The sequence below is a fragment of the Allosphingosinicella sp. genome (assembly GCF_036403745.1).
Classification (GTDB): domain Bacteria; phylum Pseudomonadota; class Alphaproteobacteria; order Sphingomonadales; family Sphingomonadaceae; genus Allosphingosinicella.
This window is the reverse complement of record NZ_DASWQI010000077.1, coordinates 1-53910: the sequence shown is the minus strand read 5'-3', so window position 1 is coordinate 53910 and position 53910 is coordinate 1. Positions and strand designations below refer to the sequence as shown.

Here is a 53910-nt window from a genome sequence, read left to right as displayed (position 1 = left end):
CCACGTCCCCCCCCCCCCGCCCGAGAAGATCCGCTTGCGCGCCTAGGCTCCGCACGCGCCGCCGGCCGCCCCACACCGAGCGGGCGCGGCGGGCAGGCGCTACCGCCGTCGTTGCTCCCGCTCTAGCCGTGACCGCTCCCGCGGCTCCGAACCCAGCTTGACTCAAAACTCTACATAGGTTGTCTAGGGCCATGCGCCCCAATCGCCGACCTTCGCGGCAGATGCTTCTTCTTCTGGCGGCGCTGGCTGCTCGGCCGCAGCAGTGGCGCCATGGCTATGACCTGATGAAGGAGACGGGCCTGGCCTCGGGGACGCTCTACCCGCTGCTGATCCGCATCACCGAGCAAGGGCTCATAGAAGCGGAATGGCAGGAGCCGGCGCAGATCGGCCGGCCGGCGCGGCACGCCTACCGGCTCACCGCGGCAGGCCTCGCCCTGGCGCGTGAGGAGGCCAATCCCCCCCTCCGTCCGTCCACCAAGGTGGCGCTCGCGTGACGCTCCGCCTCGCCCGTGCCTCGATGGCAATGGCGAGGGCCTGTCTGGGCGATAGCCGACGCGAATGGTCGGATGCCATGGAAGCCGAGTTTGCAATCGCCGCCAAGGACGGAAAGGCCCTGGGCTTTGCGATCGGCTGCCTGGCAGCCGCCTGGTGGGAAGTCCCGCGGTGCCGGGAAGGGCGCCTCGGGCTGGCAAGCTATGCGCTGGCCTTCGGGCTTCTGATCCCCGTAGCAGCCTCGCAGCTGGCGTGCGCGATGGGCTTCCCGAACGCATCTCACGGGCCGGACGTGATTCACGCCATCCTGGCCGACACCGCCGGCCAGAGTCCCTACGCGGCCCATGCGCGCCTCGGCGCCGTCCCGGCCTTGTCGCTGCTCTGGCTTCTGCTTGGACTGGGCCACCTCCGCCTTGCCTGGCTTCTGCTCGACCGGGACTGGCGGGGCGCGCTCAACGTCGGTGCCCTCATCGCAGCGGCAATGGTGACCCTGTTCCTGTTCATGGAAGTATTGCTCCTCGATGTGACGTCGCTGGTGCTCCAGGGCAGCGTGCTGGCGGTGGAGTTCGGCGCCTGCGCCGCCGCGGCGCGCTACCATTGGACGCTGTTTCCCCGAAGCCGCCACACCAGGGCGCCGCAAGAGCAGTTTGACTTTTAACTCTACATATGTAGATTAAAGCCTGCTCCGCTTCCAGGAAGCTTTGGAGGACCCGCGATGAAAGCTGCCGGTATCCGCTCCCCTTTTGCTGCAATGCTCCTCGTCGCGTGCCTCGCTTCGAACCCGGCAAGCGCGCAGACGCCACCCCCGCAGCCCTCCGCGAATGCGCACCCGGCCAAGCTCAGCAGCGCTCAGCGGAAGGCGGTGATCGAAAAGGCTCTGGTCCAGATTCGGGCGAATTATGTGTTTCCGGAGCGCGAGCCCGCCATCTCGAAGGCGCTCCGCCTGAAGCTGGCCTCGGGCGGATTCGAGGCCTTTGACGACCCGCAGGCCTTCGTCGAGGCGGTGAACGCGGTCATTGGAAGCGAGGTGCACGACAAACACCTCCGGCTGGCCTGGTTGCCGGAGCCGATGCCGCCGCTCGGCCCCGGGCGGGAGCCGGATGCGGCGATGATCGCCCGGCAGCAGACGATGATGCGCCGGCTCAACTACGCCATTCCCCGGGCGGAGGTGCTGGACGGCAATATCGGCTACCTCAAGATGAACCTCATGGCGCGCCCCCAGAATGCCGGCGTAACCCTCGCCGCGGCGATGGCGTTCCTCCAATATACCGACGCCCTGATCTTCGACCTGCGCGACAATGGCGGGGGCGACCCCGACATGGTCGCAATGGTCCTGAGCTACCTCGTGCCGCCAAACACCGAGATCAACCGCTTCCATCGGCGCGCCGATCCCGTGGATGTGCAAATCTGGTCCCTGCCCTACGTGCCGGGCGGGCGCTGGAGCACCGACAAACCCGTCTATGTGCTGACCAGCGACCGGACCGCGTCCGGTGGAGAGGAGTTCGCGTACGACGTCCAGCAGCTGAAGCGCGGCATCGTGGTCGGGAGCACCACCTGGGGCGGGGCCAACCCCGGAGGTCTCTTCCCGGTGGACGATCATTTCGCGATCTTCGTGCCCACCGGGGCGGCGGTGAACCCGGTTTCCAAGACCAATTGGGAGGGCACGGGCGTCAAGCCGGATGTCGTGGTCGATCCCGCCCTCGCACTGGAGACAGCGCGGCGACTGGCGCTGGAAAAGCTCGTCCTCACCGCCCCCGCCGAGCGCGCCGCGGAATTGAGGAAGCTGCAGCAGGCGCCCCCGACCGCTTCCGCGCCGCCCCATTGAATCGGGAGCGGCGGCATGGGGATATTCGGCTGGGTGCTGATCTTGTACGTCGCGCTCAAGATCTGCCATTTGGCCTTCGCACCGCGGCCCACGTCACGCGGTGCTGACACGTCGATATTGACGCGATTGCGCGCGGGCGAGCCGATGCTGGCCATCGGCGTCTTCGGGTGTTCCGCCGCTCTGCTCCTCTATTCGAGCTGGTGGACCCATCGCTTTGCCGAGGAATGGTACAGCTATTCCTCCGACTGCTACGCAAAGGTCGCGGCGGCGCATCGGCTGCCGCCCCGGGCTTCCAAATTCGGCGGCTTTCGAGCTTTCGAGACGGCGGAGGGGAGCCGCCGCTTCGCGCAGAAACACGGCGCGCAGCTTGGAATCCCGATCGCAGCAATCGACCGCAAGCTCGACCGCGACCGGATCGGCTTTGAGCTTCATTATGAGAAGGTCTCCGCTGCGGGCGATCGAGCCGCCATCGCTGCGGCATTCGCCGATCTGGACCGATGTTCGAAGGGGGTTGGCGCGCCCCATGGCGACATCCTGAGGCCGTAGCTTAGCCAATGTCCGCTATCGGTGGAAAGCGGACCTTTGGCGGCGGCGCATCTGCGCAATGGCGAGGTAGGGGCCATCGGCGTAGTGGCAGTAGCCGAAGACCATCACCGCCGCCTGCCTGATCGTCTCGCACATGCCGGGCACACCGACAGCGGTATAGCGCTGCGACGAACGCGGCGCCGATGAAAGCAGCTCTTCCGTGCCGTAGATCCCGACGCGCGACCCCTTCAACGCCGCGTCGCCCTCCGCGTACCGCTCGCGGGGTGGAAAGATGAACAACGCGCGCTGCTGCCAGTAACCGTCGACGGCCACGCACTTGCCGCCCCATTTCTTCGGCTCCCTCAGCAAGTCCGGCAGCGCCACCCTGGTCGCGACGGCGAGGTTGCAGTGTTCCGGGCGCGTCCAGATGGTGCTGATGATGTACGTCTGCTCCTCTGCGGCCGGCGCGGATGGTGCCGATTGTTGCGGCGGCGCGAGCGCTGCCGCGAGTAGCCAGGCGGGGGAGCCAATCATGGCTCAGCTATCTGCCTGATCGGCAATGTCGGCAATGGGTCGGATCCTGACACGTATCCCCGCATTGCTTCGCCCCGTCCTACCCCGCATGACAGCGCATGCGCCTCGCCCTCTACCAGCCGGACCAGGCCGGCAATGTCGGCACCATCCTTCGCCTCGCCGCCTGCCTCGGCGTTGCGGTGGATGTGATCGAGCCATGCGGGTTTGCGTTTTCGGATCGGGCGCTGAAGCGGGCGGGGATGGATTATGCGGAGATCGCGGCCGTGACGCGGCACAGCGGATGGGCCGCGTTCGAGACGGCGCTGGCGGGGCGGCTGGTGCTGTTCACCACCGCCGGAGCCGTGCGGCTGCCGGAGGCGCGGTTCGAGGCCGGCGACACCTTGCTGTTCGGTTCGGAGAGCCGCGGGGCGCCTGAGGAGGTCCATGCGCGGGCCGACCTGCGGGTGCGCATTCCGCAGGCGGCGGGCACCCGCTCGCTCAATCTCGCGGTGTCGGCGGGGATCGGGCTGGCCGAGGCGCTGCGGCAGTCCGGCTGCTTTCCCGCCTGAGCCGCCGCCCTGCCCGCGCTTGCGCGGGGCCGCCGCTCCGGCGAAGGTGCCGGCGATGCACGCGGGAGAGCCGGCTTGAACCAGAACGTGGACGCCGGCGCGGAGGTGGACCCCCGCTCCCTTCTGGGCGATTTCGAGACCGATCTGTGGCTCCCGAAGCTGCGCGAAGGCGCCTGTGCAGGCTGGTCGCTGAGCCTCGCCCCCGCCCACGCCGCGCGCGGCTATTGGGGGCGCCTCTACGCGATTACCGGCATGCCGCTGCTGATCGGGCCGTTCGAGGAGGACGCCGCGGCGTGGATGTCGATCGTGCCGATGGAGGTGGAGAGCCAGGAGATCGGCATCGCCTCGGCGCGCGGCCATACCGCGGTGCTGGGGCTCGGCATGGGCTGGTGCGCCGCCAACGTCGCCCTGCGCGACGACGTGGAGCGCGTCACGATCGTCGAGCGGGACCCGGACATCGTCGCTTTGGTCGAGACGCTCGAGGTGTTCGAGCAGCTGCCGGAGGCGGCGCGAGCGAAGATCGAGATTGTCGCCGACGATGCGCTCGCCTGGCGACCGGATGCGCAAGTCGACAGCCTCCAGATCGACATCTGGGCGCCCTTGGTCGCGCCGGACCGCTGGGACGCGGTGCGGCGCATTGAGGACAATGTCGGCGCCGCCTCGCTCTATTTCTGGGGCCAGGAACTGGAGCTCTGGCGCCTCGCCTGCCGCGCCCGCGGCGCCGTGCCCGACGCGCTTGAGGAGGGGGAGCTTGCCGAGCTTGCGGCCGGCACGGGGCTTCCGCTCGTCCTCCATCCCGGTACAGATTACGAGGCCCGCGTCGCCGAGGCCGCGCGCTGGTGGACCCCGCGCGAAGACCGGTGGTGGTCGCACTGACCGCAGGCGCTGTTGCAAAGTGCGGCGCGGGGCGGCATCCGCGCCTGCATGATCGAACTCGACGACCAGCAGCAGCGCGCCCGCGACTGGTTCGAGTCGCTGCGCGGCCGGATCTGCGCTGCGTTCGAGGCCCTCGAGAGGGACGCGGGCTCGGACGCCGCCTTCGACTACACGCCGTGGCAGCGCGAAGATCCGGACGGCGCGCCGGGCGGCGGCGGCGTGCGCGGCGTGATGAAGGGCCGGGTGTTCGAGAAAGTGGGGGTCAACGTCTCCACCGTCGGGGGGCGTTTCTCCCCCGAATTCGCCAAGACCATCCACGGCGCGGGCGAGGATCCGAGCTTCTTCGCGACCGGCATCAGCCTCGTCGCCCACATGGCCAACCCGCACGTGCCGGCGGTGCACATGAACACCCGCTTCCTCGTCACCACCAAGCGCTGGTTCGGCGGCGGCGCGGATCTGAACCCGCCCATTCCCTACGAGGAGGATACCGCCGAGTTCCACGCCCGGCTCCGGGCCGCCTGCGCCGCCCACGACCAGACCTTCTACGAGAAGTTCAAAAAGTGGGCGGACGATTATTTCTACATCCCCCACCGCGGCGTGTACCGCGGCGTCGGCGGCATCTTCTACGACCATTTGGAAGGACCGTTCGAGGCGAGCTTCGCCTTCACCCGCGAGGTCGGCGAGGCGCTGCTCGACGTCTACCCGCGGCTGGTGCGGCGGCGGATGGAGACGCCCTTCGACGAGGCCGACAAGGCGCGGCAGCTCGAATGGCGGGGGCGCTATGCCGAGTTTAACCTGCTCTACGACCGCGGCACCCTGTTCGGTCTGAGGACCGGCGGCAATGTCGACGCGATCCTGATGAGCCTGCCGCCGATGGCCGCGTGGAGCTAAGCCACCCGGCTTAACCTGGGATGGTTGACACGCGCTGGTGGGGGTCGCATCGGCCCCGGACATGCGACGTGCTGCAGGGGTCGGGAGTCGGGTGAGGCGGGCGGCGGCCATCGCCGGCCTGGCGATGTCGGCGTCGGGATGCGCGGGCGGGGTGCTCGATCCGGCCGGGCCGGTCGGCGCGGACGATGCCCACATCCTCCTCGACGCCCTGCTCATCATGCTGGCGATCGTCATCCCGACCATCCTGTTGGCCTTCTGGATGGCCTGGCGGTACCGGGCGTCGAACACCAAGGCGGAATATCTGCCCAATTGGTCCTATTCCGGGCGGATCGAGGCGGTGGTGTGGTCGATCCCCATCCTCACCATCATGTTCATCGGCGGGGTGATCTGGATCGGCTCCTATCGGCTGGACCCGTTCCGGGCGCTGCCGTCCAAGGCGCCGCCGCTCGAAGTGCAGGTCGTCTCGCTCGATTGGAAATGGCTGTTCATCTACCCGCAGCAGGGGGTGGCGACGGTCAACCAACTGGTCGTGCCGGCGGGCACACCAGTGCATTTCTCGATCACCTCGGGAAGCGTGTTCAACACCTTCTTCGTCCCCCGCCTCGGCTCGATGATCTACGCGATGCCGGGCATGGTCTCGCAGCTGAACCTCCAGGCGGACCGGCCGGCTGTGCTGTACGGCCGCTCGGCCCATTTCAGCGGCGATGGCTTTTCGGACATGGATTTCCAGGTGCACAGCGTGGCGCCGGCGCAGTTCGCCGCCTGGGCGCAGGGGGCGAAGGGCGGGACCGGGCAGATGCTCGACCAGGCCACCTACGCCCAATTGGCGAAGCAGAGCCAGAAGGTGCCGCCAATCACCTTCCGCGGCATCGATCCGCAGCTCTTCCAGGCGATCGCCGCCCAGACGCTGCCGCCGGCGCCCGGCCCTGAGCCGGAGAATCCGTCGCATGCGGGCCGCGAAGTCTCGACCGGGGGAAGGCACTAGATGTTCGGCAAGCTTTCCTGGTCGGCGATCCCGTTCAACCAGCCCATTCCGCTGATCACCTCGCTGATCCTCATCCTCGTCATCACGGGGACGCTGGGCCTCGTCACCTGGAAGGGCTGGTGGACCTATTTGTGGAAGGAATGGATCACCAGCGTCGACCACAAGCGGATCGGCATCATGTACTGCCTCTTGGGCGTCGTGATGCTGGTGCGCGGGTTCGCCGACGCGATCATGATGCGCACGCAGCAGGCCGTCGCGGTCGGCGGGTCCCAGGGCTATCTCGAACCCGAGCATTACAACCAGATCTTTTCGGCCCACGGCACGATCATGATCTTCTTCGCGGCGATGCCGCTGGTCATCGGCTTCATGAATTTCGTGACGCCGCTCCAGCTTGGCGTGCGCGACGTCGCCTTCCCGACGATGAACTCGGTGAGCTTCTGGCTGACCGCCTCGGGCGCCCTTCTCGTCAACCTCTCGCTGTTCCTCGGCGAGTTCGCCCGCACCGGCTGGCTCCCCTACCCGCCCTTGAGCGAAAGCGCCTACTCGCCCGGCGTCGGCGTCGATTATTACCTCTGGGCGGTGCAGATATCCGGCATCGGCACGCTGATGACCGGCATCAACTTCGTCACCACCGTGCTGAAGATGCGCTGCCCCGGCATGAGCTACCTCCGCATGCCGATGTTCTGCTGGACGACCCTCGCCTCCAGCCTCCTCATCGTCGCCGCCTTCCCGGTCCTCACCGCGACCCTCGCGATGCTGAGCCTCGACCGGTTCTTCGGCTGGCACTTCTTCACCGCAGACGCGGGCGGAAACCCGATGATGTTCATGAACCTCATCTGGGCCTGGGGGCATCCGGAGGTCTACATCCTCGTCCTCCCCGCCTTCGGCATCTTCTCCGAAATCTTCTCGACCTTCTCGGGCAAGCCCCTGTTCGGCTACCGCTCGATGGTCGCCGCGACGCTGTTCATCTGCATCGTCTCGATGACGGTGTGGCTCCACCACTTCTTCACCATGGGCTCGGGGCCGGCGGTGAACACCTTCTTCGGCATCTCGACCAGCGTCATCGCGGTCGGCACCGGGGTCAAGATCTACAATTGGATCTTCACCATGTACGGCGGCCGGGTTCGGATGACCGTGCCGATGCTGTGGTCGCTGGGCTTCATCTTCACCTTCGTGATCGGTGGCATGACCGGCGTGCTCCTCGCCGTGCCGCCGGCCGATTTCCTCGTCCACAATTCGATGTTCCTCGTCGCCCATTTCCACAACGTCATCGTCGGCGGGGTGGTTTTCGCCTTGTTTGCGGGCCTCGATTACTGGTTCCCAAAGGCGTTCGGCTTCCGCCTCCACGAAGGGTGGGGCAAGGCAAGCTTCTGGTTCTCCTTCTTCGGCTTCTGGATCACATTCACCCCACTCTACATACTAGGCATCCAGGGCATGACCCGCCGCCTCCAGCATGTGAACATCCCGGAATGGCAGCCGATGCTGGTTCTCTCCGCGATCGGCGTCGGCGTGCTGGCGATCGGCGCGGCCTGCCAGGTGATCATGCTGGTCGTCTCGATCGTCCAGCGTGACAAACTCCGCGACGTTTCCGGCGATCCGTGGGACGGCCGCTCACTCGAATGGGCGACCCCCTCCCCCGCCCCCTTCTTCAACTTCGCGATCATGCCCAACGTCGAGGGCGAGGAAGCCTATTGGGGCATCAAGCTGAAGGCGATCGAGAGCCAGCGCCTGTCGGAAGAGCCGGAATATGAAGCGATCGAGATGCCGGTGAACAGCCCGGTCGGCTTCTTCACCGCCGTCTTCGCCAGCGCGACCGGCTTCGCCCTCATCTGGCAGATATGGTGGCTGGTTGCGGTCGGGCTGATCGGCGCCATTGCCGGTTTCGTCGTCTTCGCCTGGCGCGACGTCCACGAATTCCACGTGCCGGCCGAGGAAGTCGCCCGCGTCGAGCGCGCCCGCCGCGCGTCGCGCGAAGCGCTGCTCGAGCGGATCGCCGCGGAAGGGGCGCCGGCGTGACCGACCATCCGCTTCCCGCCGCCGTCGAAACCCTGCGCCGCGTCCGGGAGGACCCGCACCGCCTCGGCCACCGCGCCCACGGCTCGGAAGGCCCGGTGGAGGGCGCCGGCCACGGCACCACCGGCCCCGCCCGCAAGCGGATCATCGTCGGCTACGGCTTCTGGATCTTCCTCCTCTCCGACATCATCATGTTCTCCTGCTTCTTCGCCGCCTTCGCGGTGCAGCGGGGGGCGACGGCGGGCGGCCCCGGCATGCGCGACCTCGTCGAGATGCCGCGCGTGGCCTGGGAGACCGGCGCCCTGCTCCTGTCGAGCTATACGTGCGGCCTCTCCTTCGCCGCCACCAACGCCCGCAACCTCCTGTGGACGCAGATCTTCCTGCTCATCACCGGGCTGCTCGGCCTGATCTTCGTCGGGCTCGAGCTGCAGGAATTCATCAGCCTCGCCAGCCATGGGATGACGCCCGGCCGCAGCGGCTTCCTCACCGCCTTTTTCGGCCTCGTCGGCCTCCACGGCGTCCACGTCACGCTCGCCGGCATGTGGCTGCTGACGATGATGGCGCAGGTTCAGGTGAAGGGCTTCCGGCCCGAGATCGTCCACCGGCTGATCTGCTTCAATCTCTTCTGGCACGCGCTGGACATCGTCTGGATCGGCATCTTCACCATCGTCTATCTGATGGGCGCCATCGCATGAGCAATTTCGAATTCGACCCCAAGGATTATGCTGGTACCCTCGACCATCGGGAGGACCATGCGCCCGGCGACGAGCCCAGCGAGAGCGCCGGCCATTGGGTCGCCAACGCCAATCTCGGCCTCGGCTTCTCGGTCCTCTTGACCGCCGCCGCCTTCGTGCTGGCGGGCACCCACATCATCTACGGCCCGGCCATCCCGGTCGCCCTCATCGTCCTCGCCATCGCCCAGATGGGCGTACACCTCGTCTTCTTCCTCCACGTCACCACCGGCCCCGACAACACCAACAACGTCCTCGCGCTCGCCTTCGGCATCCTGGTGGTGTTCCTGATCGTCGCCGGCTCGATCTGGATCATGGGGCATTTGAACGAAAACATGATGCCGATGAACCAGCTGATGAAGATGCAGCCTTAGGACAGACGTGCGCGCGGAAGTGCGCCCGCTTGCGACCCGTTGCGCATATTGACCCGATAAGTCACAGCCGGAGCATGAACCTGCTGCGACGCTATGTACGCCACGTTCGCAAGAAGGCCGCCGTACCCACTGATGTCGGTAGACGCCTCATCGATATGCAGGGCCAGTGTCTTCCCTGGATGACGCTGTGGATCCTGCCGCTGCCGATCGGCTGGGCTTTTGGCCTGCAACGAGCCACCACCTTCTGGATCGAATTACCGTTCATCGGCACGAGTCTCGCCGGGTTGCTGCTTGTCTGCTGGATTTTCGTTGCCAGCGATCTTTCCGGGCGCGGGCGGCGCTAGCAGGATGTGCGCCCGCGACCGCTTGCGGACATTGCGACATGGTGCGACTTCGTCCTGATGCCGGGGTTTTCCTTTGAACTGGTGTTGATCGCAGTCGCCGCTGTCGCACCCGCCGCGCCACGGGAGGATCCCGCGCGGCCGGTAGACCCCGCCGCGGCCGCAGCGCAGGTCGCCACCTGCGGATTTAAAAGTGCGCGGCCAAGGTTCGACCATGACGTCGCGGAGGATGTGATCGAGGTACCGGACGTTACGTCCGCCTCGGAAGCCCAACTCCGCTGCGCGGCGCTCGCCTCGCTTGGAACCTCCTACTTCGTGGTGTTCCCGCCTGCGGTGGAGCAGGGCTATCTGCCGCTCTACCAGCGATTGTCGGACGAGCAGGAGAAAGCCGCGGCACGCATCTGGCTTGCGAAGAGGGGATTGCTCGCGCGCCTGCCCATTTACGACACGGCGGCGACGGACGAGGCGTCGTTCGCGCGCGCGCTCGAACGTCTGTGCGGCCGCAAGGCCGCCGGCGCTCTCCAGCCAATGCATGGCATGGCGACGTTCAGCCCGGGGGCGATGTGGACCTTGACGAAGCGGGGGTCCTCCAAGGGCAAGCTGGACGACGAGACCTTCCGCTGTCTCGTCAACGCCTCGACGGCCTCGGGCTACCCTATCGGGTTCATCGGTAACGGACCGTCCGAGTAGCCGCACCAGGTGGAGTATTGCCCTCCGCCGGAGCGGGCGCAATTTCCCTGCACGCCTGGCATTCCGCTTCATCGCAATCCTCAGCTGGCACGGCCGCAATCGCTTGAATCGGAAGGGAGTTCTGCCACAATGGCCCCGAGTAGAGCGGGGGGTGGTGCGTGCGCGTCTGGATTTTCATTTCGGCTTCGATATTTCTTACCGTTCCCGTTCACGCCCAAACGCAACAGGTCCGCCGCGGTCCCGCACCCTCATGGGCTACCGCGTCTCCGCTCCTGCCGGTACCGGAGACCGTGAGTGGACCCGTATTCGTCCGACGCCAGGACGTGGAGATTCATCTCAGCGGCAAGACGCAGGCGCAATATCTCGGCTATCGGATCAAGATCCTGCACCAAAGTGCGTTGCAACTCGGCAACATCGCAATCGCCTGGAATCCGGCGGCCGGCGCGCCGATGGTTCACGAAATCAAACTCTTTCGGGATGGCCAGACGATCGACGTCCTCAAGGATTCCACATTCGAGATTTTGCGGCGCGAAGACCAACTGGAGGCGGCAAGGCTGGACGGGACGTTGACCGCGGTCCTCCGCATCCCCGACCTGCGCGTAGGCGATGAGCTGGAGGTGGACCTGACCAGGTTCGACAGCGATCCGACGCTGGGCCAGAACCAGGCTGGCCTGCTCATGCTCAACCCAAGCCCGGCTCCGGGTCGATATCATATGGGGATAAGCTGGGAGTCGGGTCGCAACCCCGCGCTGAAGCCGACGCCGGACCTGGCCGCGGCGATGATAAAGGGCGAACGGCAGGCCGAATTCCGCTTCGACAATCCCTCGACTTTGTCGCCGCCCAAGGACGCGCCGCCGCGATACCAGTGGCAGCGCATCCTCGAATATAGTGAGTTCCCCAACTGGCCGGCCCTTTCGCGCGAGTTCGCGCCACTGTTCGCGAAAGCCGCGAGCATCGGCCAGGACTCGGCGATCAGACGGGAGGCGATTCGGATCGCCGCCGCGCAGGCGAGCTCGCTCGGCCGTGCGCAGGCAGCGCTCAAGTTGGTCCAGCAGGATGTGCGCTACATCTATGTCGGCCTGAACGGCGGCAACCTGACGCCGGCCTCGGCGGACGAAACGTGGCAGCGCCGTTATGGCGACTGCAAGGCGAAGACAGCCTTGCTGCTGGCTCTTCTCGGTCAACTGGGGGTCGAGGCGGAGGCGGTGCTCGTCAACTCCGGTGGTGTCGACGACGGTTTCGATCAGCGTCTGCCGATCCCGCAATTGTTCAACCATGTGCTCGTGCGCGCGCAGATCGACGGTAAGGCCTATTGGCTCGATGGAACGCTGCCGCCGGTCGCATTGCCGAGCGCCCGTCCGGCCTTCCCGGTCGGCTGGGTCCTGCCGCTGACGATGCGCGGGAGTGACCTCGAGAAGCTGGCGTGGCAGGCGCCGGCGACTCCGGACGAAATATCGTTGATCGAAGTCGATGCACGGGCCGGCTTCGACAAGCCGGCGAGGATCATCTCGACAGATATCGTGCGTGGCATCAAAGGCTTGCAGGAGCAGGTCCAATTTTCGTCGATGAACTCGGGACAGCTGCTGACCGCCTATCGTCAGAACGCCATTGGCGACTTCTGGCAGGTGATCGACGATGTTCAGTGGCATTATGACGAGAAGGCGGGTGCGAGCGTCCTGACGATCACCGGCACAGGAACGATCACCTGGGACGATGACGGAAACGGAGCAAGATCGTACGCGCTCCCGGGTGCTGGGTTCAGCCCACCCGAACGGCGCGTCCGAGCGGCCGATCAGAGCCAGGAGGTGCCCTTCTATACGAAGCCGGCCTATTCCTGCCACGTCACCACCGTGCGGCTGCCGAGCACCACCCAATCAGGGCAATGGTCCTCGAAGCCCAGCTTCGACCAGCGCATATTCGGACGGATTTATTATCGCGCCTGGGAATTGCGGGACGGGTCCATTCGCATGATCCGCGGGTCCCGGGTCGAACAGCCCGAAATCACGCCTGCCGCTGCGCAGCGGGACAATGCGCGGATCGCCACATTCGACAACAGCATGGGCTGGATTTTCTACAACCCCGCCGGCCGGAAATCCTCTGTCGGCAGGGGCGAGAAAGTGCCGGCAGCCTATGAGATCGACTGGACGGCGACCTCGGTACCTTGCCTGCCTCCGGCGCAGGCACCTGAGCCGGGTGGGAAATCGGCCGCCGCCGGTGGTCCTACTCAGGCGCGGTCCGAGGCCTCACCTTCGTAGCTCGATCGCGTTTCCGATTCGAAGCGGCCGTCAGCAGGGCTCGCTGTCGAAGGGCCTGCGCGCCGTCCGATGGAGCAGCTCGGCATCGACCGATGCCGTGCCGAGATGCTCCGCGAATTTCGCCTCGAGCCACCGAAGATGATGTTGCTTCGGCGGCTCGGTCTGGTCTCCGTCCGCCTTGATGGCCAGGTTCGCGAAATCCTCGGCAGTCACTCTCCCGGACGCGGGGAGCAGATCGAGCACGTGCGTAGCGACGCCCTCGACCATCCCCCCGCACCAGCCGCCGCGGACGCAAATGTCCCGCATCAGCCTCTGGGCTGGCAAAGGAGGCACGATGTCGATCTCGTAGCTCGCGGCCTCGCACCAGAGCTCGATCTTCTGCGCGGATACCGCCGAATAGCAGCGATCCTCCGCGCCCTCCGCCAGGGCGTAGCGAACGCCGACGCGCGCCCGCTCGGGAACCTCGTGCCGGTGGCCCCAAGGCTCGATCACCAGCACCAGCGGCACTTCGTGGTAATTCTCAAACTCGATTATCGGCATCCGCCGACTGTGGGCGCCTTGCCGCATTCGCCAAAGCGATTTCCACGAGGATCGGCCACGGCCGCGCGTCCGACCCGTTCGAAATGGCGGCTTGGCCGCACGCTTCAAACCATGCCAAATAGCTCCGTCCCCCGTCGCTGCGACCAATGGCCAATCGTAAGGATAGAGCCGAAGGGTGACGTCCCGACGATGACATTTGCCTGGATGGCGGATGAGGTCGATGGAAATTTCAGCGGCTTCTCACTCCGCCGGCACTGGTCTCCAGCGCAGCCGCGCCGTCCGCCGCGGCCGCAGCTCGGGTGCGACGCAGGCGAACGCCAGCAGCCCCAGCACCAGCCACCCCCAGGCGCTGAGCCACGCCGTCACGTCCTGGAACAGCCCGCCGCGCGGCGCCGCGAAGCCGTCGACATAAGCGAGCCGGATCCGCCCGTGCGCGGCGGCGTAGTGCATATCCCGAAGAAGCCCGGGCTTGTTGCCGTAGAGCCTGTCCAGCGCACTGCCGTCGCGGATGCTCTCGAACGGCACGCTCTCCACCGGCGGCTCCTGGTCGGAATCGAAATACATCCAGCGCCCGTCCACCTTGGCGGCGACGGCGAAGTGCCCGGTCGAGGCCGGGTCCGACGAAGGCCAGCTCATGCCGACGGCGGCATAATGGAGCCCCGCGCGACGCAGCATCTCCATGAACACGATCGCCTGCTGGCTGCAGATGGCGCGGCGGTGGTGAAGGATCGCATCGGGCTGCACCGGCACCCGCAAATTCATCCAATATTCCCCCGCCGCAACCGCCAGCCAATTCTCCCGCCAGCTGAGCAAAGAGGTTTCGTGGAAGAAGCGGTCGCGCACGAACTGGTCGATGCCGGCGGCGATCCGCGCCTCGCGCGAGCCGTGCTGGCGCTCGACATAGGAGGGCAGGATCCGCATCGCCGCGTCGACGCTGCGGACCTGCGCCAGATCCGGCCGCCACTGCTCCTCGAGCGCGTCCGGCACCCGTCCGTGATGCGCCGGCGCAAGCCGCGCCAGCCCCGCCATCAGCGCGAAGACAAGGAAGCTCACGGCCAGAACCCCGCCGGCCGCACGGCGTAACCACATATCGAAAACCCCAAGCCCCTGCGACATGCGCAATCGGAAAGGGGTGCCGTCGCGGCAATACCGTATTCCTACCGGCTCAAGGCTGCACAGGCGCGATTTCCCTCGCGGCTTTTGTCATGCTATCGACACCGACATGGGGGCGGAGAGGTCACTTCACGCCATAAGCCGGATCGAGCGCGCGCTGGCGCGCATCGAGGCCGCCGGCGCGCGCCCTGCTCCTGAGCGGACGGCCCCGGCCGATGCCCGGCTCGAAGCCGCGCATGCCCGGCTCAGGACCAAGGTCGAAGCGGCCATCGCCGACATCGACGCCCTCCTCGAAGCGGCGGAGAACTGATGGCCACCGTCGAGGTCGAAATCGCCGCCCGCCGCTATGCGGTCGCCTGCCGCGACGGCGAACAGGAACATCTGCGCGAGGTCGCCGCCATCGTCGACCGCAAGGCGCAGGATGCCGGCACCGCGCTCGGCAGCCTCTCCGAGGTGCGCCAGCTGCTCTTCGCCTCCCTGCTCCTCGCCGACGAGGTCAAGGAGCACCGCGCCGGCAACCCCGTCGCCCCCGACGACGACAGCGGCCGCATCGCCGATGCGCTGGAACGGCTTGCCGGGCGGGTCGAGGCGCTTGCACAGCGCCTTGAGGGCGAGGCCTGAAGCGCCTACATAGGGACCTGACGGGTACTGCCCGGTACGAGCTTTTGCGAACATCCCTGAGGCGATAAGACATCCTCGGGGGCTGTCCCTGCCCGGATCCTGGTCCGGATCACACGGTCCCCACCTGACGTTCTGGCGTCAGAGGATATTCCGGCAAACGGCCATGGCGGTCCCGTCACCCTTCCCCTCTCTCAAGGCCGGCCTTCGTGCCGAAGCCCTCGCCGCGCGCCGCGCCTATGCCGCCTCCCTGGCGCCCGAGATGCGCACCGGGCTGCAGGAAAAGCTGGCGGAGATCGTCCTCCCCCACCTCCTCGCCGCGAAGATCGTCGCCGCCTACCATCCGCTCAAGGACGAGATCAGCCCCTGTCCCATCCTCGAAAAGCTCGGGGCGGGCCAGCGCGCCGCCCTCCCCTGGTTCCTGGACCGCGACAGCCGGATGATCTGGCGCGAGGCCCCTGCCGTCGCGCCGAGCCCGTGGGGCGTCCTCCAGCCCGCCCCCGCGGCCGAAGCGCTGGCACCCGACATTGTCCTCGTCCCCCTCGTCCTCGCCGACAGGACCGGCGTGCGCATCGGCCACGGCAAGGGGCATTACGACCGCGCCCTCGCCCATCTGCGCGAAGGCGGCACCCGCATCTTCACGATCGGCCTTGCCTGGGAGCCGCAGATCGCCGATTCGCCGCTGCCGGCCGATCCGTGGGATGTCCCCTTGGATGCAATCGCGACGCCGAAGGAATGGATCGCCTGCCGATGACCCCTGCCAAGCCGAGCTGGAGGAAGCCCTTCGGCATCCTCCTCATCCTCGCCCTCATCGCGCTCTGGGCGGTGATCGTCGTCAGCCTCGCCGATTGGCTGCCCCCGCTCTGGTGGCCGCTGAAGGCGATCTTCTTCATCGCCGCGGGAATAATCTGGGTGCTGCCCCTCAAACCGCTCCTGCGGTGGATGGAAACGGGGCGCTTCTCGCCGCCATAGTCCTCAGCGGCGGCCCGTCTTCTTTTCGGCCGAGGGGACCAGGAAAAGCAAAGTGATCGCCGCGCCGCCAGGCCGCGCTGAGATCATCGCCGTGACCAGCAAACGGCCGTCGCCGATCATGAACGTGCAGAAGTCGCCTCCGCTCGTGCAACTCGCGATCGGGTGGGCGTCGTGCTTCCGAGCCACAGCCATGTAGAACGCCTTCACCCTCGCGAAGCTGTCGCCGGTCTCATATCGGACCTTGAGGCTCGGCAGATGCGACCTCTCGACCCCGACGATCCGCGCATTGGGGTATCGGTATCCGCGTTCCACTGGCGGCAGTGCCCTCGGATCGCTCGTTCCATGACCGGGGGCGGTGGCGAGTCCGCATAGCGCAAGCGCACATACCAACGCGGCCTTTGCCCGACTGCCTGCCATGCACGCGCCTCCCGGTGGCTCGAATAGCACAGGTTTCGGGGAACAGGTGAGGGTCCGTACAAGGGGACCGCCATTCCGCCGCACGCTTGGGTACGGCAAATGGCGCGAGTGACGGGGCTCGAACCCGCGACCTCCGGCGTGACAGGCCGGCGCTCTAACCAACTGAGCTACACCCGCGTGGAGGCGGCGAACTAGGCGACCCCCCGGACCCTGTCAAGCGACGGGGCCGCAACGATTCAGGGGCGCCAGACCAAGATCGTTTCAGGGTGAATCCGCCTGAAACGTGAATCTTGGTCTCACCATGAGTCGAGAGCGTCATTCACACCATCGGCCGAAGCGCGAACCGCTTCGACCTCAGACGATCAGGCTCTAGCCTCCTCGTCCTTCTCGTCGGGATGCTGGCCGGTGAGGGTCCCGTCCTCAAATAGGAAGCCCGCCACGTCGGGGCGCCCAGCGGCGTCGAGGATTGTGCGGATGATGATCAGGAGCGGCACCGCGAGCAGCGCCCCGGTCGTCCCCCAGACCCAGGCCCAGAAGCTGAGCGAGACCAGGATCAGCAGTGGATTGATGGTCAGCCGCTTGCCGACGAAGCTCGGCGTGATGACGTTCGCCTCCACGAGGTGGAAGCCGATGAAGCAGAGCGCCGGCAGCATCGCATAGCCGGGCTCGTTGAAGGTCATCAGCCCGCCCAAGGCCAGCAGCAGCGCCGAGGCGATCGGCCCGAGGTAAGGGATGTAGTTGAACAGGGTGACGATGCCGCCCCACATCAACGGCGTCGGCATGCCCAGAAGCCACAGCGACACCGCGACCAGCGCCCCCAGCGAGATGTTCACCAGGGTGATCGTGCCGAGATAGGTCGAGGTCGCATCGACCATCTGCTGGATCGCCCGCGCCGTGGTCATCGCGCCTGCGAAGCTGGTCCGGTCGGTGATGGTGCGCTTGCGCATCCGGGTCCAGCCGGCGAGGAAGAAGAAGATCACCAGCACGCCGAAGAACATCTGCACCGCCGCCAGCGGCGCCGAGGTGGCGATGATGCCGAGCAGCGAATTCGGCGTCTCGACCTGGACGGTGCGGGTGCCGTGCGGATGGGCGGTGCTGAACTGGCGGAACATGTTGTCGATGAAGTGCTGCAGCTGCGTGTAGGCGCGGAAGACCGGCGCCAGGCTCTCGCGGATGCGGCCGACCCGCTCCGGCAGCAGCCGCACCCAGTCGCTCGCGGGCAGCAAGATCGAGGCGACGGCGATGTTGGCGACCGCGAGGAAGGAGATGACGCAGGTGAACGCCGCCAGCGCCGACGGCAGGCCGCGCCGCTCGAGCCATTCCAGCATTGGCACCAAAGCGATGGCGATGACCAAAGCCGCCGTCACGGGCAGGAAGAACTCCGCCCCTGCCCGCAATGCGAACGGGACGGCGAGGACGAATCCGGCGCCGGCGATCAGGGTCAGGGCCGCGAGCAGGCGGTCGCGCCGGAAGGCGGCCTGCGTCACCTCCTCCCCCGGGTGGGGCTCGGCCGCCGCAGGCGCCCGCGGCACAGGCGCGTCGCCGGCCGGTTTCACACTGTCGCTCTCGAGCCGTCTCATCCCATGCTCCCGGAGGCCCTTACGGTAGCGATCCCGTACCGCTGGTAAGAACCTCGTTAACCATTCCTTGACCCCTCCCCCCGCAATAGCCGTCTCACAGACACGCTCGTGGGGAGCTTACATGCGTTATCAGGCCTCGGGCGCCGAATCATCGGCGTTCGTAAAAAAGACAGTCTTGGCGGCGCTCGGCGCCGTGGCCTCGGCTGCCCTGGCGGCGCCCGCCTTCGCCGCGGGCACGCCGGCCGGCACCACGATCAGCAACACCGCGACCGCGACCTACGACCTGCCCGCGGGCGGGACCGGCACCGTCACGTCGAACACCGTCACCCTGAAGGTGGACGAGCTGATCGACGTCACCGTCGCCTGGAAGGATCCGGGCGACGTGCAGGGCACCGCCGGCGGCATCAACCAGGTGCTGAGCTTCACCGTGACGAACGGCGGCAACGCCTCCGAAGCCTTCACCCTCGGCTCGATCGCGGCGCTGGGCGGCGACGATTTCGACCCCGCGGTCACCTCCATCGTCCTCGATACCAACGGCAACGGCGTCTACGATGCCGGCGTCGACACAATCTACGTGCCCGGCAGCAACGATCCGACGATCGCCGCCGACGGCTCGATCACCGCCTTCATCCTCTCGACGCTGCCCGCCGCCGCCAACGACGCCAACCGCGCCCGCGCCGAGCTCACCGCAACGTCCAAGAAGGGCACCGGCACGCCCGGCACCTCCTTTGCGGGCGTGGGCACCGGCGGCGTCACCGCCGTCGTCGGCCTGACGGGCGGCAAGGGCCTCGCCGACGGCTGGTACAAGATCCAGAAAGCCGCCGTCGCCTTCGTCAAGACCGCAAGCGTCGCCGATCCGTTCGGCGGCACTACCCAGGTCCCCGGCGCGACCGTCACCTATACCTTGGCCGCCACCGTCAGCGGCACCGGCAGCCTCGCCAACTTGAAGGTCAGCGACGCGATCCCCGCCGGTACCACCTACAAGCCCGGCACCATCACCCTGGACGGCGCGGCCCTGACCGACGCCGCCGACGCCGATGCAGGCGCCTTCACCGGCAGCGCAATCGCCGTCGGCCTCGGCACGGTCGCCACCGGCACGACCAAGACCGTCACCTTCAAAGTCAAGATCAACTGAGGAGCACCCGATGCGTACCGCCTTTGCCATTCTCGCCCTCATCGCTCCGGCCGCGGCCCTCGCCGCCGGTCCCGAAGCGGTGCAGCTCACCTCCAAAATCTCGGTCGAGCACATCCGCAAGGGCGCCGACGGCCAGCCGCACAAGGTGGTCGAGGAAGCGAAGCGCGTGGTTCCGGGCGAATCGCTCGTCTTCGAATTCTCCTACCGCAATGCGGGCGCCAAGCCGGCGACCGGCTTCGTCATCACCGACCCGCTGCCCGGCAACGTCGCCTTCGCCGGCGCCGAGACGGCGGGCGCAGTCTATTCGGTCGACCACGGCAAGAGCTGGGGCACGCTCGCGTCGCTTCGCGTGCCGACCGCCAATGGCGGCTTGCGCGCGGCGACCAGCGCCGACGTCAACGGCATCCGCTGGGCCTTTCCGGCAATCGCGCCGGGCGGGACCGGCAAAGTCAGTTTCCGGGGCCTCGTAAAATAGCCCCACACCCGCTTCGGGCGCCGGCGGGTGGGGAGTGGCGCCTCTTTTGACCAGGATTGGACCAGACAATGACCAGGACACTGCGTCTGCTCACCTCCGCCAGCGTGCTGGCGGTTGCGGGCTTCGCGGCGACTCCGGCCTTCGCGGCCGGGACGACCGCGGGATCGACGATCACCAACACGGTGACCGTCAACTATCAGGTCGGGGGAGTCGCCCAGAACGCCGTCTCCGCCACCGACAACCTCGTCGTCGACCGCAAGATCAACCTTGTGGTGGCACAGCTCGGCACGACGACGACCTCGGTCTCGCCGGGCCAGACGAGCGCCGTGACGGGCTTCACCGTCACCAACTCGTCCAACGCCGTGCTCGACTTCGCGCTGGCGCTGACCCAGTCGTCGGGAGGCACCGCCGCGCATGGCGGGACGGACAATTTCAACGTGTCGAACGTCAAGCTCTACTTGGACACCGACAATAGCGGCACATACAATGCCGGCGACACTTTGATCACCTACCTGGACGAGATTGCGGCGGACGCCACGAAGACCGTCTTCGTCGTCTCCGACATCCCGCTCGGCAAGTCGACCGGCGACGTCGCCAACGTTCGCCTCACCGCCACGGCGGCGGAGAGCGGCGGGGCCGGCTCACTCGGCGCGACCGTCACCCAGACTTCGGGTGCGAACACCGCCGCCATGGACACCGTCTTTGCCGACACCAACGCCAACAACAACGTCGCCGGCGACGGCGCGTCCTTCGCGGAGAACGACTATACGGTGCTCGCCGCGGCGCTCAGCGCCGTCAAGACCAGCAAGATCATCAGCGATCCGATCAACGGGTCGACCAACCCGAAGATGATCCCGGGCGCGACGGTGGAATATTGCATCGCCGTGTCGAACGGCGCCGGCAGCGCCACCGCGACCAGCGTCGCCTTGTCGGATCCCTTGCCGTCGCAGACCACCTACCTGGCGGCCTTCGGCATCAAGGTGAACGGCACGGTGACGTCCGGCGCCTGCAATGCCGATGGCGTTGCCGGCGGCAGCTTCGCGAGCAACACGGTCTCCGGCACCCTCAGCAACGTCGCTGCGGGCGCCACGAGCACGTTGGTGTTCCGAGTGACGATCAACTGAGGAACCGGGAGAGGGAGCGGAACGTGCTTCGGCCGATCCGCCCCCTCCCCACCCCAGCCATGGCCACTTCCACCCGTCTTTCGGGGACGCTGACGTGCGTCCTCAGTGCGGCGCTCCTCGCGCTCACGCCTCACGCGCCTGCGCGTGCGGCGGGGCCGGACGCTGCGCGGACGGTGTCGAACACCGCCCAGATCGAATGGGACCAGGCCGGCCAGCATCTCGTCTTCGCCTCGAACCGGGTCGACCTCACCGTCGTCGTGCCCGCCCCGGCGACCCTTACCGCCTATCGCTTCGACACCGGCGCCTCCGCGCAGCCGCTCGCGGCCACGGCGGCGGTCTGCACCGGATCCGCCGGCAGCGCGCCCGTCGCCCTCGGCGCAGCCTGGACCGCCGCTCTCCAGGGAGGTCCGCTCTTCGCGCCCACCGCCAGCATCCACGCCGGCGAGCCGCTCTTCTTCGCGATCGACTATCCCGCCGGCAACGCCAATCCGGGAAAGGTCGAGACCCTGCTCGCCAGGATCACCACCCAATCGGGCGATAGCGAGCTGCTCACGGTCTCCGAGACGGGCCCCAATACCGGCCAGTTCGCCGGCTACATCCAGACCGTTGCGGGCACGTCCGCCGCGGGCGACTGCCGGCTGGGCGTTTCGAGCGGCGACAAGATCATTGTCGCGGCCGCCGAGGACAAGCTGGTCGTCAACCCGACCAGCACCCCGGCCCCGCCGCTTGCCTCCGTCACCCTCGGCGTGCTGGCCGACCCGAACGGCATCGTCTTCGACAGCCGCGACGGCACCCCCGTCGCCGGCGCGAAGGTCACGCTGATCGACACCGCCACCGGCGGCCCCGCGCAGGTGTTCGGCGACGACGGCAGCGCCGCCTACCCGGCCGTGGTAACGAGCGGCAGCGCCGTCCTCGACAGCGGCGGCGCCCGCTACGCCCCCGGCGCCGGCGCCTACCGCTTCCCGCTCGTCCGCCCGGGCCGCTACCGGCTGCTCGTCGAGGCGCCGGCGGGCTACAGCGCCCCGTCGATCCGCACCCCCGCCGATCTCGCCACCCTGACGGCGCCCGACGGCAATCCCTTCGCCATCTCCGCCGGTTCCTATGGCGGCGAGTTCGTGGTGACCGGCCCCGACGCGGTCCACGTCCCGATCCCGCTCGACAAATTGGGCGCGCCGCTGCTCGTCACCAAGCAGGCCAACCGCACCGAGGCGGCGCCGGGCGAGACGGTCGCCTACGCCGTCGTCGTGCGCAATCCGGACGGGAAGATCGCCACCTCGCCGATCACCGTCACCGACCATTATCCGCACCAGCTGCGGCTGCGCGCGACGACCGTACAGGTCGACGGCCGCACTGTGGCGCCGGTGCTCGACGCGAATGCCGAGGCCTTCTCCGTTGCCCTGAACCCGCTCGCGCCCGGCGCCAGCGCAGTGATCAGCTATGCGATGGAAGTGCGCGGCGACGCCCAGCCGACGGTGAGCGTCAACAAGGTGGACGTCGCCGACGCGCGCGGCACCAAGAGCAACACCGCCAGCGCACCCTTGCGCATCCGCCGCGATTCGATCGCCGATCGCCTCACCGTGGAGGGCCGCGTCGTCGACGGCACCTGCGCGGTTCCAGGCAAGGGCATTGGCGGCGTCCGCATCATGCTCGAGGACGGCAGCTACGCCGTCACCGATCCCGACGGCCGCTACCATTTCGAAGGGCTCGTCCCCGGCACCCATGTCGTCCAGATGGACGACACCACCCTCCCCGCCGACCGCGCCGCCACCGATTGCTACGACGACACACGCTCCGGCGGCCGCGCCTTTTCGCGCTTCGTCGACGGGCGCGGCGGTGAGCTGAAGCGCGTCGACTTCCATGCCATTTCCGCCGCGCCGCGTGCCGCGAAGTCCGCCGCCGCCGCCGCGCGCCCCGCCGTCGCGACGGATGCCCAGGCTGCCGGCGCCGAGCGCGACTGGTTCGCCGGACAGCAGCCGGGCGTCGCCTGGATCTTCCCGCAGGTCGACCACAATCCCCGCGCGCCGATCGTCCGCGTCGCCATCAAGCATCTGCCGGGCCAGAAGATCGTCCTCTTCGCCAACGGCCATGCGACCGATCCGATCGCCTTCGAAGGTGATCGCAAGAGCGGCGACGGCGCCATCGTCATCTCCCTGTGGCGCGGCATCCCGCTCGACGCCAAGGGATCGACCGACCTCTCGGCCGAAGTGCGCAACGCCGACGGCAGCTTGGCGCAGACGCTGCACCGCATCGTCCGCTACGGCGCCAGCCCGATGCGCGCCGAGCTGGTGCGGGAGCGTTCGGTGCTGGTCGCCGACGGCGTCACCCGCCCGGTCATCGCCGTGCGTTTCACCGACAGCGACGGCAAGGCCGTCCGCCACGGCCTGGTCGGCGATTTCGAAGTGCCGGCGCCCTACTACCCCGCCGTCGAGGCCGACGCCCAGCAGGCGCGCCAGCTCGCCGGCCTCGAGCGCGCCCGCCCCGTCTGGCACGTCACCGGCGAGGACGGCGTCGCTTACATCGAGCTCGAGCCGACCACCGCCTCGGGCTCGGTAAGCCTGCGCTTCCCGTTCCGCGACGGCCAGGCCAGCCGCGAGCAGCGCCTCGAACTGTGGCTCGATCCCGGCGAGCGGCCGTGGACCATCGTCGGCCTCGCCGAGGGAACCTTGGGCTACAACCGCCTCGACAACCGCATGGAAGCGCTTGGCAACGACAAGCCGAAGCTGCTCACCGACGGCCGCCTCGCGCTCTACGCCAAGGGCAAGATCCTCGGCAAATGGCTGATGACTTTGGCCTATGACAGCAAGAAGAAGGAGAGCGAGACCCGCTTCGGCGGCGCCATCGATCCGAACAGCTATTACACCGTCTACGCCGACCGCTCCGAGCGCCGCTACGACGCCGCCTCGGTCAAGAAGCTCTATCTGAAGCTCGAGCGGCCGCAATTCTACGCTCTGTTCGGCGATTTCCAGACCGGCATCGACGAGCCGCAGCTCGCCCGCTACGTCCGCGCCTTCACCGGCGGCAAGGCCGAATATCGCTCGAAGCGCGTCGCGGCGGTCGCCTACGCCGCCGATGCCGAGAACAGCCACCGCCGGGACGACATCCAGGGCAACGGCCTCTCCGGCCCCTATGCGCTCGGCGCCCGCAACATCCTGCCGAACAGCGAGCAGATCGTCCTCGAAGTGCGCGACCGCCTCCGCTCGGAGAAGATCGTCGAGACGCACCAGCTCACCCGCTACGTCGATTACGACGTGGATTATGCGGCGGGCATCGTCCGCTTCAAGCAGCCGATCCTGTCGCGCGATTCAGCGCTGAACCCGCAGTTCATCGTCGCCGATTACGAAGTGGACGGCGTCGCCCGCCGCCGCCTCAACGCCGGCGGCCGCGCCAGCTGGCGCTCGAAGGACCAGAAGCTCCAGGTGGCCGCCACCGCCCTCCACGACGCCACCGACACCGGCACCACCAACCTCGCCGGCGCGGACGTGCGCTACAAGCCCAACGCCAGCACCGAAGTGCGTGCCGAGATCGCCGTCAGCGACAACAAGGCCGCCGCGGGGGCGGCGCAACCCTCCGGCGGCACCGCCACCGCCTGGCTGGTCGAGGCCGAGCATCACGGCCCGCGCTACGACGCACTCGCCTACGCCCGCCAGCAGGACAAGGGCTTCGGCGTCGGCCAGCTCTCCGGCGCGGAGAACGGCACCCGCAAAATCGGCTTCGACGGCCGCGTCAAGATCAACGAGCAGGTCTCGGTGTCGGCGAGCGGCTGGGTCGAGGATTATCTCGGCACCGAGGCGCGCCGCATCGCCGGCAAGGCCATGGTCGAATATAAGGGCCGGACCCTGACAGGCCGCGCCGGCCTCGTCTTCGCCGATGACCATCTCCAGGACGGCCGCTCCGCCCACTCGACCCTGCTCCAGCTCGGCGCCACCAAGCGCATGCTCGGCAACAAGCTGGAGCTGGACGCCCAGACCGAGATCCCGCTCGGCCAGGCCGGCAGCGTCGATTTCCCGGCCCAGCACCGACTCACCGCCCGCTACACGGTGAAGACCGGCTTCCAGCTCGTCGGCGCCTACGAGATTGCCAAGGGCAAGAACATCGACGCCCGCACCGCCCGCATCGGCTTCGACATCCAGCCCTGGGCCGGCGCCAAGATCGCGCTCAGCGCCAACCAGCAGGACATCGCCGAATACGGGCCGCGCAGCTTCGCCGCCTTCGGCCTCTCGCAGTCGGTGGTGCTCGGCAAGCATTGGTCGCTGGACGCCTCGCTCGATTCGAACAAGACGCTGCACGGCATCGATCCGAACCGGGTGCTGAACCCGCTCCAGCCGGTGGCGAGCGGCGGTTTCGTCGGCTCCGGCGCCACCCTCACGGAGGATTTCACCGCTGTGACCGGCGGCGCCACCTACCGTGCGCACCTGTGGAGCGTCACCGGCCGCGCCGAATATCGCGCCGGCAGCCAGGGCGACCGCTACGGCGTCACCGCCGCCGGCCTGCGCCAGATCGGCGACGGCAGCGCCATCGGCGTCGCCTTCGACTGGTTCACCGCCAAGGCCAAGACCGGCGCCGAGACGCGCACCTCGAACCTTCAGCTGAGCTGGGCCCACCGCCCCGCCGGCGCCGCCCTCACCTGGCTCGAGAAGCTCGAATTTCGGGAGGACGCCGTCACCGGCGCCGTCGCCGGCCATGCCGATCCGATCGGCGCCCTCTTCACGATCAGCGGCAACGCCCGCTCGCGCCGCGCGGTCAATTCGCTGTCGGTGAACTACACGCCGGGCCCGGGCATGGAACTCTCGCTGTTCTGGGGCGCCCGCTATTCCAGCGACAAGATCGCCGCCGACGACATCAAGGGCCTCAGCAACCTACTCGGCGCCGACATCCGCTTCGACCTCTCCAGCACCCTCGACGTCTCGCTCGCCGCCACCGTGCGCGAGAGCGCCGGCGGCCGCGCCATCGGCTATGCGATCGGCCCCAGCCTTGGGGTGAAGCCGTTCGACAATGGCTGGATTTCGCTCGGCTGGAACGTCGTCGGCTTCCACGACCGCGACTTCGAAGCCTCGCGCTACACCCGCGCCGGCCCCTATGTGACGATGCGCCTCAAGTTCGACCAGCTGAGCCTGCAGGGCCTGGGGCTGGGCCGCAAATGATCCGCCTCGCCCTCCGCCTGCTCGCGCTCGCCGCGGCTTTGCTGTTCGCGGTCCCCGCAGAGGCTGCGGTGACCTTCTCCCTGCGCACCGGCGACGACGTCTCGAAGACCCAGTCGATGCCGATCGACAGCAACAACTGCGCCGGCTCGGGGCCCCGCGCCATGTATGTCGGCGGAATCGTCACCAATACCGGAGGCGCGACGGTGACGAACGTCGTCGCGACGATCAGCGGCCTCGGCAGCGGCTTCTTCCTCGCCGGCGGGCAGGCGGCGACGCAGAGCATCGGCGCCATCGGTGCCGGCCAGAGCACGGGCGTCTACTGGTTCGTCGGCTACGGCTGCACCAACCTCGCCACCGCCGCGACCTCGGTCGGCATCACGTCGAGCACCGCCGCCTCGACGAGCCTCGTCACCCTCACCGCCCGCTCGGCGATCAGCGCCAATGCCGGTGGCAACGTGCTGAGCTCGACCCTCGGCCCCGGCGCCGTCGTCGGCCAGACCATCTATTTCGACGCCTCCTACGATTTCGGCGGCTCGGCCGTGGGCGACGAATTCTTCCTGCAGCCTTCCGGCGGCCAGGCCTTCAATGCCGCCTGCTTCCGCCTCGTCGGCACGACCATCACCGCCAGCAACGTCACGCCGGCAACCGTCGGCACCGCCAACCAGCTCTATTTCGTCCAGACGCAGAAGCAGTCGGGCAACAATTACGGCATCACCGTGCGCTATTATTTCGAATATCAATGCGCCGGCACCTCGACGACGGCGCGGCCCTATGCGGTCCAGACCTCGGGCAACACAAACATCAAATATACCGGCAATTTCGACGGAGCCGGGAGCATCTCCCTCTCCTTCCCCGGCGCCACCAACCCCTTCACCATCTCGAAGGCGTCGGACATCGCCAGCACCACCGTCGGCACGGCGGCGACGGTTAAATATACGGTGACGGTCACCAACCCCTCGTCCAACGCCAGCCGCATCTCGAGCTTCACCGACACGCTGCCGGCGGGGGCGACCTTTCAGGGGCTCGACGCGACCAGCGACGTCACCGGGGCGAATTCGAGCAGCGTCCCCACCGTCAACGCCACCGGCACGCTCACCTTCACCGGCCGGCAGGACCAGTCCTACCTCATTGCCGCCGGCGGCACGGTGAAGCTCGTCTACACCGTCAAGATGCCGTCCACCGCCGGCACCTACGTCAACAGTGCGCAAGGGCAGTTCGGCACCGCCACGACGCCCACGGTCAGCGCCAGCTTCCAGGTGCTTCCTATCCTGCCGCTCACCGTCGCCAAGGTCAGCGCAGCCAAGAGCGATCCGGTGAACGGCACGACCAACCCGAAGCTCATTCCCGGCGCGACCGCCGCCTACACGATCACCATCACCAACCCGAACCCGTTCACCGTGACGGCGGACAGCGTCCTCGTCACCGACACCACGGCGGCCAACCTCCAGCTCTACGTCGGCAACATTTCCGGCGCGAGCGGCGGGCCGGTGAAGTTCACCGACGGCGCCGCAGCCTCGGGCCTCACCTACAGCTACGCCAGCCTCGCCAGCACGGCGGACGACCTCGAATTCTCGAAGGACAACGGCGCGACCTGGACCTACGTCCCCGCCGCGAATAGCCAGGGCGCCGACAGCCTCGTCACCACGCTGCGCATCAAGCCCAAGGGGACGATGGCCGCCAATTCGAGCTTCAGCCTGCTGGTGGGCTACGTCATCAAGTAAGCGCCGCGGCATGGTTAACGCTCTTTCAATCCTCCGCCCCTAACCGGTAAGCCACAGGAAGATCGAGGAAACGGTGCCGGGGGTCCACGCCGCAGGATTGCATCAGGAGGATGGCTGCGCATCGCCGCGGCCCTCCTCGCGCTCGCCTGCGCCGCGCCCGCCGCCGCCGGCACCTGCACCGCGGCCAATACCTACAATTTCGCCTTCAGCAGCGTCGCCGCCGCGACGCTCAACTATGCCAGCACCTACACCTACACGGCCGCGACCACCGGCGGCGCGACCAAGACGTTCACAATCGGCTTCACCACCAACGGCCTCAGTTCCAGCAGCGTGACCAGCGGCAGCACTCTTCAGCTGCCCGCGATCGGCAACCTCATCACCGGTGTCGGCACGGGCAACACGCTGGCGATCGGCGGCACCTTCTCGAGCCGCACCGACACCACCTTCTCCAGCCGTGTCATCAAGGTGACCTTCACCTTCGCGACGCCGATCCGCGACATGGTGCTCACCGTCCACGACGTCGACTATTCGTCCGATCAGTATCGGGACTGGCTGATGGTCGAAGGCTTCAACGGGGCGTCGACCTACACACCGACGCTGACCACGCCGGGGGGCACGGGGGCCACCGTCATCCTCGGCCCCAACGCCACCTACCCGTCGTTGACGGCCGGCCAGGCGCTCGGCACCGCGACGAACACCAACACCGGGTCCAACGAAGGCGACGTGGGCATCAGCTTCAGCCAGCCGGTGACGTCGGTGACGCTGCGCTACGGCAACTATCCTTACACGGGAAAGGAGAAGACCACCGGCCAGCAGGCAATGGGGATTTCGGCGCTCACCTTCTGCCCGATGCCGAACGTGACGATGGCGAAGACCTCCGCCCCGCTCGCCACCACCGGCACCAACCGCTTCGGCGTGCCCGGCGCCGAAATCGTCTATACGATCACCGTCACCAACAGCGGCGCCAGTCCGGTCGATGCGGCCAGCATCGTCCTCGTCGACACCCTCCCGACCCAGGCGAGCTTCTACAATGCCGACTTCGACACGGCGCTGCCCGGCACCGATCCCGTCTACCTCAATGCCGGGACCAGCGGCGTCACCCTCGCCGCCCCCAATGTCAGCTATTCGAGCAACGGCACCAGCTACGGCTACACGCCGGCTGCGGGCTACGATGCCAACGTCAAGGCGGTGAAGTTCCTGCCGCAGGGCACGATGGCGGCCAATTCCAGCTTCACCATCCAGTATCGCGTGCAGATCAAGTAGCGGCGCTTGGCCGACAGGCGCGCACGGCGCCGCTGGTGCCCCCGGCCGGAATCGAACCGGCACTCCTTACGGAACTCGATTTTGAGTCGAGCGCGTCTACCAATTCCGCCACAGGGGCCAGGCGCGAGCGCCGTAGCGAAGGCCGGGGCGGGCCGCAACAGCCCGCCCCGCCTCCTTTACCTTACGTCGGCGATCTTCAGGCGAAGACCTGCGCGTCGGCCTGGCCCTTGGGGTCCGGCCCGTACTTGTTCGGCCCCTTGGTGCCGTCGAGGCAATAGAAGACGATCAGCGCGATCAGGTACCCGAGCTGCACGATCGAAATCAGGCCGGCGAGCCCCGCTCCGCCCTGCGCCCTCAAGAACCCGCCGACGAGCGCCAGGATCAAATAGCCGCCGAGCCACCAGCCGCTGCGGTTGGTGTCGTGCAGCCTGCGCATCCCGACCGCCAGGCCGGGGAGGAAGAAAGCGAGCGCGATGAGGACGCCGATCAGCAAGAGGATCATGACCGTTCCGCCGGCCGCCATCAGCCCGCCGGCGTCTCCTTTGCCCATCGACATCAGCATCGATCCGGCAACGATCCCGCACAGGGTCAAGAACACGATCCACACGAGGAACTGGAACAGGGCGAACATCCAGAATTCGGTCCGGCGCGACCGGCCGGAGAATTCGGCGTAGCGCTTCAACGGCAGAAACATATATTCCATGGCAATTCCCCCAAAGCTGCCGCTCTGACGGCGGCGGAGTCGGCAGCCTCCTCCAAATCGCCCGCCTTGACAAGGGCGCTGCCTTGCCTCGCCCGCCGCCTTCGTCTAAAGGCCCCGCTCCCCCGCGCATGGTCATCCCTGGAGGCGTGCGCGCGGGCATTCGTCTAACCCTGATTTTTGAAAGACATGCACATGAGCGAACAGCTTACGCTGTCGGCCGAGACGCGCGAGCGGGCGGGCAAGGGAGCCTCCCGTGCCATGCGTCGCGAAGGCCGCGTCCCCGCCGTCGTCTACGGCAACAAGGAAGAGCCCCTAGCCATCCATCTCGAGGAGAAAGCCCTCATCAAGATGATGTCGAACGGCCACTTCATGAACTCGGTCGTGATGATCGAGGTCGGCGGCGGCACCACCGCCCGCACCCTTCCCAAGGACGTCCAGTTCCACCCGGTCACCGACCGGCCGCTGCATGTCGATTTCCTGCGCATCTCCGAGCATTCGAAGGTGCACGTCAACGTCCCCATCCGCTTCACCGGTGAGGAAGAGTGCCGCGGCATCAAGCGCGGCGGCGTGCTGAACGCGGTCCGTCACGAGCTCGAGCTGGTCTGCGACGCCGCCGAAATCCCCGACGAGATCGAGATCAGCTTGAAGGGCCTCAACATCGGCGATTCGCTCCACTTCTCCGCCCTCACTTTGCCCAAGGGCATCGAGAGCGCGATCACCGACCGCGACTTCACCATCGCCACCATCGTCCCCTCGTCCGGCTCCGTCATGGAAGCCGAGGATGCGGCGGCCGAGGCGGAAGTCCCGGCCGACGAGGTCCCGGCGACCGAAGCGACTGCCGGCGACGAGGACAAGGACGAGCCGGCCCAGACGCAGGGCTGATCTTGGCCATATTCACCTGGCTCGGTTCCTTCTTCGGCGTGAAGCCGGTGGAGGTGCCGGGCCAGCCCCACGACGCTCCCACAGTCGAGGATTGGGATTTCGAGCCCGTGCAGATCTGGGTCGGCCTCGGCAATCCCGGCACGCGCTATGCGATGCACCGGCACAATGTCGGCTTCATGGCGATCGACGCCATCGCCGCCACTCACGATTTCGAGCCGCCGAAGAAGGCTTTCCAGGGCTGGGCTCAGCAGGGCCGCATCGGCGCCCACCGCATCCTCCTCCTGAAGCCCAACACCTTCATGAACGACAGCGGCCGCGCCGTCCGCGCTGCCATGGACTTCTTCAAGAAGGACGTCGGCGACGTCACCATCTTCCACGACGAGCTCGATCTCGCGCCGTTCAAGGTCAAGGTGAAGGTCGGCGGCGGCACCGCCGGCCATAACGGCCTGCGCTCCACCGAAGCCCATGTCGGCAACGCCTTCCGCCGGGTCCGGATCGGCATCGGCCATCCCGGCCACAAGGACCGGGTGACCGGCTACGTCCTCGGCAATTACGCCAAGGCCGAAACCGAAGCCCTCGCCGACATGCTGGGCGCCGTCGCCGCCGAAGCGAAATGGCTCGCCGACGGCGACGACCCCCGCTTCATGAGCGAAGTCGCCCGAAGGCTGCAGGACGACTGAGCGCGCTTGCCTTCCCCTCTCGGCCTCGATAGCCAAGCCGTTGGGGGGACACGATTATGATCCGGACGCGATGGATAGCGGCGGCGGCCCTGCTCTCGGTTCCGGGAGCCGCCGCTGCGGGACCCGTCTACTTCCACAAGCCTAGCGTGGCACGGGAAGCCTTCCAGGCCGACCTTTCGGAATGCGTCGAGCTCGCCGGCGGCGTCCACCGCGTGCAGCCGCAATATGTCTATTCGCCAAATGTCTACGCGGCGGCCGCAGGCGCCTTCCTCGCCGGTTTCATGGCGTCCAAGCAGCGGCGGCACATGATCGAGAACGTGCTGCGCACCTGCATGACCGACAAGGGCTACCGCCGCATTGAGGCCAGCCCCGCCGCCGCCGCCTCGATCAAGAAGCTCGACCAAAAAGCCCGGGAGGAGCGGCTCTACACGCTCGCCTCGGCGCTCGAACCGGATGGAAAGGTCCTCCCCCGATGAACAAGATGCTGATCCTTGCCGCGACTGCCGCCGCCGCGCTGGCCGGAACCGCCGCGGGCGCCAAGCCCCTCACCGCCGTCCCCCCCAAGCTCGACCCGACCAAGGCCTATGTGCTGATCGAGTACCGGCTGCTCGCCAACCCCTATGCGAGCTTCCCGGGCTCGCGAAAGACGATGCGGCTCAATGCCGGCCTCACCCTCGCACGCTACGATCCCGCCCTCGGCGACGTGCGGGGTCTCGGCAAGGCCAAGGCCAACCCGGTGCCGCCCGGGCAAGTGGCCACGGAGTTGTTCCGCAACAAGCCGATTGCCAAGGGCGCCGACTCGCGGCTCTTCCTGCTCGAGGTCGATCCGGACCTCTGGGTGGTGCAGGGCTTCGCCGCCACCTCCTTCTCGCTCGGCTCCTACAGCTTCCGACTGGAGCCGGGGACCATCGTCGATCTCGGCGTGGTAACCGCCGAGAACGACTGGGCGGAGGGCCAGCGCCAGGCCAAGACCGGGGACATCCTCAAGATGGCGTTCATCGGTCCGTTCGCGAAGCACCCGGACATGGCGCCGATGCGCCTCTCCTTCCGGCCCCGCGCCGCAAGCGACATGCCAGTGCCTGCGGGCCTTCCCGCCGACAAGCTGGTCCCCGCCGCCTTCACCCCCGATCAGAAGTTCGGCAATTATCTCGGCGGTCTCGTCAACCGCATCGAAGGCGTCAACGCCCGCGCCCGCGCCGCCCCTGCCGCGCCGGCGCCGGACGAAGCGGCGCCAAAGCCCTGACGCTCACCGCGGAGCTCTCAAAGCCAGGCCGTCAAAGGGATGGATAACGTCGGCATCGTCGTCGAGAATCTCGACGCGGGTGCCTGGCACGTGCCTGGCACGTGCCTGGCACGTGCCCGGCACCAACGGGCTCGGCTCACTCGCTGGGCGGAACCTGTTTATTGTCCCGCAGGTCGATGACCTGGTCGCGTACGTAGCCGATCACGCCCGGGATTTCCGGCTGACGCGATATCTCGACGCCGAAATAGTTCGGTATCTTGCCCGCCGCCCGGAACATCGCCGGAGCCACGGGCAGACCCGGCAAGCTCGGCGCCGGCGGCATCTGGCGTATATCGAAGGGGGCGATTCTTGCGGTCCATGGCCGCTCGGTCTTCCCGAAGTCGGGAAAGACGACGGCTCCCAGATCGGCTATTTCGCCCGCCTTGGCCTCGAAGCGGACGCTGCCCATGCACGGGCACACGCCGATGCCCATGACGTCGTCGAGAATCATGATGTTGCCGTACACGGCGTAGGTGCCGGGCTCCACCGCGACGAGATAGGTGGCGCCCTCCTTGCTCGATGTGAAACGCTGATTCCATTTCACCTGGAACCATCGCCCCGGCTCCTTGCGCGGGTCCACAGCGTGAGGCTGGGAGGCCGCAGGCGCCGCGCGGCCTTTCTCCCGCACGAGCAGGATGTTGCCGTTGCGGATGTTGCTGCGGAAGAAGAGATACGCCTTGCTCTTGTCGACGACGGGATCGCCCGACCGGAATTGCGGCGGGTGCTCTACCGCCGCGGAGGGCGCCGCCGCCAGGGCCGCAAGGATGCCGAGGCAAAAAGCAAGCCGGTTCAAAGTCCCAAATCCCCAACCTTCGGGCGTGACCCTGACGCGAGCTTCGCGTCGATAAGCATCAGCCGTTGCCGCTCCGCTTCGTCGCCACCCGACCCGGGCGGGAGGGCGATTCGCTTCCACAGCGCCTCCGGCAGACCGTATCGCCGATATTCCTTGAAGCGCATGCACACGCGCATGTTGCGTCGGCTGATATCGCGCCTTTGCCCGCCGCCGACGATCGCGTCGGTGACCAGGCCGGTCACGCCGCCGAGGCCGGTGAGCCGGAGCGATATGCCGCGGGCATAGGCATCGCATTCCCTCAAATCGGCATAGGCCGTCGCGAAATCCGTGTGTTCGCGGTGGTAATAGAAATGCTGATCGTAGCTGCGCTCGATGTCCCGCGTCGGAACGAAGGTAAGATCGGGCACGGAAACGGAGGCGGGGTCGATGATGCCGGACCCTTGCAGCTCCGGCGGGCTCGGCGAAGCTTGCTCGGCGCGCGCCGCCGCCACGGTGGCGAGGCTCAGCCCCAGCGCCATGGCGCGCACCGTCAGCGCTCCCCTTCGCATCATATCTGCCCCCGCTGTCCCGCGAGGCTAACCCACACCATCGTTCAAGGGAACCCACAGCCGCCCGACGACCGGCACCGCAGGCGGCCGCCTGGGGAAGCTGATACTGATCTCCTCTAGCCCTCCACCATGCTTCGCATGGTCCCCCTCCCCCTCGGTACGCGACAGGGAGGACGGGGAATTACGCGCCTGACGCCGCCGACACCGCGGCCCGCGCCACATCCGCGATCACCGCATCGCGGCCGGCGTCGTTCAGCGGGGATCCCGTCAGATACACCGAGACGATCAGAGGCGCGCCGTGCGGGCGCCAGGCCACGCCGGCGTCGTTCGAGCTGCCGTGCATGCCGGTGCCGGTCTTGTGGCCGAGCCGCCAGCCTGCCGGCAGCCCCGCCTTGAGGCGCCCTACGCCCGTTTTGGAGTGCGTAAGCCACCGCGTCAGCGCCGCGCGCGAGGCGGGCTTGAGCACCCCGCCCAACACGATCCGCTCGAAGTTTGCCGCCATCGCATTCGGGCTGGTCGTATCGCGCAGGTCGCCCGGCGCGTCCGTCACGGGCTCGGCGCCGTCGAGGCGTGTCACCGGGTCTCCGATCGCGCGGGCGAAGCGGGTGAAGGCGGCAGCGCCGCCGATCTCCGCCAGGAGCAGGTTCGCCGCATCGTTGTCGCTGATGTCGATGGTCGCCTCGGCAAGCTCGCGCAGGCTCGCGTCGTGCCCGACGCGGCCCTTCGTGAAATCGGAATTGCCGAGATGCGACGCGGTGATCGGCAGCCGCCGGTCGAGGTCGAGGACGCTGCGGTCGGCGCGGGCGAGGAGCTCGGCCGCCAACAGAAATTTGAATGTGCTGCACAGCGGGAAACGCTCGTCGCCGCGATGGGCGAAGCGGTGCCGCGAGCCGGTGTCGAGCACGGCCACGCCAAGCCGACCACCGCTCCTGCGCTCCAGCCTTGCCACCCGCGCGGCGAGACGCTGCCCGCCGAACGCCCCTTGCGGCGTAGCCAATGCGGGGGCGGCGGCGAGCAGGCCCAGGCCGCCGGCGCCGAACAGGAATTGCCGTCTCTCGATCATGGTGAAGCCTCCCTTTCGCGCCCGAAAGTGTCGCGCTGGCGGTGGCCACGCAAACGATGTTACGTCTGATCAGGCATAAGCAAATCTAATGGATTAACGCAGATGCGGCCGAACCTCCCGTTAAATGCCCTGCGCGCCTTCGAAGCCTCCGCGCGGCATTTGAGCTTCACCCGGGCCGGGCTCGAACTGTTCGTCAGCCAGGCGGCGATCAGCCATCAAATAAAGGGGCTGGAGGCGCGATTGGGCGTCACCCTCTTCCGCCGCCTGCCGCGGGGCCTGGCGCTCACCGACGAGGGCGCCGCGCTCGTCCCGGTGCTGAGCGAGGCGTTCGACCGGATCGGCGGCACGCTGGAGCGCTTCGCCGACGGCCGCTTCCAGGAGGTGCTGACGATCGGCGTCGTCGGCACCTTCGCGGCGGGCTGGCTGCTCCCCCGCCTCCCCGCCTTCGCCGCCCGCCACCCCGAAGTCGACCTGCGGCTCCTCACCAACAACAACCGCGTCGACCTCGCCGGCGAAGGCCTCGACCTCGCCATCCGCTTCGGCGACGGCGCCTGGCACGGCGTCGAGGCGGTACCGCTTCTGGAGGCGCCGCTCACCCCCCTCTGCGCCCCCGCCATCGCCCGCCGCCTCGAGACCCCCGCCGACCTCGCCCGCGAGCCGCTGCTGCGTTCCTACCGCCAGGACGAATGGCCGCGCTGGTTCGCCGCCGCCGGCGCCGCCCCGCCCCGCATCCGCGGCCCCGTCTTCGACTCCTCCCCCACCATGGCCGCGGCAGCGGCCGCGGGCGCGGGTGTCGGCCTGTTGCCGGCGGCGATGTTCACGCGCGAACTGGCGGCGGAGACGCTGGTGCGGCCATTCGAGGCGGCCCTCCATGCCGGCAGCTACTGGCTCACCCGCCTCCAATCCCGGCCGGACACGGCAGCGATGCTGGGGTTCAGAGACTGGCTGACGGATACAACCTCGCCTCCCGGATTTCCGGGAGGGGATTGAGGGGTGGGCCTTGCCGGCGCACTTGCGCCCTGCGTGCGACAGAAGGCCCACCCCCGACCCCTCCCGGAAATCCGGGAGGGGGAGAAAGAGGTCAGTCCTCCCCGATCGGCATGCCCGGCGGGATGCGGGGCAGGAGGCGCGTATCGGCCGCCGCCTTGTCCAGCGCTTCGCGGTCGCCGAGCAGCCGCGCCAGGCCCCGGCTCCAGTCCGCCTGCACGCCGGCTCCGGGCACCGCGGCGAGCTGTCGCCCGAGCCGCGCCAGCCGCTCCGACAGCGCCAGCGACAGGGTCGGCGACAGTATCGGGTCGCGCTGCGTCCGGGCGAGCGCCAGGATCGCGGTGGTGGCGATTCGGCGCTGCACGCCCGCCTGAGCCGGTGACAGTCCCCCGAAGCCGGTCACCTGCACGATGAGCCGATCGATCGCCTCCGCCGTGCTGGGCGAGGCCGGGTCGGCCTGGTTCTGGATCTCCAGCCGGTTGAGCCGGTTGGGGGCCAGCAGGTCGGTCAGCGTCACCATCGCGCCGACTTCGGTGGCGGTGAGCGGGTCGAAGATCGGCCCGCCCGCATTCTGCAGCGCCTCGATCTGCTGCTGCCGATCCGTATTGCCAGACCAGCCCGCCGACAGACGCGGCACTAGCGCCGCCGGGACGGTGAGCGCCGTGGGCGTCAGCGTCGCCAGCAGCGCGTCGAGCGCCTTGCGCTGCGCCGCGGGAGCGACCGGGCGCATGTCCTCGCGCCCGTCGCCCTTGACGCCGTAGACGAAGTCGACCCCGCCGAGCACCTTGGCCGCCGCCTCGACCTGGTAGCGATGAAGCAGCCAGACGGGCACGAAGGCGCGCCTCAAATCGGCGAGCGGCTCCCCCGCCGGCAGCGCCTCGGGCCCGAAGCGGGCGATCGCGGCGGCGCGCACCGCCATCATCCGCCCCAGCTCCGCCACCGGATCGCCGGCATCGTCCCACAGGCTCCCCGCCGGATGGGCCGAGTCCGCCGGCCGCGCATCGTCGTCGGCGACGTAGCGCAGCCCCTCCGCCAACGCCCCGTTCAGCCGCTGCTGAGCCTCCGCCTCGCTGGCGGCATAGTTCCAGCCCACCGCGAACGCGTCCCACCGGCCGATCCCGGTCCCGTAGGCATCCGACAAGTCCGGCAGCCCGGCGGTCAGGCGGATGCGCGGCGCCGGATAGTCCATCACCGAATAGCGCCCCTGCGTGCTCGCCGCGAAATTGTGCGCAAAGCCCAGCGCATGCCCCACCTCGTGCGCACCAAGCTCGCGGATGCGGGCGAGCGCGACCTGCACCGGATCGTTCGGCCCGCCGGTGCCCGTCTTCGCCGCGCCGACCAGCGCCTGGTAGATGATGAGGTCCTGCCGCACCCTCAGCGACCCGAGCAGCACGGAGCCCTTGATGATCTCGCCGGTCCTCGGATCGGTGATCGCCTGGCCGTAGGACCAGCCGCGCGTCGCCCGGTTGACCCAGTTGACGACATTGTAGCGCGCGTCGAGCGGATCGGCGCCCTCGGGCAATATCTCGGCGCGGAAGGCGTCGATATAGCCGGCTTCGTCGAACGCCTTGCCCCACCACGACACCCCCTCGCGCAGCGCCGAGCGGATCGGCTCGGGCGCGCTGCGGTCGATGTAGAAGATTATCGGCTTCTTCACGCGCGAGCGCGGCGCGGCGGGGTCGGTCTTCTCGAGCCGGAAGCGGTTGGCGAGCTCGTAGACGATCGGCGATCCGAGCGGCTGCGCGAAGTCGACGACCTGCGTGCCGAACGTGCCCGTCCGCGGGTCGAAGCGGCGCGGCACGTAGCCCGGCTCCGGCAGCCGCACGAGCGAATGGCGGACGATGAAGCTCACATTGCCGCTGACCGGCGCGATGTTGCCGACCTCCTGCGTCGGCTGGCTCGCCGTGAAGGTCAGCCGCCCCTCAAGTTCGATATTGTCCGGGAAGACCTTGACGAAATTGCTGTCGGCAACGCTCAGTTCCGGCGCCAGCTTGAAGTCGCTCCCGCCGCCGCCGCGTTTCAGCGCGCCGGCAATGTCCATGTCGTCGCGGGTCAGGAAGCTGGAGACATCTACCACCAGCCGCCCGTCCGGCTGCTCCGTCGCGTCGCCCATCCAGATCGTCGAATAAGCGAAGCTGCGCCGCACCCCCTCCTGCTCGTCGCGACCGGCCCCGCTGGCGCGGAAGCGCGGATTCTCGATCTCGGCCACCACCTTCCGCCCCACCCGCCGGAACACCAGCAGCCGCGACCCGCTCGCCTGCGCGCGGTCGAGCCCGATCGGCGCCGAGCCGAGCCCCGTCTCGAGCGCCGTCAGGTAGATGAACCGCCCCGAAATCCCCTCCGCATCCGGCGCCGGCAGCACCAGCAGCACCCTGCCCCCGCTCCTATCGACCCGCACCGGCAGCAACCCCTGCATCTCCGGCAGCGGCGCCGCGGCGGCGGGTGCGGGAGGCGGGGCGGCGATAGCTGGGGCGGCGGTCGCGAGGAGGAGAGGCAGCAGGGCGAGGCGCAGGGTCATGGAGGCTCCGGGGGGAATGCGGAACGGGGACACTAAGGTTGCCTCCGAACGCTGTCGAGCGGCAGAGGGAGGGGACAGTCACCGGCCGCGCAGACCTCGTAAATTCGCGCACGCTGGCGGGGCCGGTGACTGTCCCCGTTCAGCACCTTGTCAACCGCGCCGCCCCCGCCCCATGACCGGCACAAGGGAGAGACGATGCCGGCGCAGTTCACCGCGCTCGATTGGGGAGTGGTCGGCGCCTATGTGGCGCTGCTCGCGCTTGCGGGCTGGCTCGCCACCCGCCGCCAGCGCAATGCGGAGGATTATTTCCTCGCCGGCCATCGCGTCCCCGTCTGGCTGGTCGCCATCTCGGTCCTTTCGACCACCCAGTCCGCCGCCACCTTCCTCGGCGCGCCGGACTACAGCTATCGCGGCGACTACACCTACCTCACCAGCTATGGCGGCGCCCTGCTCGGCGCCTTCCTCGCCGGTCGCATCCTCGTGCCGCGGCTCTACGCGCTCGGCGCCACCACCTGCTACGAATTGCTCAGCGCCCGCTACGACGTCCGCGCGATGCGCGCCGCGGGCGGCATGTACCTCGTCGGCCGGGTGTTCGCGAGCGGCGCGCGACTGTACCTCGCCGCCATCGCCGTCTCGATGATCCTGTTCACCGACATCGCGCCGGGCAGCGTCATCCTCGCCTCCTTGGCCCTCGTCGCCCTCGGCCTCGCCTTCACCTTCATCGGGGGCCTGAACGCGATCATCTGGAGCGATCTGGTCCAGGTCATCCTCTACACCGGCGCCGCGCTGATCGTCCTGTGGCTGCTCTGGACCGGCATTCCCGCGTCCAGCAGCGAAATCGTCCACGCCCTCGCCGCCCCGCCGGCGGGCGCGAGCAAGCTCAGATTCGTCGACCTGTCGCTCGATCTCTCCCACTCCTTCTCGCTGCTCGCCACCTCGACGGGCATCGTCCTCCTCTTCTTCGCCAGCACCGGCCTCGACCAGGACACGACCCAGCGCCTCCTCGCCTGCAAGGACAGCCGCGCGGGCGAGCGCGCGCTCTACGCCAGCGTCCTCGCCTCGGTGCCGGTGGTGCTCCTGTTCATGGCGATCGGCTCGCTCCTCTACATCTTCTACGACCGGCCGGACCTGATGGGCCGCAGCGCCGCCGTCGCCGCCAGCGGCGAGTTTCACGGCGAGAAGATCACCATCTTCCTCCACTACATCCTCACCCACGTCCCGCCCGGCATACGCGGCCTCGTCGCCGTCGGCGTGCTGGCAGCGGCGGCGATCAATTCCGAGCTGATCTCGATGGCCTCGGTGCTGGTCGAGGATTTCTACCGCCCCTGGAGCGAGCGACGCCGCCCGCGTGCCGCAAGCCATTACGTCCTCGCCGGCCGCATCGGGCAGCTGGTCATGGCCCTCGCCCTCCTCGCCATGTCGGTGCTCTGCTATTATTGGCAGCATTACACCGCCGCTCCGCTCCTCGCCTTCGTCCTCGGCGTGATGAGCTTCGCTTATTCCGGCCTGCTCGGCGTCTATTTCACCGCCCTCTTCACCCGCCGCGGCTCGACCCGCTCGGTGCTGTGGGCGCTCGCGACAGGTTTCGCGGCCATCGCCCTCCAGCAGGCCTTCGTGGTCGACACGCTCGGCCTCCCGGCCTTTTTCAAGTCGCTGGCCTTTCCGTTCCAGCTCTGCCTCGGCACGGCCATCGCGTTTGCGACCTGTGCCGCTGGCAAGCAGGCCCCGCGCTCGGCTATCGAGGCGGCATGACCAGCCGCAGCCTCTTCGCCACCCGCTTCTACGAAGGGTCGCTCGGCGACGCTCAGCTGGTGGAAGAGCTCGAAGCCTCCTGCCGCGCCCTCGCCGCCGAGGACGAGGCCGGCCGCCGCTGGTCGAAGGCGCACGGCTATCGCGGCTACACCTCCTACGCCTCCTTGAACGACCTGCCGCAGCGCGACCCCGCCTTTGCCGACCTCGTCCGCGCGCTGAACCGCCACGTCGCCGCCTTCGCCGCCGATTGCGCCTTCGACCTGGGCGGGAAGCGCCTCAAGCTCGACAGCCTGTGGGTCAATGTCTTGAAGCCCGGCGGCGCGCATAGTGGCCACATCCACCCCCACAGCGTCGTCTCCGGCACCTGCTACGTCGCCGTCCCGCCCGGCGCGGGCGCCCTGAAGCTCGAAGACCCGCGCCTGCCGATGCTGATGGCCGCCCCGCCCCGCCGCGGCGACGCGCCGGAGGATCTGCGCACCTTCGTCTACGCCCAGTCGCAGCCCGGCAGCGTCTTCCTCTGGGAAAGCTGGCTCCGCCACGAAGTCGTCCCCGGCACGGGGCGCGACGAGCGGATCAGCATCAGCTTCAACTATCGGGTGTAAGGCGGTGGAGCGGGTGCTCGTCATCGGCTCGCCGGGCTCGGGTAAGTCAACCATGGCGGCCGAGATCGCCCGCCGCACGGGCCTGCCGCTCATCCACCTCGACCAGCATTATTGGCGCGCCGGCTGGATCGAGCCGGACGACGAGACCTGGGCGGGGCAAATGCAGGCCCTGGCGGCGGGCGAGCGCTGGGTGATGGACGGCAATTACGGCGGCACCCTCAACCTCCGGCTGCCGCGGGCGGACATTGTGATCTGGCTCGACTTTCCGACCCGGCTCTGCCTCTGGCGCATTGCGCGCAGAGCCCTGCACCATCGCGGCAAAGTGCGGGCGAGCATGGCCGAGGGCTGCCCCGAACAACTCCGCCCCGATTTCATTCTCCACGTCCTGCGCTTCCGGCGACACAGCCGCCAGCGGATCGTCAGCTGGCTCCCGGGCTTCACCGGCACCCTCCTCCGCTTCCGCCGCCCCCGCGAGGCGGTGCGCTGGCTCGCAGCCCTGTGAGCGGGTACACGGGTCCTATGGAGGACCGCCGATGACCGGAGCGATCGCGGCGCCCTGCGACGGCGGCACCGCTGCCGCCCAGCCGCCCCGCCCCTCGCGCGGCAGCGCCGGCACCCTCGCCGCCTCGATCCTCGCCTCGAGCCTCTCCTTCGTCGACGGCTCGGTCGTCAACGTCGCCCTCCCCGCTATCGGCGCCGACCTCCATGCCGGGGCCGCCGGGCTGCAGTGGATCGTCAACGGCTACCTCCTGCCGCTGAGCGCGCTCCTCCTCCTCGGCGGCGCGGCCGGCGACAGGTTCGGGCGGCGGCGGCTGTTCCTCTGGGGCATCGCCTTGTTCGCCGTCGCCTCAGGCCTCTGCGCCCTCGCCCCCACCCTCCCCCTCCTTCACGCCGGCCGCGTGCTGCAGGGCATCGCCTCGGCCATGCTGATGCCCAACAGCCTCGCCCTCCTCGGCGCCGCCTTCGCCGGGGAGGCGCGGGGGCGGGCGATCGGGACCTGGGCGGCGGCCGGCGCCATCGCCGGCGCACTCGGGCCGTTGCTCGGCGGTTGGCTGGTCGGCGCTGTCGGCTGGCGCAGCATCTTCCTCATCAACCTCCCCCTCGCAGCCGCCGCGATCCTCCTTGGCCTGCGCTACGTCGAGGAGAGCAGCGAGGCGCGGCCGATGCCGCTCGACTGGCTCGGCGTCGCCGTCGCCACGGTCGGCCTCGGCGCCCTCACCTGGGGCCTGACCCTCCTCTCCGGCACCGCCGACGACGGCAGCGGCCTCCCGGCGGCCCTCGTCGGCGCCGCAGCCCTCCTCGCCTTCGTCTGGATCGAGCGCCGCCGCGGGGAACGGGCGATCATGCCGCTCTCCCTCTTCGGCACGGCGAGCTTCGCCGGCCTCACCCTCCTCACCTTCTTCCTCTACGCGGCCTTGGGCGGCCTCTTCGTCCTCCTCCCTTATTACCTCATCGACCATGACGGCTATTCGCCCGTCGCCGCCGGCGCGGCCTTGCTGCCGCTCCCGGCCGTCATCGGCTTCGCCTCGCGCCCGCTCGGCGCCCTCGCCGCCCGCACCGGCCCGCGCCTGCCGCTCACGATTGGCCCACTGATCGTCGCCGCCGGCTTCCTCATCGCCACCCGCATCGGCGGCGACGGCAGCTACTGGACCACCGCCCTCCCCGCAGTCCTTGTCATCGCCATCGGCATGGCCTGCGCCGTCGCGCCGCTGACCACCGCCGTCATGGCCTCGGTCGACCGCGACCATGTCGGCACCGCCAACGGCTTCAACAGCGCCGTCGCCCGCACCGGCGGCCTCATCGCCACGGCGCTCCTCGGCGGCGTCCTCGGCGCGCGCGGCGAGGCGCTCGCGGGAGGCTTCGACACCGCCGCCATCGTCGCTGCGGCCGCCGCCGCGATCGCCGGCCTCTCCGCGCTCCTGCTGCTGCGCCCGCGCGAGATCGACGCCGGGCGCGTAGAGGCTGGAAATCGCCGCTGCCAGCCTCTATCGGGCGGGGCAAGCCGCCGCGGGCGGCGCGCCCCTCCTCTTTATCGGTAAGGTCCCATGGGTTTCCGCTGCGGCATTGTCGGCCTTCCCAACGTCGGCAAGTCCACCCTCTTCAACGCGCTGACCGAGACCGCCGCGGCGCAGGCGGCCAACTATCCCTTCTGCACGATCGAGCCGAACGTGGGCCGCGTCGCCGTCCCCGATCCGCGGTTGGACGAGATCGCCCGCATCGCGAAGTCCGCGCAGGAAATCGAAACCCAGCTTGAATTCGTCGACATTGCCGGCCTGGTGCGCGGCGCCTCCAAGGGCGAGGGGCTCGGCAACCAGTTCTTGGGCAACATCCGCGAGGTGGACGCGATCGTTCACGTCCTGCGCTGCTTCGAAGGCGGTGACGTCACCCACGTCGAAGGCCGCGTCGATCCGATCGCCGACGCCGAGACCGTGGAGACCGAGCTGATGCTGGCCGATCTCGACAGCCTCGAAAAGCGCGTGCCGAACCTTCAGAAGAAGGCGCAGCAGGGCGACAAGGAGGCGAAGGTCCAGGCCTCCGTCCTCGGCCAGGCGCTGGCGCTGCTGCGCGAGTCGAAGCCCGCCCGCCTCACCGAGCCGCGCGACGCCGAGGAGAAGGTCGCCCTCGACCGCGCCCAATTGCTCACCGCCAAGCCCGTCCTCTACGTCTGCAACGTCGACGAGGGCGATGCGGCCGGGGGCAATGCCCACAGCGCCCGCGTCTTCGAAAAGGCCGCTGCGGAAGGCGCCGGCGCGGTGATCGTCTCCGCCGCCATCGAGGCCGAGATCGTCACGATGGCCGCCGAGGACCGCGGCGAGTTCCTCGCCGACCTCGGCCTCGAGGAGACCGGCCTCGCCCGAGTCATCCGCGCCGGCTACGATCTCCTCCACCTCATCACCTTCTTCACCGCCGGCCCGAAGGAAGCGCGCGCCTGGACGGTCGAGAAAGGCGCCAGGGCCCCGCAGGCCGCCGGCGCCATCCACTCCGACTTCGAGCGCGGCTTCATCCGCGCCGAGACCATTGCCTTCGCCGATTTCGTCGCCTGCGGCGGCGAGGCGGGGGCGCGGGAGGCGGGCAAGCTGCGTTCCGAGGGCAAGGACTATGTGGTCCAGGACGGCGACGTAATGCTGTTCCGCTTCAACGTCTGAGTCTGGCACGGCTCGCTTCGGGCGCCGGGGAGCGCGCGGGCTCTAGCGGTGCCTGCATCCTTTGACGTACGTTCCTGAGCGATGCTTCTGCTGCTCGGCCTCGCCCCCGCTCCCGATGCCCGCCTTCCCGCGCCCATCGAAGCAAAAGCTGGCGACATCGTCCTGGCACCGAGCGCCTCCGTGCGCGCCGCCACGATCGCGCCCCTCGCGCGGCCGCCGGAAAGGCCGATGACGGTGAAGCTGGCATGCGAGGTCCACGCCAACGGCGAGCCGATACGCTGCGTTCGCGCCGAATCCCTCGGCGGCCTGGCGCGCTGGAGCGACTTCTACGCCGCCGCCGACAGCCTAGCCCGGTCCTTGTATGAACCCGGCGGCGATCTCATCGTCCGTGGCGCTTACGAGCGTGTCCACGCGCTGCGGGTTCGCGCGTGGAAGTCGCGCGACTTCGCAGGCAAGGCCTTCATGCTGTTCAGCGAGGTCATCGCGGCCGGCGACGCAGCGCCGCCGCCGCAGCCGGCCGAAACCGTTTCCGCCGAGAGCCTCGTCTTCGAGGATTCGCCGGCAGGCCTCGACATGGACCAGTTGTACCCCGAGGCGGCGCTGCGGAATGAGGTGCAGCCTCACGTGACTATCACGTGCCGGGTTCAGCCGAGCCGCGAACTCCTGTGCAGGGATGGCGAGGTCGCCTGGTTCCAGCCGCTCGATGGCGCGGCGACCCGGCAGATGCTGCTCGCCACCTATCAGTTCGCAGCCGCCCGAAAGGTTGCGCCGCTGACGCGTGACGGACGGCAAACCGTGGGACGCGACGTTCGGATCGACGTGCACTGGAACCTCAAGGGCATTTGATGCGCGGACGAATAGCGTCGGCCCCGACTGGGAGTTCCTGCCTCGGGGTTCAGGGTCCGGTCATCGGCACCGCGACAACGGGGCGGCCGTGACGATCCGCGCGACTGCCCTCCTCCTTGCCCTCGCCGCGACTGGCTGCGCGATCCCGCAGAAGCAGCGCGTTTCGGCCTGCTTTCCGGCGCCGCCGCGTGCCGCCGCCGAAGGCCGCGCGTCGACCACGCTCAGCATCCTCACCTTCAACGTCGAGGGCATGCCCTGGCCCGCCAAGGGCCACCGCGCCCCGCGGCTCAGGGAGATCGGACGCGAGCTTGCCGCAATGCGCGCCAGGGGCACAGCCCCGGACATCGTGCTCCTCCAGGAGAGTTTCTCCCGCGAGGCGGCGCGGATCGGCGCCCGTGCCGGCTACCGCAATTATGTGAAGGGCCCGACCGCCCACACGCGCCGCCCGCCGACCAGCGAGGATGCCGACCCCAAGCTCGTCGACAAGAGGAAGCGAACCAAGGGCGAATGGAAGCCGATCTTCTCCGGCGGCCTCTACATCCTCAGCGACCTCCCCTTGGTAGCGAGCGACCGGGAGCCGTTCCGAAGCCGCGAATGCGCCGGCTTCGACTGCCTCTCGAACAAGGGCGTCATGCATGTCCGGGTCGCCGTGCCCGGCGCGCCGGCCGAACTGGACCTCTTCAACACCCACCTCAATTCGCGCGGCCACGCCGGTGTCTCGCAGGACCGCTCGCTCAAGGCGCACAGCCTGCAGGTCGACGATCTCCACCGCTATATCGAGGCGAAGTGGGACAAGGCCCATCCGATGATCTTCGGCGGCGACCTCAACATGCGCCACGCGCCGGCGCGCTTCGCCCATTTCGCCGCGGTGATGCCCTACACGCTCGTCCATCGCTATTGCCTCCAGAAGGCCGCCGGTTGCGACGTCCGCATCTCGTGGGACGGTGACGCGCCGTGGATGGACACCGAGGATCTGCAGGGCTTCGAAAGCGGCGGCGGCGTCGCCGTCCAGCCCGCGCGGGTCGAAGCGATGTTCGACAAGCCGTGGAGGGGGGACACGCTCTCCGACCATGACGGCTTCCTCGTCACCTACCGCCTCAGCTGGACGAGCGCGGCGCCGAAGCTCCCCCTCCTCCCTACCTGCCGCTGATCGCGCCCTTCGACAGGACCGCCGGGACCCGCTATCGCACCGCCTCGACCGGACAGAGGGGGAAGATGCATGTTCAGCCACGTGATGCTCGGCGCCGACGATGTCGCCGCCTCGCGCCGCTTCTACGACGCGGCGCTCGGCGCGCTCGGCATCAAGCCGGGCCGCGAGGACGATCACGGCCGCATCTTCTACCGCAGCGCCAGCGGCGTCTTGGCGCTGACCAAGCCGATCGACGGCCGCCCCGCCTCCTGCGCCAACGGCAGCACCATCGGCTTCGCCGCACCCTCCCCCGAAGCGGCCGAGGCCTGGCACGCCGCGGGTCTCGCCAACGGCGGCACGGCCTGCGAGGACCCGCCCGGCATTCGCGAAGGCATGGGCATCAAGCTCTTCCTCGCCTATCTGCGCGATCCCGCCGGCAACAAGATCTGCGCGGTCCACAGGGCGCCGGACTGAGGGACAGTTTCAGAGCTTCGTCGGCCAACCGCCAGGATAGCTTCGGCGGTGGGTCCGGCGTACGTTCGTGCGCGTGATCGGCCTCGCCTCAGTCCCGCTCCTACTGCTCCTGTTGCCGGAACGCCCGCTACAGCCCAGCCTCTTCGCTGGGCACGGCGTATCGATCGGCGAGTCGATGCGTTGGCACCGGTCGCCCGACGCGCCGGCCGATGGCACGCTCGTCGTGCCCTCGCCGGACGGCCGCTCCAGGGTCATCGTCCGGTATGCGGAGCATGGCGATGAGCGGAAGGGTAACTTCGCGGTAAATTTCTCGGTGCGCCTGTTCGGGCGGGTCGCCTCCCGCGGCTTGCGCGGCCATAACCAGGTGAGCGGCGACATCCTCTGGTCGCCCGACTCCCGCCGCGTTGCCGTGAGCATGAACGGCGACCTGTTCGTGCTCGGCGCCGGCGGAAGCGCACGGCCGCTCGGCGCGCCTTTTCGAAGGCGGCTCAATCCACCGAAGAGCTGCGACCTTGGCCGCTACAGCAACGTCGCAGCCGTGAAGTGGCTTTCCCCGAAGCGCCTGATCGTCATGGCCCGCCAGCCTTGGGAAGATTCTTGTCCGCAGAAGTACCGCGCGGAATTCTACGAATATGATCTCGGCAGCGGCAAAATCGGGGCATCGCGCAGCCTCGCCCGGAGCGAAAAGAGCTTTTCCGCACGACCTCGGCCCCTTCGCACGCTGACACGCGGGAGTAGCGGGAAGCGCCTTTTCTGAGACCCTCTGGCACTTCCCCCGTTTCCGCTTCATACTCGCGGCAGGCGGAGCGAAGACTCGCCTTGCGGCGGGCCGCTCCTCCCGGAGTGGGGAGGCCAATCATGACGAAAGCGATCGCTTTTCTAGGCATTGCGGCGGCGGCTCTGTCGGCGTCCGCGGCGGCTGCCGATGCGCCGGGCCAGCACAGCGTCACGGTGCGCAACGACACCGGCGTGCGCATCGAATGCGGGATGCGCAGGAACGGCAGCTCGATCGCGGACACGATGCTGCTCAAGCCCGGTCAGGTCTGGACGGCGCGCTTCGACGGCGACAAGCCGCGCTGGTTCCGCTGCGACCGCGCCTACACGGAGTGGCAGCGGCTCGCGCCGGACGGCGTCTACAGCCTCGTCGACATCGGCGGCCGTCTCGTCGTGAAGCCCGCGCCGCACTGACCTCGCCCGGTGCGGCAACCTTTACGGCACCCGCCGCAGATCGAGATCGTGGAAATCGTAGCTGAAGTCGGCGAGCGGCGAGAGCGCCTTCATCGCGATCCGGGTCACCCCGCCGCTCTCGACGAGGAAATGGACAACGGCGTCCTCGCCGGCCCCCTTCGCCCAGCGGGTGCGGAAGCTGTCCGGCCCCCAAGGCTCGAGCCACCCCTTGAACACCGGCGTCCGCGTGAAGTCGATCCACAGGCGGCCGCTCCGTTCGTTGACCGCCACCTCGCCGTACCATGGGTCGGTGTAGCGGCCGGCATAGGCGGCGAGCGGCAGGCTTGGGCCGCCGGGCGGCGCCTTCACCTCTCCGCTCGCGGCGACCACCGCCCGCGCCTCCGCCTCGCTCTTCGCCTTGGCCGCGCGCGTCGCCGCGATCCAGTCGAGCGGCGGGGCGCCGAGCAGATGGTCGAGGAGCGCGTAGCGCAGGTAGGAAATCGGCGCGCCGTCCTCGACGTTCGACCACAGTACGAGGCCGATTCCCTGATCCGGCAGGAGAGCCGTCTGGGTGATCTGCCCCGACAGCCCGCCGGAATGCCAGACGAGCCGGCGCTCGCGATAGGGGCGGACGAACCAGCCGAGCGCATAGCCCTGGAGCACCGCCCGCATCGGATTTTCCGGCAGCGCCCCGGCACTCGCCCCAGTCAGGACCTGCGGCGTCCACATCTCGTCCGACTGCTTCTCGCTCCACAGCCGCGGCAGGCCCGGCGCCTGCCCCTTGCCGAGCTGCGTCTTCAGCCACGGCACGGCGTCGCGCGCACTCGCCTGGATACCGCCCGCGGCAGCGACCACTGCACCCTCGTCCGGCTCGATCACCTCCATCCTGCCGAAGCCCCGCAGCGGCGGCCCGAGCCGGGCGTGACGGGCGGCAATGTTGGCGGTCCGCACCAGCGGAAGGTTGGCGACCGCATTCGGCATGCGCAGCGGCCGGAAGATTCGGTTCGCGATGAAGTCGGTCCACGCCATCCCCGATTTACGCTCGATGAGGATGCCGGCGACGACGTACAGGATGTTGTCATAGGCGTAGCCGGAGCGGAAACCGCGGGCGAGCTTGAGGTGCGGCAGCGCCTTCAACAGCTCTTCCGGCGTCCGGTCGCTCTTGGGAAACTGCATGAGGTCGCCGGCGCCGAGCGCGAGGCCGCTCCTGTGGCAGAGCAGGTCCCGCACACTCATCATCTGCGTGGCGGCCGGATCGGCGAGCGCGAAGTCCGGCATGTGCTTCACAACCGGATCGTCCCAGCCGAGCTTCCCCTCCTCGACCAGCATGGCGAACGCCGCCGCAGTATAGGCCTTCGTGTTCGAGGCGATCGAGAACACGGTGTCCGCATCGACCCGCTCCGGCCGCCCAAGCCGCCGCACGCCATAGCCGCGGACGAAATCCGGCTGCCCGTGCCGGACGATGGCGACGGCGATGCCGGGTATGTCGAACGCCGCCATGAAACGCTGGACGATCGCGTCGACGGGCGGGGCCGCCGCGGCCGTTCCCCAGGCCGGCCGCGCCGCGAGCGCCAGGCCTCCCGCACCGAGCGCCATCGCCCCGCGCCGATCCAGCATCATTTCTCCGGCCATCCTCGCCCCCTCCTGCTCGCGGCGAAGGTGCCGCATTCCCGCAGGCCCCGCAACCGCTCTGGCCAGCCGTGCGCCTTCTGCTAGGGAAGTACGATGATCTGGTTCGAAGACATTGTAGTCGGACGCGAGACCGAGTTCGGCAGCTACGAAGTGACGCGCGAGGAAGTGCTCGACTTCGCGCGCAAATACGACCCGCAGCCCTTCCACCTCTCCGACGAAGCCGCGGCGAAGACCCATTTCGGGCGCCTAGCCGCGTCCGGCTGGCACACCTGCGCGATGGTGATGGCGGTGATCGCGCGCCATGTCGTCAAGGAGGAGCAGGCCGGGCTCGGCTCCCCCGGCATCGACGAATTGCGCTGGCTGAAACCGGTCTATCCCGGCGACACGCTCCACGTGACGGGCCGCATCGTCGACAAGCGCCCATCGCGCAGCAAGCCCGATCTCGGCTCCTTCCGCACCTTCACGACGGTGACGAACCAGGACAATGTCCCGGTCCTAACCTTCACTTCGATCGTGCTGATGCGGCGCAGGCCCGCAAGCTAGGGCCTGATCGTTTGAGGCGGAAGCTTTGCGCTTCCGCCGAGAGCGTGAATCGGCTCTATTTCAAATGGTTGGGGTCCAAGGCGCAGGGTTGCCGTCGTCGGCCGCCTCGGCGCCCATCCATGGTTCGCCTGTCGCTTCCGGGGCGCCGGCTGCTCGGCTACCTCGCCGTGCGAGGACAGCCGGTTGCCCGCGGGGTCGCGTCCGCCGATCTGTGACCCAAGGTCCTTGACGAGATCGGCCGGGCCAATCTGCGGCGTGGATTGTGGCACCTCCCGCCCAAGTAGGTCGTGCCGGTGGGCAACGAACTCCTGCTCGATGCAGAGACCGATCTGGGAAATGCTCGCGCGCCAAGCCGATCCGCACGCTGCCCGACGGACGGCTGGCGCTCGACGGCAACCAGTCGGTCTATTTCGCCGTAGTGCGCTGCCGCGGACCGGTGATCGGACCGTTTCCGCCGCCCCAGCCTCAGGCCGGGCCCCAGCCACAGCCCCAGCCGGCGCCACAGCCACAGCCGTCCCGGTCCCCGTCCCCAACCCCCACCCCATCGGGCAAGGCGCTCGATCCGAAGACGTTCATCGCCGTCTACGGCCCGGCGGCCACGGCTTCGGAAGCGGCGAGCGGGGTGCCGGCTTTGGTGACGCTCGGCCAGGCCGCGCTGGAATCCGGCTGGGGCAAGAGCGCGCCGCGATTCAACTTCTTCGGCATCAAGGCGAAGGGCAGCGACCCGGAAGCGATCCGCCAGCTCCTGCGCACCCGCGAGGTGTTCGCCGACGCGCACCGCAAATTCCCGGAAGTGATCTCGATCACCAAGCGGCCGGACGGGAAATACGATTACGTCGTGCGCGACTGGTTCCGCGCCTATCCCGACGCGGCGAGCGCGTTCATGGCGCACGGCCGGCTCCTCGCCGGCTCCAAACGATACGCCCCCGCCTTCAGCACCGGCGGCGATCCCTACGCCTTCGCCGCCGCGATCGCGAAGGCCGGCTATGCCACCGCGCCCAATTATGCCGAGGTGCTGACGAGCGTGATGCGCAAGATCGCCGCCGCCGGCGGGCCTTGAGCCGAGGCGTGCCGCTTTGACGCGGCGGCGGCAGCGGTTATTCGTCGGGGATGAGCGATCGAGCTGAACACCCCCCGACACCCTCCACAGAGCCGATGGCGCTGGAGCTGAGCGGGCTCGCGAAGAGCTTCGACAGGCCGGTTATCCAGGATTTGGACCTCCGCGTGCGCCCGGGCGAGCTCTATGCGCTGCTCGGCCCGAACGGCGCCGGCAAGACCACCACGTTGCGCATGGTCGTCGGCCTCACCCGGCCGGACAAGGGCCGCATCTCGATCTTCGGCATCGACGCCCTCGCCGATCCGGGGCCGGCCAAGGCGATCACAGCCTGGCTCCCCGACGAGCCGATGCTCTACGACAAGCTGACGCCGCTCGAATATCTCGCCTTCGTCGCGGGGCTTTGGGCGGTGCCGGCGGAGCAGGCGTCGGCGGAGGCGGAGCGGCTGCTGCGCTGGCTCGGCCTGTGGGACGACCGGGCGACGCGCTGCGAAGGCTTCTCGCGCGGGATGAAGCAGAAGGTGGCGCTGGCGGGCGCGCTCATCCACAAGCCGCGCCTCCTGGTCCTCGACGAACCGCTGACCGGGCTCGACGCCGCGATGGCGCGCTCGGTCAAGGACATGCTGCAGGAGCAGGTGCGCGGCGGCGCCACCGTCATCGTCACCACCCACATCCTCGAGGTCGCCGAGCGGCTCGCCGACCGCATCGGCATCATCGACGGCGGCCGCCTGCGCGCCGAGGGCACGCTCGCCGAACTGCGAACCGGTGCCGGCGCGGGCGACCTGACGCTGGAGGAATTGTTCCTCGACCTGACCGCGCGCGGGGCCGATGCGGCTGCCTGAGGCCGTCCGGCCGACGCCGGGATCGCTCGCCTGGCTGGTCCTCCACGAGGTCCGGCTGGGCTTCCGCGCGGGCCGGCGGACCGGCTTCTCCAAGTGGATCCGCCTCGTCCTCCTGCTCGCCTTTTTCCTCATGGGCGTGACGGCTGCAATCCTGCTGCGCGGCGTGCCGCTGGTACCGAAGCCGGCCTGGCTCGTCTTCGGCAACGCCGCCCTCCTCGTCCTCCTCACCTTCATGACGACGCAGAGCCTGATGACGGCGCTGCGCACCCTGTTCGAGAAGACCGACCTCGATCTCCTCCTTTCCTCGCCGATCCCCGAAGGGCGGGTGCTGGCGGCGAAGATGCTCGGTATCGCCGCCACCGCCGCCACGACCTATTGCCTGCTGCTCCTGCCGCTGGCGATGCCGGTCGCGGCGCTCGGCCATCCGCGCCTGTTCGCGCTCGTGCCTTTGCTCGCGGCGCTCGCCATGCTCTCGGCGTGCCTGGGGCTCGGGCTGGCGGTGGCGATGGTCCGCACCATCGGCGCGCGCGGCGCGCGGACGGTGGGGCAGATCGTCGCCGCGGGAATGGGCGGTGCGATCTACCTGACGTCGCAGCTCGCCGGAAACCACCGCCCGGGCCGCAACCGCGTCGCGGGCATTGCCGACTGGCTGCGCGGCCACGGCTGGGGCGTCAGCGGCTGGTCGGCCTATCCCGGCCGCGGCCTGTTCGGCGAGATCGTGCCGTTGCTGCTGGTCGTCACCGTCTCCGGCGCCCTCTTCGCCCTCACCTCCTGGCTGTTCCGCACCCACTTCCTCGCCAGCTTCCAGAGTGCCGGCGAGCGCAGCGGACGCCGCCGGGCGGCGCGCGCCCGCGGCCCCGCCTTCCGCGCCGGCCTGCTGGGCACGGTGATCGCGAAGGAACTGAGGCTGCTGAGCCGTGAGCCCGAGATCGTCTTCGTCGTGCTGCTGCGGCTCATCTATCTGTTCCCGCTCGTGCTGCTCGCGACGCGGCACAACGACCTGGCGGCGCTCGCCACGCCCGGCCTTGCCGGCGTCGGCGTGGTCGCGGCGGGGCAATTGTGCGGCAGCATCGCCTGGCTCACCATCTCCGCCGAGGATGCGCCGGACCTGCTGGCCGTCTCCCCCGTCGAACCGCGCCAGATCAAGCGGATGAAGCTCGCCGCCGCGCTGGCGACGGTGGCGCCGGTCGCGGCAATCCTGCCGATCGTCATCGCCTGGCGCGGCGAGCCGCTCGCCGCCCTTATCGCCTATGCGGGGACGTTGGTGGGCGGGCTCGCCGCCGGGTGGCTCGAACTCAAGTTCGGCAAACCCGCCAAGCGCAGCACCTTCCGCCGCCGCCAGGGCTCGCTGCTGACGTCGCTGCTCGGCCTGCTCCTCTCGGTCCTCGCCGGCGTGGCGACGGCCGCCGCCGTCTACGTCGTCGCCTGAAGGCACACGCTTCCGCGCGATTGCATCCGCTGCCGAAACATTTTAGGCCTAAAGCAATCGGGAGGTGCGCGGATGCGTATCGCATGCCTTGGCGGCGGCCCCGCCGGGCTCTGTTTCGCGATATCGATGAAGCTGCGCGACCCGCGGCACGCCATCGACCTGTTCGAGCGCAACCGCGCCGACGACACGTTCGGCTGGGGCGTCGTCTTCTCCGACCAGACGGTCGAGAATCTGATGGCGAACGATCCCGTTTCCGGCGCCGCCATCCACGACGAATTCGCCCATTGGGACGATATCGAGGTCCACGTCCACGGCGAAACGATCCGCTCGTCGGGCCACGGCTTCATCGGCATCGGCCGCAAGCGGCTGCTGGCGATCCTCCAGGAGCGCGCGCGCGCGCTCGGCGTGCGGCTCCATTTCGAGCAGGAGGCGAGCGCCGACCTTTCCGACTGGGCGGATTACGACCTCGTCATCGCCGCCGACGGCGCCAACAGCCGCATCCGCAACGCCTATGAAGCGCATTTCGGTGTCGACGTGCAGCTGCGCCGCAACCGCTTCTTCTGGTTCGGCACCGAGCAGGTCTTCGAAGCCTTCACCTTCGCCTTCGAGCGGACCGAGGCGGGGTGGGTCTGGGCTCACGCCTATCGCTTCGATGCCGG

The 53910-nt window shown here is 68.6% G+C and carries 54 protein-coding genes, 2 tRNA genes, 1 other RNA gene and 1 pseudogene; 45 read left to right on the top strand and 13 right to left on the bottom strand.

Annotated elements, in window-relative coordinates; translation table 11 throughout:
• Positions 1-221 precede the first annotated feature (221 nt).
• Genes VGC56_RS15035 through VGC56_RS15020 form a run of 4 tightly spaced genes read left to right on the top strand, consistent with a single transcriptional unit; the run spans position 222 to position 2863 of the window.
• Positions 222-494 (top strand): PadR family transcriptional regulator, encoded by a 273-nt coding sequence (locus VGC56_RS15035; RefSeq protein ID WP_464126175.1) that lies wholly within the window; start codon positions 222-224, stop codon positions 492-494.
• Positions 491-1150 carry a hypothetical protein gene (locus VGC56_RS15030; RefSeq protein ID WP_464126174.1) on the top strand — a complete coding sequence of 220 codons (660 nt, stop codon included), beginning with the start codon at positions 491-493 and terminating at the stop codon, positions 1148-1150. The genes VGC56_RS15035 and VGC56_RS15030 overlap by 4 nt, the downstream gene beginning before the upstream one ends.
• A 57-nt stretch (positions 1151-1207) precedes the next feature.
• Positions 1208-2317: a S41 family peptidase gene (locus tag VGC56_RS15025; protein WP_464126173.1), complete on the top strand. Its 1110-nt coding sequence runs from the start codon at positions 1208-1210 to the stop codon at positions 2315-2317.
• 15 nt (positions 2318-2332) lie between these two features.
• The gene (locus VGC56_RS15020) at positions 2333-2863 is read left to right on the top strand and encodes a hypothetical protein (RefSeq protein ID WP_464126172.1); all 531 of its coding nucleotides are present in this window, start codon (positions 2333-2335) and stop codon (positions 2861-2863) included.
• 15 nt (positions 2864-2878) lie between these two features.
• On the opposite strand, the gene VGC56_RS15015 is transcribed toward VGC56_RS15020, so the two are convergent.
• Entirely contained in the window at positions 2879-3376 is a 498-nt protein-coding gene (locus tag VGC56_RS15015) for a hypothetical protein (protein WP_464126171.1), read from the bottom strand.
• A gap of 98 nt (positions 3377-3474) precedes the next feature.
• On the opposite strand from VGC56_RS15015, the gene VGC56_RS15010 reads away from it, so the two are divergent.
• The 10 genes from VGC56_RS15010 (at position 3475) to VGC56_RS14965 (ending at position 13080) form a co-directional block, all read left to right on the top strand.
• Positions 3475-3924: a tRNA (cytidine(34)-2'-O)-methyltransferase gene (locus VGC56_RS15010; RefSeq protein ID WP_464126170.1), complete on the top strand. Its 450-nt coding sequence runs from the start codon at positions 3475-3477 to the stop codon at positions 3922-3924.
• 75 nt (positions 3925-3999) lie between these two features.
• Positions 4000-4800, top strand: a complete 801-nt coding sequence (locus VGC56_RS15005) for a hypothetical protein (RefSeq protein ID WP_464126169.1) — start codon at positions 4000-4002, stop codon at positions 4798-4800.
• Positions 4801-4848: 48 nt separating this feature from the next.
• On the top strand, positions 4849-5691 hold the full coding sequence (gene hemF, locus VGC56_RS15000; RefSeq protein ID WP_464126168.1) for an oxygen-dependent coproporphyrinogen oxidase: 843 nt from the start codon (positions 4849-4851) through the stop codon (positions 5689-5691).
• Positions 5692-5782: 91 nt separating this feature from the next.
• The gene (gene cyoA / locus VGC56_RS14995; RefSeq protein ID WP_464126166.1) at positions 5783-6676 is read left to right on the top strand and encodes a ubiquinol oxidase subunit II; all 894 of its coding nucleotides are present in this window, start codon (positions 5783-5785) and stop codon (positions 6674-6676) included.
• The gene (locus VGC56_RS14990; protein WP_464126164.1) at positions 6677-8692 is read left to right on the top strand and encodes a cbb3-type cytochrome c oxidase subunit I; all 2016 of its coding nucleotides are present in this window, start codon (positions 6677-6679) and stop codon (positions 8690-8692) included. It begins immediately after the preceding gene.
• Positions 8689-9384, top strand: a complete 696-nt coding sequence (locus VGC56_RS14985; RefSeq protein WP_464126163.1) for a cytochrome c oxidase subunit 3 — start codon at positions 8689-8691, stop codon at positions 9382-9384. The genes VGC56_RS14990 and VGC56_RS14985 overlap by 4 nt, the downstream gene beginning before the upstream one ends.
• Entirely contained in the window at positions 9381-9794 is a 414-nt protein-coding gene (gene cyoD / locus VGC56_RS14980; RefSeq protein ID WP_464126162.1) for a cytochrome o ubiquinol oxidase subunit IV, read from the top strand. Before VGC56_RS14985 ends, cyoD begins: the two co-directional genes overlap by 4 nt.
• A gap of 74 nt (positions 9795-9868) precedes the next feature.
• A complete protein-coding gene (locus VGC56_RS14975) occupies positions 9869-10138 on the top strand; it encodes a hypothetical protein (protein ID WP_464126161.1) in 270 nt (89 codons plus the stop codon).
• Between the two features lie 57 nt (positions 10139-10195).
• A complete protein-coding gene (locus tag VGC56_RS14970) occupies positions 10196-10825 on the top strand; it encodes a hypothetical protein (RefSeq protein ID WP_464126159.1) in 630 nt (209 codons plus the stop codon).
• A gap of 323 nt (positions 10826-11148) precedes the next feature.
• The gene (locus tag VGC56_RS14965; protein ID WP_464126158.1) at positions 11149-13080 is read left to right on the top strand and encodes a DUF3857 domain-containing protein; all 1932 of its coding nucleotides are present in this window, start codon (positions 11149-11151) and stop codon (positions 13078-13080) included.
• Positions 13081-13110: 30 nt separating this feature from the next.
• On the opposite strand, the gene VGC56_RS14960 is transcribed toward VGC56_RS14965, so the two are convergent.
• Positions 13111-13620, bottom strand: coding sequence for a hypothetical protein (locus tag VGC56_RS14960; protein WP_464126156.1), 510 nt, complete (start codon positions 13618-13620; stop codon positions 13111-13113).
• A gap of 240 nt (positions 13621-13860) precedes the next feature.
• Positions 13861-14673 carry a transglutaminase-like domain-containing protein gene (locus tag VGC56_RS14955; RefSeq protein WP_464126154.1) on the bottom strand — a complete coding sequence of 271 codons (813 nt, stop codon included), beginning with the start codon at positions 14671-14673 and terminating at the stop codon, positions 13861-13863.
• Between the two features lie 169 nt (positions 14674-14842).
• Here VGC56_RS14955 and VGC56_RS14950 point away from each other — a divergent pair, with 169 nt between their 5' ends.
• The 5 genes from VGC56_RS14950 (at position 14843) to VGC56_RS14930 (ending at position 16323) form a co-directional block, all read left to right on the top strand.
• Positions 14843-15043 (top strand): hypothetical protein, encoded by a 201-nt coding sequence (locus VGC56_RS14950; RefSeq protein ID WP_464126153.1) that lies wholly within the window; start codon positions 14843-14845, stop codon positions 15041-15043.
• Positions 15043-15354 carry a cell division protein ZapA gene (locus VGC56_RS14945; protein ID WP_464126151.1) on the top strand — a complete coding sequence of 104 codons (312 nt, stop codon included), beginning with the start codon at positions 15043-15045 and terminating at the stop codon, positions 15352-15354. Before VGC56_RS14950 ends, VGC56_RS14945 begins: the two co-directional genes overlap by 1 nt.
• A 21-nt stretch (positions 15355-15375) precedes the next feature.
• A non-coding RNA gene (gene ssrS / locus VGC56_RS14940) (6S RNA) lies at positions 15376-15531 on the top strand.
• A complete protein-coding gene (locus VGC56_RS14935) occupies positions 15518-16105 on the top strand; it encodes a 5-formyltetrahydrofolate cyclo-ligase (RefSeq protein ID WP_464126149.1) in 588 nt (195 codons plus the stop codon). The genes ssrS and VGC56_RS14935 overlap by 14 nt, the downstream gene beginning before the upstream one ends.
• Complete coding sequence (locus VGC56_RS14930; protein WP_464126147.1) at positions 16102-16323, top strand: DUF2842 domain-containing protein; 222 nt, start codon at positions 16102-16104, stop codon at positions 16321-16323. Before VGC56_RS14935 ends, VGC56_RS14930 begins: the two co-directional genes overlap by 4 nt.
• A gap of 3 nt (positions 16324-16326) precedes the next feature.
• Here the strand turns inward: VGC56_RS14930 and VGC56_RS14925 are convergent, their stop codons facing one another.
• The 3 genes from VGC56_RS14925 to VGC56_RS14915 all read right to left on the bottom strand — a co-directional run bounded on the left by VGC56_RS14925 (position 16327) and on the right by VGC56_RS14915 (position 18320).
• Complete coding sequence (locus VGC56_RS14925; RefSeq protein WP_464126146.1) at positions 16327-16635, bottom strand: hypothetical protein; 309 nt, start codon at positions 16633-16635, stop codon at positions 16327-16329.
• A 205-nt stretch (positions 16636-16840) separates the two neighbouring features.
• Positions 16841-16917: transfer RNA gene (locus VGC56_RS14920), tRNA-Asp, on the bottom strand.
• 185 nt (positions 16918-17102) lie between these two features.
• Positions 17103-18320, bottom strand: a complete 1218-nt coding sequence (locus VGC56_RS14915) for an AI-2E family transporter (protein ID WP_464126144.1) — start codon at positions 18318-18320, stop codon at positions 17103-17105.
• A gap of 121 nt (positions 18321-18441) precedes the next feature.
• Between VGC56_RS14915 and VGC56_RS14910 the strand changes: the two genes are divergently transcribed.
• The 6 genes from VGC56_RS14910 to VGC56_RS14885 all read left to right on the top strand — a co-directional run bounded on the left by VGC56_RS14910 (position 18442) and on the right by VGC56_RS14885 (position 29179).
• Positions 18442-19455: a hypothetical protein gene (locus VGC56_RS14910; protein WP_464126142.1), complete on the top strand. Its 1014-nt coding sequence runs from the start codon at positions 18442-18444 to the stop codon at positions 19453-19455.
• Positions 19456-19465: 10 nt separating this feature from the next.
• Positions 19466-19930: a hypothetical protein gene (locus VGC56_RS14905; protein ID WP_464126140.1), complete on the top strand. Its 465-nt coding sequence runs from the start codon at positions 19466-19468 to the stop codon at positions 19928-19930.
• Positions 19931-19998: 68 nt separating this feature from the next.
• The gene (locus tag VGC56_RS14900) at positions 19999-21054 is read left to right on the top strand and encodes a hypothetical protein (protein WP_464126139.1); all 1056 of its coding nucleotides are present in this window, start codon (positions 19999-20001) and stop codon (positions 21052-21054) included.
• A 23-nt stretch (positions 21055-21077) separates the two neighbouring features.
• Positions 21078-26195: a hypothetical protein gene (locus tag VGC56_RS14895; RefSeq protein WP_464126137.1), complete on the top strand. Its 5118-nt coding sequence runs from the start codon at positions 21078-21080 to the stop codon at positions 26193-26195.
• Positions 26192-27916 carry an isopeptide-forming domain-containing fimbrial protein gene (locus tag VGC56_RS14890; RefSeq protein ID WP_464126136.1) on the top strand — a complete coding sequence of 575 codons (1725 nt, stop codon included), beginning with the start codon at positions 26192-26194 and terminating at the stop codon, positions 27914-27916. The genes VGC56_RS14895 and VGC56_RS14890 overlap by 4 nt, the downstream gene beginning before the upstream one ends.
• Before the next feature lie 330 nt (positions 27917-28246).
• Positions 28247-29179, top strand: coding sequence for a hypothetical protein (locus tag VGC56_RS14885; RefSeq protein WP_464126134.1), 933 nt, complete (start codon positions 28247-28249; stop codon positions 29177-29179).
• Positions 29180-29212: 33 nt separating this feature from the next.
• On the opposite strand, the gene VGC56_RS14880 is transcribed toward VGC56_RS14885, so the two are convergent.
• A tRNA-Leu gene (locus VGC56_RS14880) sits at positions 29213-29297 on the bottom strand.
• Positions 29298-29375: 78 nt separating this feature from the next.
• Positions 29376-29882, bottom strand: a complete 507-nt coding sequence (locus VGC56_RS14875; RefSeq protein WP_464126132.1) for a DUF805 domain-containing protein — start codon at positions 29880-29882, stop codon at positions 29376-29378.
• A gap of 192 nt (positions 29883-30074) precedes the next feature.
• Here VGC56_RS14875 and VGC56_RS14870 point away from each other — a divergent pair, with 192 nt between their 5' ends.
• The 4 genes from VGC56_RS14870 (at position 30075) to VGC56_RS14855 (ending at position 32687) form a co-directional block, all read left to right on the top strand.
• Positions 30075-30764 carry a 50S ribosomal protein L25/general stress protein Ctc gene (locus tag VGC56_RS14870; RefSeq protein WP_464126131.1) on the top strand — a complete coding sequence of 230 codons (690 nt, stop codon included), beginning with the start codon at positions 30075-30077 and terminating at the stop codon, positions 30762-30764.
• 107 nt (positions 30765-30871) lie between these two features.
• Positions 30872-31444, top strand: coding sequence for an aminoacyl-tRNA hydrolase (gene pth, locus VGC56_RS14865; RefSeq protein WP_464126177.1), 573 nt, complete (start codon positions 30872-30874; stop codon positions 31442-31444).
• Positions 31445-31590: 146 nt separating this feature from the next.
• A complete protein-coding gene (locus tag VGC56_RS14860) occupies positions 31591-31920 on the top strand; it encodes a hypothetical protein (protein ID WP_464126129.1) in 330 nt (109 codons plus the stop codon).
• The gene (locus tag VGC56_RS14855; protein WP_464126128.1) at positions 31917-32687 is read left to right on the top strand and encodes a hypothetical protein; all 771 of its coding nucleotides are present in this window, start codon (positions 31917-31919) and stop codon (positions 32685-32687) included. The genes VGC56_RS14860 and VGC56_RS14855 overlap by 4 nt, the downstream gene beginning before the upstream one ends.
• Before the next feature lie 136 nt (positions 32688-32823).
• Here the strand turns inward: VGC56_RS14855 and VGC56_RS14850 are convergent, their stop codons facing one another.
• From VGC56_RS14850 to bla, 3 genes are all read right to left on the bottom strand, one after another.
• A complete protein-coding gene (locus tag VGC56_RS14850) occupies positions 32824-33519 on the bottom strand; it encodes a hypothetical protein (RefSeq protein ID WP_464126126.1) in 696 nt (231 codons plus the stop codon).
• Positions 33516-34070 carry a hypothetical protein gene (locus tag VGC56_RS14845; RefSeq protein ID WP_464126124.1) on the bottom strand — a complete coding sequence of 185 codons (555 nt, stop codon included), beginning with the start codon at positions 34068-34070 and terminating at the stop codon, positions 33516-33518. The genes VGC56_RS14850 and VGC56_RS14845 overlap by 4 nt, the downstream gene beginning before the upstream one ends.
• A gap of 178 nt (positions 34071-34248) precedes the next feature.
• On the bottom strand, positions 34249-35130 hold the full coding sequence (gene bla, locus VGC56_RS14840; protein ID WP_464126123.1) for a class A beta-lactamase: 882 nt from the start codon (positions 35128-35130) through the stop codon (positions 34249-34251).
• A gap of 102 nt (positions 35131-35232) precedes the next feature.
• Here bla and VGC56_RS14835 point away from each other — a divergent pair, with 102 nt between their 5' ends.
• Complete coding sequence (locus VGC56_RS14835) at positions 35233-36120, top strand: LysR substrate-binding domain-containing protein (protein ID WP_464126121.1); 888 nt, start codon at positions 35233-35235, stop codon at positions 36118-36120.
• Between the two features lie 91 nt (positions 36121-36211).
• Here the strand turns inward: VGC56_RS14835 and VGC56_RS14830 are convergent, their stop codons facing one another.
• Entirely contained in the window at positions 36212-38635 is a 2424-nt protein-coding gene (locus VGC56_RS14830) for a zinc-dependent metalloprotease (protein WP_464126120.1), read from the bottom strand.
• Between the two features lie 195 nt (positions 38636-38830).
• Here VGC56_RS14830 and VGC56_RS14825 point away from each other — a divergent pair, with 195 nt between their 5' ends.
• The 10 genes from VGC56_RS14825 (at position 38831) to VGC56_RS14780 (ending at position 47772) form a co-directional block, all read left to right on the top strand.
• Complete coding sequence (locus VGC56_RS14825; RefSeq protein ID WP_464126118.1) at positions 38831-40387, top strand: sodium:solute symporter family transporter; 1557 nt, start codon at positions 38831-38833, stop codon at positions 40385-40387.
• The gene (locus VGC56_RS14820) at positions 40384-40989 is read left to right on the top strand and encodes a TIGR02466 family protein (protein WP_464126117.1); all 606 of its coding nucleotides are present in this window, start codon (positions 40384-40386) and stop codon (positions 40987-40989) included. The genes VGC56_RS14825 and VGC56_RS14820 overlap by 4 nt, the downstream gene beginning before the upstream one ends.
• 4 nt (positions 40990-40993) lie before the next feature.
• Positions 40994-41491 carry an AAA family ATPase gene (locus tag VGC56_RS14815; protein WP_464126115.1) on the top strand — a complete coding sequence of 166 codons (498 nt, stop codon included), beginning with the start codon at positions 40994-40996 and terminating at the stop codon, positions 41489-41491.
• 31 nt (positions 41492-41522) lie between these two features.
• Complete coding sequence (locus VGC56_RS14810) at positions 41523-43028, top strand: MFS transporter (protein ID WP_464126114.1); 1506 nt, start codon at positions 41523-41525, stop codon at positions 43026-43028.
• A 6-nt stretch (positions 43029-43034) separates the two neighbouring features.
• Complete coding sequence (gene ychF / locus VGC56_RS14805; RefSeq protein WP_464126112.1) at positions 43035-44135, top strand: redox-regulated ATPase YchF; 1101 nt, start codon at positions 43035-43037, stop codon at positions 44133-44135.
• A gap of 81 nt (positions 44136-44216) precedes the next feature.
• A complete protein-coding gene (locus VGC56_RS14800) occupies positions 44217-44981 on the top strand; it encodes a hypothetical protein (RefSeq protein WP_464126111.1) in 765 nt (254 codons plus the stop codon).
• Positions 44982-45069: 88 nt separating this feature from the next.
• Positions 45070-46131, top strand: a complete 1062-nt coding sequence (locus tag VGC56_RS14795; protein WP_464126110.1) for an endonuclease/exonuclease/phosphatase family protein — start codon at positions 45070-45072, stop codon at positions 46129-46131.
• A gap of 69 nt (positions 46132-46200) precedes the next feature.
• Positions 46201-46584, top strand: a complete 384-nt coding sequence (locus VGC56_RS14790; protein ID WP_464126108.1) for a VOC family protein — start codon at positions 46201-46203, stop codon at positions 46582-46584.
• 73 nt (positions 46585-46657) lie between these two features.
• Positions 46658-47341 (top strand): hypothetical protein, encoded by a 684-nt coding sequence (locus VGC56_RS14785; protein ID WP_464126106.1) that lies wholly within the window; start codon positions 46658-46660, stop codon positions 47339-47341.
• Positions 47342-47442: 101 nt separating this feature from the next.
• A complete protein-coding gene (locus VGC56_RS14780) occupies positions 47443-47772 on the top strand; it encodes a hypothetical protein (protein ID WP_464126104.1) in 330 nt (109 codons plus the stop codon).
• 21 nt (positions 47773-47793) lie between these two features.
• On the opposite strand, the gene VGC56_RS14775 is transcribed toward VGC56_RS14780, so the two are convergent.
• Positions 47794-49383: a serine hydrolase gene (locus VGC56_RS14775; protein ID WP_464126102.1), complete on the bottom strand. Its 1590-nt coding sequence runs from the start codon at positions 49381-49383 to the stop codon at positions 47794-47796.
• A 93-nt stretch (positions 49384-49476) separates the two neighbouring features.
• Between VGC56_RS14775 and VGC56_RS14770 the strand changes: the two genes are divergently transcribed.
• The 5 genes and pseudogenes from VGC56_RS14770 to VGC56_RS14750 form a co-directional block, all read left to right on the top strand.
• The gene (locus VGC56_RS14770) at positions 49477-49926 is read left to right on the top strand and encodes a MaoC family dehydratase (protein WP_464126100.1); all 450 of its coding nucleotides are present in this window, start codon (positions 49477-49479) and stop codon (positions 49924-49926) included.
• Between the two features lie 418 nt (positions 49927-50344).
• Entirely contained in the window at positions 50345-50986 is a 642-nt protein-coding gene (locus tag VGC56_RS14765; RefSeq protein ID WP_464126098.1) for a glycoside hydrolase family 73 protein, read from the top strand.
• 95 nt (positions 50987-51081) lie between these two features.
• Positions 51082-51822 (top strand): ABC transporter ATP-binding protein, encoded by a 741-nt coding sequence (locus tag VGC56_RS14760; protein ID WP_464126096.1) that lies wholly within the window; start codon positions 51082-51084, stop codon positions 51820-51822.
• Positions 51809-53251 carry a hypothetical protein gene (locus VGC56_RS14755; protein WP_464126095.1) on the top strand — a complete coding sequence of 481 codons (1443 nt, stop codon included), beginning with the start codon at positions 51809-51811 and terminating at the stop codon, positions 53249-53251. The genes VGC56_RS14760 and VGC56_RS14755 overlap by 14 nt, the downstream gene beginning before the upstream one ends.
• Before the next feature lie 72 nt (positions 53252-53323).
• A pseudogene (locus tag VGC56_RS14750) lies at positions 53324-53910 on the top strand (bifunctional salicylyl-CoA 5-hydroxylase/oxidoreductase); the annotation flags it as partial.

What these genes read in the sequence shown, in the direction of transcription:
- VGC56_RS14810 (WP_464126114.1), top strand. Translation starts at nt 41,523, where the DNA reads ATGACCGGAGCGATCGCGGCGCCCTGCGACGGCGGCACCGCTGCCGCC.
- VGC56_RS14915 (WP_464126144.1), bottom strand. Translation starts at nt 18,320, where the DNA reads ATGAGACGGCTCGAGAGCGACAGTGTGAAACCGGCCGGCGACGCGCCT.
- VGC56_RS14935 (WP_464126149.1), top strand. Translation starts at nt 15,518, where the DNA reads ATGGCGGTCCCGTCACCCTTCCCCTCTCTCAAGGCCGGCCTTCGTGCC.
- VGC56_RS14950 (WP_464126153.1), top strand. Translation starts at nt 14,843, where the DNA reads ATGGGGGCGGAGAGGTCACTTCACGCCATAAGCCGGATCGAGCGCGCG.
- VGC56_RS14800 (WP_464126111.1), top strand. Translation starts at nt 44,217, where the DNA reads ATGCTTCTGCTGCTCGGCCTCGCCCCCGCTCCCGATGCCCGCCTTCCC.
- VGC56_RS14960 (WP_464126156.1), bottom strand. Translation starts at nt 13,620, where the DNA reads ATGCCGATAATCGAGTTTGAGAATTACCACGAAGTGCCGCTGGTGCTG.
- VGC56_RS15025 (WP_464126173.1), top strand. Translation starts at nt 1,208, where the DNA reads ATGAAAGCTGCCGGTATCCGCTCCCCTTTTGCTGCAATGCTCCTCGTC.
- VGC56_RS15035 (WP_464126175.1), top strand. Translation starts at nt 222, where the DNA reads ATGCTTCTTCTTCTGGCGGCGCTGGCTGCTCGGCCGCAGCAGTGGCGC.
- VGC56_RS14780 (WP_464126104.1), top strand. Translation starts at nt 47,443, where the DNA reads ATGACGAAAGCGATCGCTTTTCTAGGCATTGCGGCGGCGGCTCTGTCG.
- VGC56_RS14990 (WP_464126164.1), top strand. Translation starts at nt 6,677, where the DNA reads ATGTTCGGCAAGCTTTCCTGGTCGGCGATCCCGTTCAACCAGCCCATT.
- ychF (WP_464126112.1), top strand. Translation starts at nt 43,035, where the DNA reads ATGGGTTTCCGCTGCGGCATTGTCGGCCTTCCCAACGTCGGCAAGTCC.
- VGC56_RS14760 (WP_464126096.1), top strand. Translation starts at nt 51,082, where the DNA reads ATGGCGCTGGAGCTGAGCGGGCTCGCGAAGAGCTTCGACAGGCCGGTT.
- VGC56_RS15010 (WP_464126170.1), top strand. Translation starts at nt 3,475, where the DNA reads ATGCGCCTCGCCCTCTACCAGCCGGACCAGGCCGGCAATGTCGGCACC.
- VGC56_RS15015 (WP_464126171.1), bottom strand. Translation starts at nt 3,376, where the DNA reads ATGATTGGCTCCCCCGCCTGGCTACTCGCGGCAGCGCTCGCGCCGCCG.
- VGC56_RS14825 (WP_464126118.1), top strand. Translation starts at nt 38,831, where the DNA reads ATGCCGGCGCAGTTCACCGCGCTCGATTGGGGAGTGGTCGGCGCCTAT.
- VGC56_RS14820 (WP_464126117.1), top strand. Translation starts at nt 40,384, where the DNA reads ATGACCAGCCGCAGCCTCTTCGCCACCCGCTTCTACGAAGGGTCGCTC.
- VGC56_RS14775 (WP_464126102.1), bottom strand. Translation starts at nt 49,383, where the DNA reads ATGGCCGGAGAAATGATGCTGGATCGGCGCGGGGCGATGGCGCTCGGT.
- VGC56_RS14855 (WP_464126128.1), top strand. Translation starts at nt 31,917, where the DNA reads ATGAACAAGATGCTGATCCTTGCCGCGACTGCCGCCGCCGCGCTGGCC.
- hemF (WP_464126168.1), top strand. Translation starts at nt 4,849, where the DNA reads ATGATCGAACTCGACGACCAGCAGCAGCGCGCCCGCGACTGGTTCGAG.
- VGC56_RS14870 (WP_464126131.1), top strand. Translation starts at nt 30,075, where the DNA reads ATGAGCGAACAGCTTACGCTGTCGGCCGAGACGCGCGAGCGGGCGGGC.
- VGC56_RS14910 (WP_464126142.1), top strand. Translation starts at nt 18,442, where the DNA reads ATGCGTTATCAGGCCTCGGGCGCCGAATCATCGGCGTTCGTAAAAAAG.
- VGC56_RS15020 (WP_464126172.1), top strand. Translation starts at nt 2,333, where the DNA reads ATGGGGATATTCGGCTGGGTGCTGATCTTGTACGTCGCGCTCAAGATC.
- bla (WP_464126123.1), bottom strand. Translation starts at nt 35,130, where the DNA reads ATGATCGAGAGACGGCAATTCCTGTTCGGCGCCGGCGGCCTGGGCCTG.
- VGC56_RS14770 (WP_464126100.1), top strand. Translation starts at nt 49,477, where the DNA reads ATGATCTGGTTCGAAGACATTGTAGTCGGACGCGAGACCGAGTTCGGC.
- VGC56_RS14845 (WP_464126124.1), bottom strand. Translation starts at nt 34,070, where the DNA reads ATGATGCGAAGGGGAGCGCTGACGGTGCGCGCCATGGCGCTGGGGCTG.
- VGC56_RS14755 (WP_464126095.1), top strand. Translation starts at nt 51,809, where the DNA reads ATGCGGCTGCCTGAGGCCGTCCGGCCGACGCCGGGATCGCTCGCCTGG.
- VGC56_RS14890 (WP_464126136.1), top strand. Translation starts at nt 26,192, where the DNA reads ATGATCCGCCTCGCCCTCCGCCTGCTCGCGCTCGCCGCGGCTTTGCTG.
- VGC56_RS14905 (WP_464126140.1), top strand. Translation starts at nt 19,466, where the DNA reads ATGCGTACCGCCTTTGCCATTCTCGCCCTCATCGCTCCGGCCGCGGCC.
- VGC56_RS14835 (WP_464126121.1), top strand. Translation starts at nt 35,233, where the DNA reads ATGCGGCCGAACCTCCCGTTAAATGCCCTGCGCGCCTTCGAAGCCTCC.
- VGC56_RS14830 (WP_464126120.1), bottom strand. Translation starts at nt 38,635, where the DNA reads ATGACCCTGCGCCTCGCCCTGCTGCCTCTCCTCCTCGCGACCGCCGCC.
- VGC56_RS14970 (WP_464126159.1), top strand. Translation starts at nt 10,196, where the DNA reads ATGCCGGGGTTTTCCTTTGAACTGGTGTTGATCGCAGTCGCCGCTGTC.
- VGC56_RS14790 (WP_464126108.1), top strand. Translation starts at nt 46,201, where the DNA reads ATGTTCAGCCACGTGATGCTCGGCGCCGACGATGTCGCCGCCTCGCGC.
- VGC56_RS14875 (WP_464126132.1), bottom strand. Translation starts at nt 29,882, where the DNA reads ATGGAATATATGTTTCTGCCGTTGAAGCGCTACGCCGAATTCTCCGGC.
- VGC56_RS14900 (WP_464126139.1), top strand. Translation starts at nt 19,999, where the DNA reads ATGACCAGGACACTGCGTCTGCTCACCTCCGCCAGCGTGCTGGCGGTT.
- VGC56_RS14945 (WP_464126151.1), top strand. Translation starts at nt 15,043, where the DNA reads ATGGCCACCGTCGAGGTCGAAATCGCCGCCCGCCGCTATGCGGTCGCC.
- VGC56_RS14975 (WP_464126161.1), top strand. Translation starts at nt 9,869, where the DNA reads ATGAACCTGCTGCGACGCTATGTACGCCACGTTCGCAAGAAGGCCGCC.
- cyoD (WP_464126162.1), top strand. Translation starts at nt 9,381, where the DNA reads ATGAGCAATTTCGAATTCGACCCCAAGGATTATGCTGGTACCCTCGAC.
- VGC56_RS14930 (WP_464126147.1), top strand. Translation starts at nt 16,102, where the DNA reads ATGACCCCTGCCAAGCCGAGCTGGAGGAAGCCCTTCGGCATCCTCCTC.